Here is a 54127-nt window from a genome sequence, read left to right as displayed (position 1 = left end):
GAGTTTTTGCTGGATGTCGAGCATCCCGAGCGCTTCTATTTTATGGAGGCCAACCCGCGTATTCAGGTTGAACACACCGTCACCGAGCAGGTCACCGGCGTTGACCTGCTGCACACCCAGCTCAAGCTCGCCGCCGGGCAAACCCTGGCTGACCTCGGCCTGCTGCAACCGCCAGCGCTGAATGGCTGCGCCGTGCAACTGCGCATTAACCTGGAAAGCATGAACGCCGACGGCAGCACCCGCCCGGCAGCCGGCACGCTCAGCGCCTACCAACCGCCCAGCGGCCCAGGGTTGCGCGTGGATGGCTATGGCTACGCCGGCTACCCGGTCAGCCCCAGCTACGACTCGCTGCTGGCCAAGTTGATCGCCCATGCGCCGGATTACCCGAGCGCCTTGCGCCGCGCCTACCGCGCCCTCTGTGAGTTCCGCCTGGAAGGCGTAGCCAGCAACCTGCACTTGCTGCAAAACCTGCTGCGCCTGCCGCAAGTGGTGAGCTATGACTTGACCACGCGCTTTGTCGAAAGCCAATTGAACGAGCTGCTGGCGGCTCAACCGCAGGCCCATCCGCACCATTTCTTTGCCGCTGCGCAGACGACAAGCCAAGCCCCCGAGCAGACACCGGACGCTCCCTCCGGCTGCCTGCCGCTACTGACTCACAGCACTGGCGTGGTGGTCAGCCTGGACGTGGCCGAAGGCGACGCCATCGCCGTCGGCCAGAGCATTGCCGTGCTGGAAGCGATGAAGATGGAGTTTGTCCTCAAAGCCAGCCACAGCGGCATTGTTCGCCAACTGGCGGTACAGGTCGGCAGTGCGCTGAATGAAGGCCAGGCGCTGCTGTTTATTGAGCCTGCCGAGATTGCTGCGGAGCACAGCGAGAGCGAACAGAGCCTGGACCTGGAACACATTCGCGCGGACCTCGCCGAAGTGCTCGAACGCCACGCCATCACCCGCGACGAACGCCGCCCGCAGGCCGTGGCAAAACGCCGCAAGACTGGCCAACGCACGGTGCGCGAGAACCTCGCCGACTTGCTCGATGACGGCAGCTTCAATGAATACGGCGCGCTCGCCCTGGCCGCGCAACGCCGGCGCCGCTCGCTGGAGGAGTTGATAGAACAAAGCCCCGCCGATGGTCTGGTCGCCGGCACCGGCACGGTCAATGCCGAACGCTTCGGTGATCACGCCGCGCGCTGCATGACCATCGCCTACGACTACACCGTCTTCGCCGGTACCCAAGGCGTGATGAACCACAAGAAGACCGACCGGATGCTCGGCCTCGCGGCGCAGTGGCGCTTGCCGCTGGTGCTGTTCGCCGAGGGCGGTGGCGGTCGCCCCGGTGACACCGATTTCGTCGGCGTGGCGGGTCTGGACTGCCACACTTTTGTCGGCATGGCCAAACTCTCCGGCCTGGTGCCGCTGGTGGGCGTGGTGTCCGGCCGTTGCTTTGCCGGCAACGCTGCCTTGCTGGGCTGCTGCGATGTGATCATCGCCACCGAGAACGCCAGCATCGGCATGGCGGGCCCGGCCATGATCGAAGGCGGCGGCCTCGGCAGTTTCAAGCCGGAGCAAGTCGGCCCGGTCAGCGTGCAAGGGTCCAACGGCGTCATCGACGTGCTGGTGGCCGACGAAGCCGAAGCCGTGCGGGTGGCCAAGCAGTACCTGAGTTACTTCCAGGGCAGCCTAAGTGACTGGCAGTGCGCGGACCAACGCGAGCTGCGTCACCTCATCCCGGAAAACCGTCTGCGCGTGTATGACATTCGCCAAGTCATCGCCACCCTGGCGGATCAGGACTCGGTCTTGGAACTGCGCCGTCAATTCGCCCCAGGGCTGATCACCGCGTTTATTCGCGTCGAAGGCAAACCCTTTGGTCTGCTGGCCAATAACCCGGCGCATCTCGGCGGCGCCATCGATGCGGTCGCAGGCGACAAGGCTGCGCGTTTTATGCAGCTCTGCGATGCCTTCGATATCCCGCTGCTGTCGCTGTGCGACACGCCCGGTTTTATGGTCGGCCCGGAGGCGGAGAAACAGGCGACGGTGCGCCATGTGTCGCGCATGTTTGTCGCCGCCGCCAGCCTCACGGTGCCGTTCTTCACTGTGGTGCTGCGCAAAGGCTACGGCCTCGGCGCTCAAGCCATGGCCGCCGGCAGCTTTCATTCGCCGCTATTTACCATCGCCTGGCCCAGTGCCGAGTTTGGCGCCATGGGGCTCGAAGGTGCAGTGCGCCTGGGCTTTGCCAAGGAGCTGGCAGCCATCGCAGACCTCGCGGAGCGCCAGCAACTGTTCGACAAGCTCGTGGCCAAGGCCTACCAGAGCGGCAAGGGCATCAATATGGCCAGCTTCCTCGAAATCGATGCAGTGATCGACCCCGTGGAAACCCGCGCCTGGCTGCTGCGCGGCCTTAATGCAGCGCCAAAGCCCACGCCGCGCACCGGTAAGAAGCGCGCAGTCGATACCTGGTAAGCCACTGATTAGTAGCCCGGATGCAATCCGGGCTAGGGTGCGTTGAACTGAAGCATGTTTGGGCAGTTTCCGGCGCTTCGGGTAAACTGCCGCATCTTTTGCTCCTATAACGATCTGCCCGATGCCGACGACCTTCCACGAGATTCCCCGTGAGCGCCCGCTGACGCCCCTTCTAGACCGCGCCAATACGCCGGACGAGCTGCGTCGCCTGGGTGAGGCTGAGCTGGAAACCCTGGCCGACGAGCTACGCCAGTACCTGCTGTATACAGTCGGGCAAACGGGTGGGCATTTCGGCGCGGGCCTCGGTGTGATCGAGCTAACCGTGGCGCTGCATTATGTCTTCGATACGCCGGACGACCGACTGGTGTGGGACGTTGGTCACCAGGCCTACCCGCACAAGATCCTCACCGGCCGCCGCGAGCAGATGGGCAGCCTGCGCCAGAAGGACGGCATCGCCGCCTTCCCACGCCGCTCGGAAAGTGAATACGACACCTTCGGCGTCGGCCACTCCAGCACCAGCATCAGCGCGGCGCTCGGCATGGCCATTGCGGCGCGCATGCAGGGCAGCAAGCGCAAATCGGTCGCGGTGATCGGTGATGGTGCGCTGACCGCAGGCATGGCCTTCGAGGCGCTGAATCACGCCAGCGACGTCAAAGCCAATATGCTGGTGGTACTTAACGACAACGATATGTCGATCTCGAAAAATGTCGGTGGCCTCTCCACCTACCTGGCCAAGATCCTCTCCAGCCGCACCTACGCCAACATGCGTGAAGGCAGTAAGAAAGTGCTGTCCAAGCTGCCCGGTGCCTGGGAAATAGCCCGTAAAACCGAAGAGCACGCCAAAGGCATGCTGGTCTCCGGCACCCTGTTCGAAGAGCTCGGCTGGAACTACATCGGCCCCATCGACGGCCACGACCTGCCCAGCCTGCTCGCCACCCTGCGCAACATGCGCGACCTCGACGGCCCGCAGTTCCTGCATGTAGTGACCAAAAAGGGTAAGGGCTTTGCCCCGGCCGAGGCTGACCCGATTGGCTATCATGCGATCACTAAGCTGGATCCGATTAAACCCGCCGCCAGCATCGAGCCAAAGAAGCCCAGCGGGCCTAAGTACTCCAGCGTATTCGGTCAGTGGCTGTGTGATATGGCCGCGCAGGACCCACGCCTGGTCGGCATCACCCCGGCGATGAAAGAAGGCTCGGACCTGGTGGCGTTCAGCGAGCGTTATCCCGAGCGCTACTTCGACGTGGCCATCGCTGAACAGCACGCGGTAACCCTGGCTGCTGGTATGGCCTGCGACGGGGTTAAGCCGGTGGTGGCGATTTATTCGACCTTCCTTCAGCGCGCTTATGACCAGCTGATCCATGACGTCGCCGTGCAAAACCTCGACGTGCTGTTCGCCATTGACCGCGCCGGCCTGGTTGGCGAAGACGGCCCGACCCACGCCGGCAGCTTCGACATTGCCTACCTGCGCTGCATCCCCGGCATGCTGGTGATGACGCCGAGCGATGAAAACGAACTGCGCCGCATGCTCACCACCGGTCATCTGTTCAACGGTCCGGCAGCGGTCCGCTACCCGCGCGGCACCGGCCCCAATGCGACCATCGAGCCGGGCCTTGAACCCCTGGAGATCGGCAAAGGCATCATCCGTCGCCGGGGCACTCAAGCGACCCTGCTGGTTTTCGGCGTGCAGTTGGCCGAAGCGCTCAAGGTCGGTGAAGCGCTCAACGCCACAGTCGTGGACATGCGCTTCGTCAAACCGCTGGATGAAGCCCTGGTACGTGAAATGGCCGCCAACCATGAACTGCTGGTAACGATTGAAGAAAACAGCGTGATGGGCGGTGCCGGCAGTGCGGTCAGCGAGTTCCTTGCCCGCGAGAACATCCTCAAGCCGCTGCTGCATCTGGGTCTACCTGACTACTATGTCGAGCACGCCAAGCCCACACAGATGCTCGCCGAATGCGGGCTAGACGCCGCGGGTATCGAAGCGGCTATACGCGCCCGCCGCGCCCTACTTTCTGTATGAACACCGCTCATCCAGCGCTGAACTTAGCTTGCTTGTAATTCACTCAACCGCGCATTAAGGTGCGCGGCGCTTTACTTCCGCCAAGGTGCGCCCTTCTTATTGAAGCGGCGTTAAACGGGAAGCCGGTGCGCTCATGACGAGCCATCCCGGCGCTGCCCCCGCAACGGTAATCGACCGCAGAGCTAATCTGCACGTCGCCTCAAAGGCCACTGGAGTCATCCGGAAAGGCGAGGCAACTTAGGTCGAGAGCCCGGAGACCGGCCTTGTTGGATGTGACTGGTGTTGCGGAGGGCATCACCGTCAAGCTCAGGCTGCGTTTGCGCGCCCGTTCTTGCACCTGCCCTCCTCAAAAGTCTTCCGACCTTTTGAGGATTCTTAGATGAAATTGTCCCGTCTTGCCCTGGCTGTGGCGCTTACGCCCGGCCTTGCCTCAGCTGCCACTGATGCCAGCAGGTATGAATTGCCGCCGCTGGTGATCACCCGCGCCACTCCGCTAAAAGCACCTGCACCGGCCAGTGTTAAGGTCATCGATCGCAAACAAATCGAAGAAACTGCTGCGTCATCACTTCTTGATGTGCTGCGCGCTCAAGCTGGCGTACAGATACGCGACACCATCGGCGACGGCAACCGAGCCGCTCTAAGTTTGCGCGGCTTTGGTGAGAACGCGGCGAACAACACATTGGTGCTGGTTGATGGGCGTCGCCTCAACCAACCATCTCAGGCGGCGCCAGACTTTAACAGCGTGCCACTGGCCAATATTGAGCGCATCGAGATCATTCGCGGTGCGGGCACTGTGCTCTATGGCGACCAGGCCGTCGGCGGGGTGATCAACATCATCACCCGCACCCCATTAAACAACGAAGCCTATATCGAAAGTAGCATCGGCAGTCACGATCTCGAAGCGTACCGTGGCCACATCAGCCAGCAGCTGGGTGCCGGCTTCTCGGTGTATGCCAGCGGCGAAACCCGCAACACCGACAACTACCGCGACCACAACAACGCCAACTACAGCAATGCCTTCGCCCGCCTACGCTATGACCATGACAACGGCCATGCCTTGTACGAATACCAGACAGTGGATGATGAACTGCTGTTTCCGAACAGCCTGGATCTTGCCCAACGTCGCGCGGATCGTAAGCAAAGCACCTCTCAAAGCTGGAATGACAGCAAAACCCAGGTTCACCGCTTTGCTCTTGAACAACAGCTAAGCGATATCTGGTCCACTAATCTCGACTACAGCGACAGTGATCAAGACGGTGTGGGGAGTTTTGGCCCAGGCTCGGAGTTCGTTCAAGGCACACGCATCGAGACATTCAGCCCACGCCTGACGGCACGCTTTGAATCACCCCTGGGTTATGCCGAGTGGTTGCTTGGTCATGACCACATCACCAGTAACTACGAATATAAGGCCAGCTGGGGCAATACCGTCGCGCAACAGACACAACGCGACTGGTATACCCAACTCAGCCAGAACCTCGGCCATGATCTGACGCTGACCTTGGGTTATCGCAACAGCGAAGCCGACGACAACAACAAATCTAAACAACTCAAGCATCGCGATAGCGAAGACAGCACCAGCATCGGCTTGAGCTGGCAAGCCAACCAACAGACCCGCCTGTTTATCAAGCGAGAGGATGTATTGCGCTGGGCCAACGTTAACGACAATGCCTCTACCTTGCCCGATGTCGTCTTTCTTAAGCCACAAACCGGTGAGTCGTGGGAAAGCGGTATCGAGTGGCAGGATGGCGTACAGCGCTACCAAGCGACGTTCTATCGAATGGATCTAAAAAATGAGCTGATATACGACTCAATAATTGCAAACCCCAAAAGCTTTTTTGGCGGTCGCGGCGCGAACATAAATCTTGAGAAAACCCGCCGCGACGGACTGCTATTGGAAGCAGAGCGTCAACTAAGTGAACGTTTGAGCATCGGCGGCCAATACAGCTTTACCGATGCTAACTACCGCGCCGGCAGTTTCAAAGGTAACGACGTGCCCTGGGTTGCTCCGCATAGCGCCAGCACTCACCTGAGCTATGAAATCCTGCCAGGTCTGAAAAGCTATGTGGAAGCGGTGTATACCGGGAATCGCTACTACTCCGGTGATGATGCCAACAGCCAGCAAAAAGCAGGTAGTTACACCCTTCTCAACGCAGCGCTCAGCTACGACTACAAGCAGTTCAGCAGCAAGCTGCGGGTTAATAACCTCACCGGTAAGCAATATGATGCCTTTGGCTCAATCAGCAGCCGCTACTCGGCTCCTGAAGAACAGGTACAACTAAGCGCTGGCTATCGCTTCTAAACATGCAGCACCTACAAGAAGGCCGCACATTTGCGCGGCCTTCTTGATTTAACGACTCAATCGGCCTCAGCCAACTGGTCACACAATTTTTCCAGCGCACCCAGCATCTGAAAACTCGGTCGCTCCAGGCCATCATCAGGCACCAGCCACAGCTGCTCACGCTCAACCGCTGCCACACCCGGCCAGATACGCCAGGCATCTAGTTGCCCCTGGGTACTGGTCAAAATAACCTCGGGGTTACGCGCAAGCACCGCTTCCACGCTGACCTGCGGGGCCGGCAAGGTCAGTTCGGCAAAGATATTCTCGGCGCCGCAAACACGCAGAGCGTCGCTGATGATCTGCTGGCCGCCGAGGGTGTACAGCGGCACATCCCAGACTTGATAGAACACCTGCAACGGCTGTTCACGCTGGTAGCGCTGGCTCAGGCGTTGCAGGCCCTTATTGAATTGCTGCCGCAAGCGCTTGCCTTGCTCGGCACGCCCAATACGTGAGCCGATCTCGGCAAACTGTACGGCCAGATCAGCCAGCTTGCGCGGTTCGACAAGCATTATAGGAATACCAAGACGTTGCAGTTGCTGGCGCTGTGCGCTGCTGATGCTGTCCGGCCATAGCAACACGAGATCAGGCTGCAGGCTGAGCAGACTTTCCAACTCAAGCTGGCCAAAATTGCCAACCGAAGGCAGATGTTCCACGGCCACTGGACGCTCACCGGCATCAAGTAGACCGACCAGCAGATCGCCAGCCTCTAGCTCCAGCATAATTTCGGTGAGGGACGGCGCCAGAGTCACCACGCGCTCGGCAGCTGCGGCCGGCCAAATCAGCAGCGCCAACAGGCCCACAACAAGCGCACGCATTAACCGAGCTGGCGAGGGATGCGGTAGAGGTAGAGCATGACGATGCTGGAAATCGCCAGGAGAACAAGCGGAATCGCTTCCAGGCCTGCAAACAGCGCAACAGCAGCCATCCAGGCCGGCAGGGAGGCACCGAGAAACCCAAGGCGGCGCACCCGCGCCAGCTCAAGCCAGGCGTCATGTTCAGCCGGAGTATCTAGGGCTTTTTCAGTGGCCACCAGAGCGCGTTTGTAGCCACTGAACAGCGGCAGGCTGACAAACATTGAGGCCAGGCCCGCGATAAACAGCGGCATGGTCAACAAGCCCGTCTGCTGGCCCTCACCAAACAACAGGTTGAGCACAAACAGCGGCAACAGCGCCACGGCCAGCTGCCGCCACCATTCCAGCGCTAGGCGCCGACGCACTTCGCTGCGTTTCACAGGCTTTCCTCAACCTCACCCTGGTGCAGGCTTCCGAGCATATGCCCGAGCTTACCGGCCTTGGTCGCGAGGTACTTTTTGTTGTGCGGGTTGTGGTCGATCTGCAGCGGCACTCGGGTCGCTACATTGATACCCATATCGCCCAGCGCTTTGACCTTACGCGGGTTATTGGTCATCAATTTGAGCTGGCTGACACCCAGGTGATCGAGCATCGGCAGGCAGATCGCGTAGTCACGCTGATCGGCGCCGAAGCCCAGGCGTTCGTTGGCTTCTACCGTATCGGCACCGCCGTCCTGCAACTCATAGGCGCGGATCTTGTTGAGTAGACCGATGCCACGGCCTTCCTGACGTAGATAGAGCAGAACGCCGCGGCCTTCATTAGCAATCGCGCGCAGCGCTGCTTCGAGCTGAAAACCACAATCGCAGCGCAGGCTGAACAAGGCATCGCCGGTCAGGCACTCGGAGTGCAAACGGCCCAGCACGGGAGCGCCGTCGGCTATTTCACCAAAGGTTAGGGCAACGTGTTCCTTGCCGGTGGCCTCTTCGAGGAAGCCATGCATAGTGAATAGGCCAAAGGGCGTAGGCAACTGGGAGGCGGCGACAAACACGACGGACACCGGATGCTCCTAAAAGAAATGGGCAGGAATAATAAGGGTGGCATTGTAACAGCAGGCCCCAGCAGCCGGTCAGCCTGAATTACTGATGATAAGGATCGAGCGGCCTAGAATTTGTTTCCGATCTTGCGAGCTAGAGTCATGCAATACCGATGGCGGCGCCGCAAGAACGGGCGAGGACGGACTGGGCTCGCACTCGAGTGTACTGCTGTAAATGAGCGATCTGCGCCTGCTTTTAACGCCGCAGGGCCGACGTGCAACAGACCGTAAACAGGCTCTTAGTACTTGGACTCCAGCACCAGCACATCCTGCTCAACCTTCCAGCCGACTCGGCTGAGGAAGCTCATACCGAGCAAGGCTTCGCGCGGCGAGCTACCTTCTAGCACCACGGCGTCGACCCCCAGCACCTCCAGTTCGCCGATCTTGACCCGGTCCAGCGTCACGCGCCAACCACGAGCGGTGCCGCTGGCGGTGCTGACCTGCAAGGGCGACCCGACAACCCGGTAATCGATGCCAAGGCGGCGCGCATGCTCATCGTTTAACGCCACCGAGGTGGCGCCGGTATCCACCAGAAACTGGATGGACTGACTATTGACTGAGCCCGCTACCCAGTAATGCCCACCAATACCTTTGGCAACGCTGAGTTGCTTTTTCTGCGCCTCGGCAAAGCCATCGCTGTACTCACGGCTCAAGCTGTAGCTGCGCTCCACACCGTCGACACGCAAGACTGCGCCACGGCTATCAGCACTGATCACCTGCACACCACGCGGGCCAACCTGCCCCACTTTGACCAATTTACGCTGGCCCTCAACATTCAGCACCGCTGCACCTGGGAACAGACCCACGACCCTCACTTGAGTGGCAGCCATAGCCCACCAGCTCAACAGCAAAGAGACGCTTAACAGGATTAGTTTCAGGGCATGCATGGACTGTCTCGCACAGGTTAGTCAAATGGATACGGTTGCTGCCAGCGCTGGAAAATCGGCCGCAAACTACCATCCGCTATCAGCTTTTCCATACGCGTGTCGTACAGCTCGGCGAGGATATGACCGCGCGGAGTTTCGGCAAAGCCTAGGTAGATCGGCAGCTTGATCAGCGGGGTGACGCGGTATCGAGCAGGCTGGTTCGCCGCGCGCAATAAATCCTCGACCTCGGTCAGGGCGTCCAGATAGTAATCCGCGCGCCCTACTTCTAGCATATCGAGGACGCCGTCACGCCGCAGCACTTCGCGGTACTGCTGCAAATTTGGCAAATAATGCTGGTATTCATAACCACGCATCCACGCCAGGCGGAACTCGCCGAGTGAGCCAAGAGTAGGAACAGGTTTATCCAACAAGCTAAGCGCGACAATTTGGTCGATGTCGTAGTGCCGGCGTGGATAGAAAACGCCCCGTGCCACTTCATTGAGGTAGGAGCCAGCCCAGGCATCAGCAGCACCGCGCTGCACCAAACCAATCGAACGCGTGTAAGGCACGCTCTGAATGCTTATCTGCACGCCGACCGGCTCATAGACTGCGCGAAAAATATCCCAGGCCAAGCCGCTACCGTCAGCATGGGTATAGCCTTCCCAAGCCTCGCTAGCGATGCGAATTTGAGTGGGCGGTGCAGCACAAACCAACGCACTGGCAACGCTCATTAGCACACACAGCAACCACCGAGAACAGCGGCCCATTAGCGACTCCTTTCTGATTACCAACCCAGCGTGGCGGACAGTCCGTTAGCCCAACCCCAGACGATCAGTTGAAGTGCCATCCAGGCGAACACTCCCGCAAGCACATCATCAAGCATGATGCCGACACCACCATGCACGTGCCGATCGATCCAGCGAATCGGCCAAGGCTTGAGGATGTCGAACACACGGAACAATAGAAAGCCTAACAGTAGCCAGCCCCAACCTTCTGGTACTAACCAGAGGGTTATCCACATGCCGACCATTTCGTCCCAGACGATGCCTTCATGGTCATGCACGCGCAGATCGTCGGCCACCTTGCCGCACAGCCAGAAGCCAAACAGCATGGTGATGCCGAGCATCAGCCAGTAGCCCCAATCCGGCAACAACTGAAACAAAGGGATAAACGGCAGTGCCACTAGCGAGCCCCAGGTACCCGGGGCTTTCGGCAAGGTGCCGGAGCCAAAACCGAAGGCCAGAAAGTGCCAGGGATTACGCCATACCGAAGGCGGTACGAACTCAGCGGGAACTTGGTTGGGATGATCAGTCACGGGCACTTCCAAAATGTTGATAGCCGCTATGGGGCTGCTGAACGGGCTGACCGTGCACGTTCAGCAGGGTAACGCCCTGACCGACCGCAACCCGGCCAATTACCTGCACCGGCAACCCGGCCTGCTGTAACTCAGGTAAATAGTGCGCCGGCAAGGTAAAGGCCAAGCGGTAATCGTCGCCGCCACTCAATCCGCACTGACGCGCCGCCAACTCCCCAGCAAAGGCTAGTAAGGCTGCGGACAGTGGCACCTGCGCCTGCTCGATAATTAACGCCACGCCAGAGGCCGCCGCAATATGCCCACAATCCGCCAGCAGGCCATCGGAGATATCCAGGGCTGCGCTGGCCTTGCCGCGCAGAGCCTGGCCCAATTCAAGCTGCGGCATGGGTGACCAGTAACGCGCCAGTAGCGCATCGGCCACTGCAGGCTCAGCTTGCTGCTGGCCCAGCACCAGCGGCAAAGCGCCGGCGGCATCGCCCAGGTCACCGCCGACACAGAGCAGATCACCGACCTGCGCCCCCTTGCGGGTAAGCGCCATGCCTGTCGGCACTCGGCCGAAAACAGTCAAGGTGAGGCTCAAGGGACCGCGAGTGGTGTCGCCGCCAATCAGACGAATCATGCAGCGCTGCGCCATCTGATCCAAACCACGGGCAAAAGCCTGCAGCCAGTCTGGATGTGCGCAGGGCAAGGTTAAGGCCAGAGTAAAGCCAATAGGCGTCGCGCCCATCGCGGCTAAATCACTGATCGAGACACCCAGCGCACGCTGGCCGAGCAGATAAGGATCAGGTGATGGAGGAAAGTGCACCCCGCTAACCAGGGTGTCAGTGGAGATTGCCAGCTGCTCACCAGCCGGCAATTCCAACAGGGCACAGTCGTCGCCGATACCCAATGCCACGCCTTCGCCAGCCTGCGCACAGGACGCAGCGGCGAAGTAATGACGGATCAGCTCAAACTCACCCAAGGCAGGCAAGCCCGATCAACGTCTGTTAGCGCGAACTTCGTCCGCACGCAGGCGCGGAGCCAGCTTATCCAGCACGCCGTTGACGAACTTATGTCCGTCGGTTGCGCCAAACACCTTAGCCAGCTCGATGCCTTCGTTGATCACCACACGATAGGGAATATCGATGCGATTCTTCAATTCGTATGTCGACAGACGCAGGATGGACAGCTCGACCGGGTCGATTTCATCCAGCGGACGATCCAGCAGGGACTCAAAGGCACCGTCTATCTCGCTCTTCTGCCGCGGCACGCCGTGCAGAATCTCGTGGAAGTAAGCACCGTCTACTGCCGTGAAATCGTTATCAACTCGGAACTGCGCTTCGATCTCGTTCAGCTGCTGACCCGCCATGTGCCAGGAGTACAGTGCCTGCATGGCCAAGGTGCGCGCCTGACGGCGCGCGAGGGTTTTAGTACTGGGGCCTTTTTTCGGCGCTTGTGGCGACTGCCCGTTACCGTCGGTCTGGCTCACTTGGCCTCCAACTGCGCCAGCAGGCTGACCATCTCCAGGGCAGACAATGCAGCTTCTGCACCCTTGTTGCCGGCCTTGGTGCCGGAACGCTCAATGGCTTGCTCAATGGAGTCGACGGTCAGTACGCCGAAGGCAACTGGCACGCCGAACTCCATAGATACCTGGGCCAGGCCCTTGGTGCATTCGCCCGCTACGTATTCAAAGTGCGGGGTACCGCCACGGATGACGGCGCCGAGGGCGATGATCGCGTCGAAATCGCCACGCTGAGCGACTTTTTGTGCGACCAGTGGAATTTCGAAGGCACCCGGCGCGCGGATGATGGTGATGTCGTCTTCCTTCACACCATGGCGTACCAAGGCGTCAACTGCGCCGCTTACCAGGCTTTCGACAACGAAGCTGTTAAAGCGGCCGACGACCAGGGCGAACTTGCCTTGCGGGGCGATGAAAGTACCTTCGATGGTCTTCAGGGTCATGGAACAATTCTCATATAGCGTTAAAGAGCCGGTGGCAAAAAATGACGGCCCACCGGTAGAGCGCGTAACGAGCACGGGACAAACCAGTTGAAAACAGGCGAGTTGGCGGCGCTTACTGACGTAAATGAGCAAGCCGAACCTGTTTTCAACCCAGTATGTCCAAGCGCAGCAGCGCGGCGGTCTTACTCAGCGGGCAGGTATTCTACAACTTCCAGGTCAAAGCCGGATATCGCATTGAACTTCATCGGTGAACTCATCAGGCGCATCTTGCGCACGCCGAGGTCACGCAGAATCTGCGAGCCCGCACCGACGGTGCTGTAGGTGGTCGGGTTGGCAACTTTCGCCTCACCGCCCAGCTGGCGCTCCAAATGCGCGAGCAGGTCCGGGCCGGTCAGCGGATTACCCAACAGCAGCACTACGCCGCTGCCATCCTTGGCGACTTCGGCCATTGCAGCACGCAGGCTCCAACGCCCTGGCTGGTTAACCATAAACAGGTCACGCAGCGGATCCATGTTGTGCACGCGCACCAGCGTTGGCTCTTCGGCGCAGATTTCGCCGAGGGTCAACGCCATGTGTACGTCGTTCTCCACCGAGTCGCTGTAGGTCACCAGGTTGAACTGACCCAACTCGCTGTCGAGCACCTGCTCGCTAACACGCTCAACCGTGCGTTCATGCATCAAACGGTAGTGAATCAGGTCAGCGATGGTGCCGATTTTGATGCCGTGGTGCTTGGCGAACTCTTCAAGCTCAGGGCGACGCGACATAGTGCCGTCGTCGTTCATGATCTCGCAGATCACCCCGCTCGGCTCAAAACCGCCCATCCGCGCTAGGTCGCAAGCCGCCTCGGTATGCCCGGCACGCGCCAGCACGCCGCCGGCTTGCGCCATCAGCGGGAAGATATGACCGGGGCTGACAATGTCGTCGGCCTGGGCATTCTTCGCCGCAGCAGCTTGTACGGTACAGGCGCGATCAGCGGCTGAAATCCCGGTGGTCACACCCACAGCAGCTTCGATGGAGACGGTAAACTTGGTGCCAAAACCGGAACCGTTACGCGGCGCCATCAGCGGCAGCTTGAGGGTTTCGCAGCGCTCGCGGGTCATTGGCATGCAGATCAGACCACGAGCGAAGCGCGCCATAAAGTTGATGTGCTCGGCGGTGACGCACTCGGAGGCGATGATCAGGTCGCCTTCGTTCTCGCGGTCTTCATCATCCATAAGGATGACCATCTTGCCGGCACGGATATCTTCGACCAGTTCTTCAATACTGTTAAGAGCCATACGAGCGATTCCTTATTTGTTCAGGTAGCCGTGTTCGGCGAGAAAACTTACGGTCATGCCCGAGGCAGCGGGCTCGGCAGCCTTGTCACCGAGCAACAGACGCTCCAGGTAACGGGCCAGCAGGTCCACTTCGAGATTGACCTGACGGCCAGGGCGGTAGTCAATCATGATGGTCTCGGCCAAGGTATGCGGCACGATAGTCAGCTCGAACTCAGCACCGTTGACCGAGTTAACCGTCAGGCTGGTGCCATCGACGGTGATCGAGCCTTTGTGGGCGATGTACTTGGCCAACTCACGCGGGGCGCGGATGGTGAACTGCCAAGCACGGGCATTTTCCGCCATCGAGACGATCTCGCCGACGCCGTCAATATGCCCGCTGACCAGGTGGCCACCTAGACGGCTGGTGGGTGTCAGGGCCTTTTCCAGGTTGACCTTACTGCCAGCCTTGAAATCGATAAACGCGGTACGCGCCAAGGTCTCACGGCTGACATCAGCCCAAAAGCCGTCGCCCGGCAGTTCAACCGCCGTCAGGCACACGCCGTTTACCGCAATACTGTCACCCAGTTTGACGTCGCCCAGATCGAGCTTGCCGGTTTCCACATACACCCGCACATCGCCACCCTTAGGCGTTAGCGCACGGATACTGCCAATGGCTTCGATTATGCCGGTAAACATGCCACCCCCTGTTTAGCGCCCACGGCACAGCACTGGCGGAGAACGCCAGATACGCGCGGCACGAAATAAAAATCAGACATCTAGACCAACTCCTGTTTTATAAAAAAACAGGGCGTGTTTGATCGATAGGGATTTCAAGACGCACCTAAATGCGCCTTATTGAGGCAATCCCGCTCTCTCTTTATCCGGACTTTAACCGTCGGCCCCGGAATCACACCGGGTCTGCTGACCTTGTCCTCGGGCTTACACCGCCTTGGACAAGCGCTCGCGGGCTAGACACTTTGCGCGTCATTACCGCCGGTGGGGAATTACACCCCGCCCTGAGAACGTTACGACCACCTGCGTAGCCGAGACGCGTTTTACCATAAATAGCCGCTGCTCTGCATCGGCAACCGACAGTCTGAATGACCTGCCATGGCGAACTGGCAGCCGATCACTCTGCCGGCTGCGGCACGGCGATAATGCGCCAGTCATCTCCAACCGCGCGCATTTCGACAATTTTCAGCGCCGGCGCATCGGCCATCCGCGCTAACGGCAGGTCAAGCAGCGGCCGCGCACTGGAGCCGAGCAGTTTGGGCGCGACGAACAGCTGGTACTCATCCACCAGCCCCAAGCGGGCAAACGCCCCGGCCAGACGCGGACCGGCTTCAACCAACACCTCGTTAGCACCCCGTGCGGCCAGCTCAACCAGTAGTTTGCGCAGGTCAACATGCCCGTTACTGCCCGGCACGGCCAATAGTTCGTGTCCATCGTCGAGATAGCGATCACGGGCAGACGCCGCCGCACAGGTCGCCACCATGGCCGCACCGACCTGGAAAAACGGCACGCTCAAGGGTACCCGCAGACGCCCATCAACCAGTACCCGCAGCGGTGGCCGCGCCTGCGCCAAGGCGGTCAGTTCGGCGCCCAGGCCCAACTCATCGGGGCGCACGGTCAAGCGAGCATCATCAGCCAGCACCGTATCGGCACCGGTGAGTACCACGCTGGAGCGGGCGCGCAGGCGCTGTACCGCCGCCCGCGCTGCAGGGCCGGTAATCCACTGGCTCTCGCCGCTGGCCATGGCCGTACGCCCGTCCAGACTCATCGCCAGCTTGACCCGTACAAATGGCAGGCCCTTCTCCATACGCTTGATAAAACCGGCATTCAATGCACGCGCCTCTGCCTCGAGCACACCGCTTTGCACCGCGATACCGGCATGCATCAAACGCAGCAGCCCATTACCACCAACCTGTGGATTGGGGTCCTGCATGGCTGCGACGACGCGGGCAATACCGGCGTTGACCAATGCATCGGCACAGGGCGGCGTGCGCCCGTGATGGCTGCAGGGCTCAAGGGTGACGTAGGCCGTCGCGCCAAGGGCTTGATCGCCGGCCTGACGTAGCGCATTCACCTCGGCATGGGGCTCACCGGCACGGGCATGCCAGCCTTCACCCACAATGCGTCCATCACTGACGATCACACAGCCGACACGAGGATTAGGGTGGGTGGAGTACAGGCCTTTACGGGCCAGCTCCAGTGCACGAGCCATAAAGGCGTGATCGGAATTCATCATCAACCTTTGATGGGCTCGCGGGATAGACGGTCGATTTCCTCGCGGAACTCGTTGAGGTCTTGAAAACGTTTGTACACCGAGGCGAAGCGGATATAGGCCACTTCATCGAGCTTCTGCAGCTCGCCCATCACCAGCTCACCGAGCACCAGCGACTTGATCTCACGCTCACCGGTGGCACGCAGCTTGTGTTTGATATGGGCGATGGCCGCTTCTAGACGCTCGATACTGACGGGGCGCTTTTCCAGCGCGCGCTGCATGCCGGCACGCAGCTTGTCTTCATCGAACGGCTGACGGCTGCCGTCCTGCTTAATCAGACGCGGCATCACCAGCTCGGCGGTTTCAAAGGTAGTAAAGCGCTCTTCACAGGCCACGCATTCACGCCGTCGACGTACCTGCCCGCCCTCGGCAACCAGCCGTGAGTCGATCACCTTGGTGTCATTGGCAGCGCAAAAAGGGCAGTGCATAAATAAAGCCAGCCTTAGAACGAAAGCACCATGGTAGCGCATCCCTCTGGCAAGACAAACCGAGGGCTTTGCGGTATACAGGCGCCCACCCAAACCAGCGGAGTTGATGCCCTCGATGAAAAACCGTACGCCGCTGCAATCGCTGATCTCATTGAGCCTGGTAGCGCTCCTGGCGGCCTGCACCCGCGATGGTCCACCCGCCACGACGACCACACCACCTCAAGCCCAGGCAGCAAAAGCGCCGCTACCCGCCTATCAGCGCGAGCTGAGTGGCAGCCTGCTGAATGTGCCAAGCGGCGCAGATGTCGAGCTCGCCCTGCTCGCGGTTGATCAGCGCGGCAACCCACAAGCCCTCCTGGGCAATATCCAGCTGCGCGGTACCGGCAAGCCGCTGGCGTTTCGCCTGCCATTCAACCCAGACACCTTCAGCAAGCACTCGCGCATCGAGTTGCATGGCCGCGCCAATCAGGCCGGCCGGCTGATTCTGCGCTTGCCCGCGCAGCCGATTGCCGGCGGCGACACCCAGGCCCTCGGTGAATTGCGCCTGGTGCCCGCACCATGAGAGCGCCCACCGCCTTACAGGCCGCTCTCAGCGAACTGCTCGGTGACGCCCAGCTCAGCGCGGAAACTCTGCCCGGCACGGACCTCAAACTCTGGCTGATCGATGCGGAAAATATGAACCGCGCCTTCAGCCCCGAAGAAACCCGGCGCATCCTCGAAGAGCCGCCCTACTGGTGTTTCTGCTGGGCCAGCGGCCTGGTGCTGGCACGCTGGCTGGCCGAACACCCCGAGTGGGTGCGCGGCAAGCGCGTACTGGATTTCGGTACCGGCTCCGGCGTGGCGGCCATTGCCGCCGCCAAAGCTGGTGCACTGGAAGTGGTGGCCTGCGACCTCGACCCATTGGCCATCGACGCCTGCCGAGCCAACGCGGCATTGAATGATGTAGAACTCGGTTACTCGGCGGATTTCTTTCAAGAGGCTGATCGTTTCGACCTGATCATCGTCGCCGACGTGCTGTATGACCGCGCCAACCTGCCGCTGCTCGACCAGTTCCTCAGTCGCGGCCGTCAGGCGCTGGTGGCCGACTCACGGGTACGCGACTTCCAGCACCCGCTGTATCAGCGCCTTGGCATACTCGAGGCGTGCACATGGCCGGACCTGGCCGAGCCGGCGGAGTTTCGCCACGTCAGCCTGTACCACGCGCAGCGCGATTGAATCGCCCCTTGCATACTGCGCGCCGCGCCCGCATTTATAGCCCATTGCATTTCAGCCGAGACCGACCATGAGCGACTCCCCTTATATTTTTGATATCGCAGGCAGCGCCAGCTTCGAACAGTTGGTCATCGAAAACTCCTTCCAGCAACCCGTCCTGGTGGATTTTTGGGCTGAATGGTGTGCGCCCTGCAAAGCATTGATGCCACTGCTGGCGAAGATCACCGAGGAGTATCAGGGCGAGCTGCTGCTGGCCAAGGTCAACTGCGACATCGAGCAAGATATCGTCGCCCGCTTTGGCATTCGCAGCCTGCCTACCGTGGTGTTGTTCAAAGAGGGTAAACCGGTCGATGGTTTTACCGGGGCGCAGCCCGAATCGGCGATTCGCGAGATGCTCAAGCCCCATGTGGCCGAGCCTGCACCCGCGGCAGCCGACCCGATGGAAGCCGCGCAAGCGCTGTTCAGCGAAGGGCGTTTTGCCGATGCCGAAGCCGTACTCAAGGTGCTGCTGACGGAGAATAATGAACACGCCGCGGCGCTCATTCTCTACGCTCGCTGCCTGGCCGAACGCGGAGAACTAGACGAAGCCGAAACCGTGTTGAGCGCAGTCAAAGGCGATGAACACAAACAAGCCCTGGCCGGCGCCCGCGCGCAGCTGACCTTTCTGCGCCAGGCCAGCGAACTGCCCGACGTGGCCACCCTGAAAACCCGCCTAGGGCAAAACGCTGAAGATGATGAAGCCTGCTATCAACTGGCTGTGCAGCAGTTGGCGCGCCAGCATTACGAGCCCGCATTAGATGCCCTGCTCGCGCTGTTTATCCGCAACCGTAACTACACCGACGGCCTGCCGCACAAAACGCTGCTGCAAGTCTTCGACCTGCTCGGCAATGACCACCCACTGGTCACGGCCTACCGGCGCAAGCTGTATCAAGCGATTTACTAAACCCTGTCTGCCGTTCGGTGCGAATCTCGCGGCTAAAACCCCTCCCACGAGCACAGTGAACTCCGGGGGAAGAGCTTTAGCCGCACAAGCAAGACGATTACTCTCCGCCAATCCAGTGATAAATGGGCGCATCGGCGCCCGCCTCCACTCGCACCTGCGCGCAATGACGCAGGCGCACCAACAGCCGCTTGCCTGCTGCCTCACCGCCTGCCAGCCCCGCCAGTTGCCCAAGCAAGTGTGGCCCTTCGAGCTGCCCGGCCTCACGCAATAACGCCAGCGTGGTCTGCCACAGCGCGTCGCTGGTCACGGCTGCGGCAGCCGCTACCGGCGCAGTCGGCACTTCCAGGGTCACATGTTGAGCCAGTTGCGCCCAATCCTGCGCATCCAGCTCAACCGTCAGGTCCACCGGCCACGCGCCGATCTGCCCACGAATTCGCACCATCACCCTGCCCCTCTACTGATCAGCCGCCATGCTCCCACGCCACAGCGAGGACGCCAAGGAAGACTGGTCACGCACCCCAAAAAGTTGTTATAACGTAACAACTAATTATTTCGAACCGGAGACCTTCATGCGCCGCCTGCTACTTGCCCTGCCTTTTGCCCTGCTGCCTCTTGCCATTAGCGCTGCCGAACACAGCCATGAGCACGACGAACACCAGCACGAGCATGCCGAACACGGCAGCCTGGACGCCCACGCGCACGGCGCCGCGCAACTCAACGTAGTGCTCGACGGCCATGTGCTAGAGCTACAACTGGAAAGCCCGGCCATGAACCTAGTGGGCTTCGAACATAATGCCGAGACGGATGCGGACAAAGCCAAGGTCGCCGCTGCTCGTAGCCAGCTGGAACAGCCAACGCTGCTGTTCGGCGTGAATACAGGCGACTGCAGCCTCAGCCAAACGGAGCTGCAAAGCCCGCTGTTTGCTGGACATGCTGAATCCCACGAGCATGAGAACGCTCACAGTGACATCGACGCGCACTACACCCTCGACTGCCAGGCACCCGACCAGCTCAAGCAACTTGATCTGACCGAGCTGTTCAAGCGCTTCCCCGCCACCCAAAAAATTCAGGTACAACTGATCGGCCCGAATGGTCAGCAAGGGTTAGAACTAACCCCCGCGCAGCCGACTCTGAGTTTCTAATCACCTCTTTTGCAGCAGAACGGCCGGAGCAACCCGGCCGCTTATTTTATGAGCACAGCCCTGATCCAACTGTCTAACCTCGGCTTTGCCTGGCCCGGCCAGCCCGAGCTGCTGGACATCGATACATTTAGCCTGCAACACGGCGAAAGCCTGTTTCTCAAAGGCCCCAGCGGCAGCGGCAAGACCACCCTGCTGGGTCTGCTCGGCGGGGTGCAGAAGCCCAATCGCGGCAGCATCCGACTGCTCGATCAGGACTTGAGCACACTGTCCGCTGGTGCCCGCGACCGCTTTCGCGTCGATCACACCGGCTATATCTTCCAGCAGTTCAACCTGCTGCCGTTTCTCTCAGTGCGCGAAAACGTCGAGCTGCCCTGCCACTTCTCCAAACTGCGCGCCAGCCGCGCCGTGCAGCGCCATGGCAGCGTGGCCAAGGCCACCAGCGCCCTGCTCGCCCACCTCGGCTTACACCAGCCTGAGCTGCTGCAGCGCCGCGCCGGTGACCTGTCGATTGGGCAGCAGCAGCGCGTCGCTGCCGCCCGCGCGTTGATCGGCCAGCCGGAACTGGTAATTGCTGACGAACCCACCTCGGCGCTGGATGCCGATGCCCGCGAAGCCTTTCTCGAGCTGCTATTCGCCGAATGCCGTGCCGCCGGCTCCAGCCTGCTGTTTGTCAGTCACGATCAAAGCCTGGCGCGATTGTTCGACCGCAGCCTGTCGCTCGTTGAACTGAACCGCGCTAGCTACTTGGAAGAGGTTTAAGCATGTACCTACTGCGCCTTGCCCTGGCCAGCCTGAATAACCGCCGCTTTACCGCATTGCTCACCGTATTCGCCATCGCGTTGTCTGTGTGTTTATTGTTGGCTGTTGAGCGGGTGCGCACGGAAGCCCGCGCCAGCTTTGCCAATACCATCAGCGGCACCGATCTGATCGTCGGCGCACGCTCGGGCAGCGTCAACTTGCTGCTGTACTCGGTGTTCCGCATCGGCAATGCCACCAACAATATCCGTTGGGACAGCTTCGAGCACCTAGCCGAGCACCGCCAGGTGAAGTGGGCCATCCCGATCTCCCTCGGCGACTCACACCGTGGCTACCGGGTGATGGGCACCAGCACAGCGTACTTCGAGCACTACCGCTATGCGCGCAATCAAACCTTGCAACTGAGCAGCGGCCGCGCCTTTACCGATGACCCGTTCGAAGTGGTGCTCGGCGCGGAAGTAGCCCAGGCGCTTGACTACCAGCTCGACCAAGAGCTGGTGCTGGCCCACGGTGTGGCCACCATCAGCCTGGTCAAACATGACGACAAACCGTTCAAGGTGGTCGGCATACTTAAACGCACCGGCACTCCGGTGGATCGCACCCTGCATATTTCCCTAGCCGGCATGGAAGCCCTGCATGTCGACTGGCAGAACGGTATGCCGGCACGCGGCGCGGCCAAGGTCAGCGCCGAACAGGCACGCGCCATGGAGCTACAGCCCAAGCAGATCACTGCCGTGCTGCTTGGTTTGAATAGTAAAATCGCCACCTTCAGCCTGCAGCGGGAGATCAACGAGTTTCGCGGCGAGCCGCTGCTGGCGATTCTGCCTGGCGTGGCGCTGCAGGAATTGTGGAGTCTGATGGGGACCGCCGAAAAAGCGCTGTTCGTGGTCTCGTTATTCGTTGTGCTGACCGGGCTGATCGGCATGCTTACCGCGATTCTCACCAGCCTTAACGAACGTAGGCGGGAAATGGCGATTCTGCGCTCGGTCGGTGCTCGGCCTTGGCATATCGCCAGCCTGCTGATTGTTGAAGCCTTTGCCCTGGCCCTGGCTGGTGTAGTGCTCGGTTTACTGCTGCTGTACCTCAGCATTGCCGGAGCACAAGGCTATGTGCAGGCGAATTACGGCCTGTACCTGCCACTGAATCTACCAACCCGCTATGAGTGGACGCTGCTCGGCGCTATCCTCAGCGCCGCCCTGTTGATGGGCTGTGTACCGGCCTGGCGCGCCTACCGCCAATCCCTGGCCGATGGCTTATCGATCCGTTTATGAGGTTTTTGCATGCACCGCTCCCTGTTCGCCACCCTGTTGTTCACCCTGGCCCTGCCACTGGCGGCTGCCGAGGTGCGCGAGCTGACGTGGTCAGAGCTGATTCCGCCCGATGCGCCGCCGCAAGTCACGCAACCGACGCCCATGCATGACCTCTCGCAGCTGGCCGACGCCCTGGCAGAGTCCGGTCCCGCCAGCCAGCAACAGTCGCCGGCTGCCCCAGTGGTACAGGCGCTGAATGGCCAAGCGGTAAAACTGCCCGGCTATATCGTGCCGCTGGATGTCACCGAGGAAGGCCGGGTAACTGAGTTTCTCTTGGTACCTTACTTCGGCGCGTGCATCCACGTACCGCCACCTCCGTCGAACCAGATCGTGCATGTCACTACTGAGCTGGGCGTATTGATGGATGCGCTGTATCAGCCATTCTGGATCGAAGGCCCGCTCAAGGTCGAGCAAACCAGCAGCGAACTGGCCGAAGCGGGTTATCAGATGCAGGCCGAGAAGATTTACGCCTACGAGCTGCCAGATAGTTGAGCCACGCGCTAACACCGAGGCCGTTCACCTCAGCCAGGTGAACGGCTTTTTTTGTAGCCGGAGAACATCCGGGGCAACGACATGGCCCTCGGAGTGCATCCGGGCTACCGATGATTAAGCGCTGTAATTAGTGACGGCTGGCCACACGCTTTTCCCGCTCGAAGCTCAACTCACTTTCCGCCCAGTTCCGCCAGCTGCGCACTTTGCTGCGCTCGGCGCCGGCTCGTTCAGCCATGGCCAGGGCATCCAGCCCCGCCTGCCAGCGTGCCTGTTCCATCTCCAACTGGGCCAGATTCATCCAGTGCTTGGCACTGCCCGAACGCTCGGCTAGCTCACGGAAAATCTGCGCAGCCTTACTGCGCTCGCGCGCCTGCCACCAGAGCAGCGCTAGGCGCTCTTCGCGAGCGGCGGTACGCGGCAGTAAGCCTTGATCGAGCATGCCGGCCAACAGCGTGGCACCTTGCCAGGGTTGCTCGGCCGCGCCGGCCAGCAACACCAGGTTATCCAACTCTCGTTCATCGAAGCGCACCCCCTTCTGGTAGGCGGCGCGCAAGGTCGCCAGGGACTTAGCGTGATTACCGCTGAGCTGCTGCAACGCCGCCAACTGACGCCAGCCCTGGGCATTATTCGGCTGACGCACCAACAGTTGCCGCTGCCAGCGTTCGGCGGCGGTATATTTTTTCAGGTCGGCATTCGTTGCCACCAGAAACTGCAACCAGCTATCGGCGGCCTGCGGATTGGTCTGCACGTAACGTTCAGCTAGGGGCAACGCCTTGGCCGGATGGCCGAGGCCTTGATAGGCCTGCACCAGCATTTGCAGCACCTCTTCACCGGCCTTCGCCTGCGCCGGCGAGAGCAGGGTTACAACGCGGGCATAACGCTGCTCGACTAGGTTGAGGCGAGCCAGATTGAGCGCCTCTGCAGCCTGCAACTCAGTGTCCAACTTGCCACTTTTTAGCACTTTCTCCAGCAGTAGGATGGCTTGAGCATTATTGCCTTCGGCCCAGGCAAGATAGCCGCGGCTGCGCCACAGCAGCGCTTCTTCCAGGCTGCCCGGCTGACCGCTGGCGGTATCCAAGGCCCGTCGCGCGGCGGCGTAGTCACCCTTCTTCTGTGCGGTCTGCGCCGTATCCAAAGCGCGAAACACACCCGGGTCAACACGCTGCCCAGCGGCTTGTGCGAGACCTGCGCCAAACAGTGCGATCAGCAACACGAGACGATACATATCAGCGACCTCCTTCCAGACGGAAGTACAGGGTTTTCACCGCCTCACGCGCCACCGCTAGACCACCCTCGGTGCGCGGTGCAAAACGCCAGCGCACGGCAGCGCGGCGCGCGTCACGCTCGAAGACGTTCTTAGGGCTGGCGTCGGTAACGCGTACGTTCTCTACTGCACCCGCACGGTTAATGGTGAACGCTAGTTTCACGTGGCCTTCGATGCCGCGCTGCAAGGCATAGCGTGGGTAATTAGGGCTGACATCGTTAAGCGGCATCACTTCACTTTCCGGGCCGCCCGGCTGACCACCCACATCGCTGGAGGCAGGCGTGCCGGGCGTCGCCACGCTCGGCGCCGAGGCACCCGCGGCCAGGCCACTCAAACTCGGCGTCGGCGCACTGCTCACAGCAACCCCCACGCTCAGGCTCGGCACCGGCAAATCCAGTGCGGGTAGGTTAGCGCTCGGGGTGGCCGTCATCGGCGCCTGTGCTGTTGGCGGCGGTGGCGTTTGTGCTTGCGGTGGCTGCGGCGCCTGCTGGCGGGTGCGCGTCGCAGTATCGCTAGCCTTACCGTCCAAACGCACAAAATTGGCCACCGTCAGCGGCTCGTCACTCGGCTTACTAGCCGGCGGCGCGACCATATAAAGCATCAGACCGAACAGCGCCAACGCCATCACACAGGCCGCCGCAAACGACAGGGGCAAGCGCATCAACGCGCTCCTGCCGTGGCCGCCAGCGCAACATCCTGCACGCCGGCCAGGCGCGCCTGATCCATTACCTGCACCACCAGTCCGGTACGGGCATCTTGGTCGGCCTGCACCACCACGGCGCCATCGGGTTGATCGACACGCATACGCTCGACATGGGCGCGTACGCTGCGGACATCGACCACTTTTTTGTCCATCCACACCTGCCCATCGGCAGTGATGGCGATGAGGATGTTGCCTTTGTCCTGCGGGCTGGCGGTTTCCGCCTGTGGCCGCTGCACTTCGACACCGGCTTCCTTGATAAAGGAGCTGGTGACGATAAAGAAGATCAGCATGATAAAGACCACGTCGAGCATCGGCGTCAGGTCGATGCCGGTGTCTTCGTCTTGCTGGTGGTGACGGCGCATTCTCATGTGTTGAATCTCAGTCGTGACGCAGCTGGTCAGCCAGCCGCTCTAGAGCCCGGCGCGCATCACGTTCGAGACGCGCCAAGCTGAACAATCCACTAATCGCCAGCACCATGCCGGCCATGGTCGGCAGGGTCGCCTGCCAAACGCCAGCGGCCATGCCGCGCGGGTTACCGGTGCCGTTGATGGCCAATACGTCAAACACCGCCACCATGCCGCTCACCGTGCCGAGCAAGCCGAGCAGCGGATACATCGCCACCAGGGTCTTGCTCAGGCGCAACGGCCCGAGCAAATGCTGTTGCGCCTGCGCCAACCAGGCGCTGCGCACCGCGCGTTGCCAGTTGCCGGTGTCGTCGCTCAATACCTGCTGCCAGGCTTGGCGACGCTCTTTCACCCACTCTGGGAACACGCGGCGCATGTACCAGAAACGCTCAAATACCAAGGTCCAGAACACCACGCACAGACCCGCCAGCGCCCACATCACCACGCCACCGGCGCTCATGAAATCGAGCAAGGCATGGCTGCTGTCAACCAGGCGCAACCATAGCGCCAGCCAATCAGTCACGGCGCGGGGCTCCCGACAGATGCAGGGCGATCAGCCCGGCGCTCTGCTGTTCGAGCAGCTGGATCAGGCCTTTACTGCGACTGGCCAGCAGGGTGTGCAGGAACAGCAGCGGAATCGCTACGACCAGGCCCAGCACGGTAGTGACCAACGCTTGCGAGATACCATCCGCCATCAGCCGTGAATCGCCGCCACCGCCTTGGGTAATCGCTTGGAAGGTGACGATCATGCCGGTCACGGTACCGAGCAGCCCCAGCAGCGGCGCTACGGCGCACAGCAGCTTGAGCAGGCCCTGGCCTTTTTCCAGCGGCGGGGTTTCCAGCAGGATGGCTTCGTCGAGCTTCAGCTCCAGGGTTTCCAGGTCCGACAATTGCGGTTTAGGCCCCAGCACGCCGATGATCCGGCCCAGCGGGTTGTCCGCACGCGGCGCGCTGAGGTCATGCATCTGCGCGCTGACGCCACGCCCCGCACGGGTCAGAAAGACCATGCGCCAGATCGCCAGCAGCAGACCAAACAGGCCCAGGGCGAGGATCACCCAGCCGACCAGACCACCCTGTTGCACGCGATCCCACAACCCAGGCTGACGCTGCAACTGCGCCAGCAATGTGCCGCGGCTCGGGTCGATCGGCAGGCTGGCAACTGCTTCGCCGCTGCCCAGGTAATCGCCCATTTGACCCAGCCCGGACGGCTGACGCGGCGGAGCAATCAGCTCGCCCGCATCGGCGTCGTAACGCAAGAAAGCATCGGTGCCGTAGGCGGAAAACGTGCCGACGCGCAGCACGCTTTGCAGTGCACGCGTGCCATCAGCAGCAACCACCGGCAACTGCACCTGCTCTACGCGGCCGCTGGCGGTCAGGTCTTCGAGCAGCAGCATCCAATAGCCATCGAGATCGGCGGCGGATGGCAGCGTGCGGCTTTCAGCCAATGCCTTGAGGCTGGCCAGACGCTGCGGGTATTGCGCGTTGAGCAGACTGTCCTGCCACTGCCCGGCGACATCACCGGCGCTTTGGCGAACCACGCCAAATAACTCACCGAGATGGCCGACACGTTGAGTCAGCAGTTTCTCCTGCTCGGCCAACTGACTTTCTTGACGGTCAAACTCAGCCTTTAGCCGCTCGGCTTCGGCCTTCTGTGTGCTCAAGGCGCTACGCGCACCCGCCAATAACTGCGCGCGCTCGCCACGCTCCGCAATAAAGGCCTGCTCACGGATCTGCATGGCCGTAACTTCGGCAGCACGCTCACTGCGAATGCGTTGCAGCAGTTGGTCCGGGCTCAAGGGTTCGGCCGCAACGGCCAGCGCTGGCAGCAGGGCCAGGGTTAGAGCAAGAACACGACGGTTCATGGCTTGGCCTCCAGCGCCAGGGTTTTCACAGGCAGGTCAAGCAAGGCCGGAGCCTGCTCCTGACGGGCAATCGCAATGGCCTGACGCAATGGACGGCGCGCATTGCCATCGAGGATTTGCCAGCTACGGGTTTGCGGGTTCCACCAGCCACTTTCGTGGCCATCGAGGGTTTGGAAATACAGCATGACGCGGCCCAAGCGCAGAAACTCGACACTACGCGAGCTGCCGTCGCTCGGCAGCTCGCCACGCCAGGCCTCCAGAGTGCGACCGTAATCACTTTCCACTTGGTAAGCCTCAAGAATACGTCGGTACTTTTCCGCCAGGCTGACATCGGCACGCGGCAACAAATCCTGTAACTGAGCCAGGCGATCACTGCGCTCATCGGGAAGGAACGGCAGATCAGCGGCGATAAACTCGCCCAGAACCTCAACCATGCGGCGCATCTGTGGCGTGACGGCCTCCTGAGTGCGCTCAATACCATCCAGCTGCTGCTGATAACCCGTCAGCTCTTTACGTTGCGCCGCCACCAGCTCACGCAGCTGTATGTTGTAACTCTGCAGGGCTTCGGCCTGCTGCAGCGCATTACGGTATTCGCTAAGCATGTCCCGACTGGCGTCATCAAGCTGCTCGATACGCGCCTGCGAGGCCTTGGCATCGACCGCTAATTGCTGACTTTCATCCAGCGCGGCATCCAGAGAGCTGGCCGCAAGTGGCGCGCTGGCCAAAACCAGAGCGACTGCCAGCAGACGCTTCGGCAGAGGGGTCATGAGGCATTCCTTGTAAGAGATCATGAGTAAAGAGAAGCATTATCAACTGCATCATATCCTCATGCAACCCACATCAAGCCAATACCCCCGACCAGACAGGCGTAAGCAACGCTTCAACAGCTCAGATAAGAAAATTTAGATAGCTCACTACTTTATTGAGCTGGATCAACAGCCGTTTTTTCTTGCGCCCTAACATCGTATCCAGCCAATACGAACCGATGCTTTATGGGAGCACACATGCGTACCTCACTTTTTACCGCCTCACTGCTGGCTTTAGCTATTGCCGCCCCACTGGCGCAGGCACACCAAGCGGGCGACATCATCGTGCGCGCCGGTGCCATCACCGTTGACCCGCAGGAAAGCAGCAGTGATATCTGGGTCGGCGCGCTCAACACCGATGTAGCAGGCACTAAGGCGACCTTGGATAGCGATACTCAGCTGGGTTTGAACTTCGCCTATATGTTGACCAACAACATCGGCATTGAGCTGCTGGCCGCGACCCCATTCAGCCATGACGTTGGCGTGCAAGGTATGCCTGGAGCATTCGCCGGCCTGAACGGCAACCTGGGCGAGCTCAAGCATCTACCGCCAACCCTGAGCGTGCTTTATTACCCGCTTGACGCCAGCTCCGCCTTCCAGCCTTACTTGGGGGCGGGCATTAACTACACGTGGTTCTTTGACACCGAGTTGAGCAGCGAAGCAGAAACCAAAGGCTTCAGTGGCTTGGACATGAAAGACTCGTGGGGCCTCGCAGCCCAGGTTGGCATGGACTATATGCTGACCGACAACATCATGCTTAACGCCCAAGTGCGTTACATCGACATCGAAACCACCGGCACCACTTCATATGGCGGCCAGAAGGTCAAAGTCGACGTGGATGTCGACCCGCTCGTGTACATGGTCGGCCTGGGCTACAAGTTCTAAGACTAAACGGCACAAAAAAGCCGGCCACGTGGCCGGCTTTTTTGTTTATCTACGTCTCAAGACTGCGCTAACAAACGCCGCAAGCCTTCTTGTATAAGCGTTGCCTGGGGTAGCTGATAGTGCGCTTGTAAGCGCTGGTTATTAGCGCGCGAATGACGAATATCGCCAGCTCGCGGCGCCTGATAGCTAACGGCAGGCAGGCCGCCGCACAGCTCACCGATTTCTGCCAACAACTGATTCAAGCTAACTGCTTGGTTCCAGCCGACATTCACCGCCCCCTCCACCACGTGCGGTGCATTCAGCGCTTGCATCAGCAAGATCACCAGATCGGCGACAAAGAAGAAATCACGAGTCTGCTCACCATCACCAAACACGCTAATCGGCAGGCTCTGCTGGGCACGCTGGGTGAAGATACTGATGACGCCGGAGTACGGCGAAGACGGATCCTGGCGCGGCCCGAAAATGTTGAAGAAGCGGAAGATCGCCGGTTCCAGGCCATGCTGGCGGCGATAGAAATCCAGGTAATGCTCACTGGCTAATTTGTCAGCCGCATAGGGCGTCAGCGGGGCCTTGGCCGTATTTTCATCAATTGCCTGGCCTTCGCCATTATTGCCATAGACCGCCGCACTGGAGGCGAACAGCACTCGCTTAACGCCATGTAAGCGCATCGCCTCGCACACGTTCAGGGTACCGACAAAATTGCTCTGGTGAGTACTCACCGGGTCGTCCACCGAAGCTTGCACTGACGCAACCGCAGCCAAGTGCGCCACCGCAGCGCAACCCGCCACCGCCTGAGCCAAGACAGCCGAGTCAGCCACATCACCTTGGATAAACTGCAGCAGAGGATTATCCAGCGGCAGGTTGGCCAGCCTACCCATCGACAGGTTGTCCAGCACGCGAACATGGCGGCCTTGTGCCAACAACGCATCAACCAAATGCGAACCGATAAAGCCGGCTCCCCCAGTAATCAAGATAGGTCGGGAATCAGACATGGCGATAGTAACGATCCAGTAGGCTCGGCAAACCCGAGCGCCAGGCGCGAGGCTTAATACCGAAGGTGTGCAGAATTTTCTTGCAAGACAGCACCGCATGTTGCGGTTCTTCGCAGGCATCCGCACGAGCGCTGTGAGCCTGCGGGCTGAGCTCGTCGATTAGATTGCTACGGAAGTTACGCGCTTCACTGAGCACCGCCTGCCCCAGCGCCAGCGACGTCGTCGCCTCATGCCCACCGTAGTGGTAAGTACCCCACAAGGGCGTTTGGCAATCCAGCTGTTTGAGCACAGCAATAATCACGCGGGCGGCATCGTCGACCGGAGTCGGGTTACCCCGCCGGTCATCCGCTAAAAGCAGCGGCGAATCCTCTGCGGCGCGCACGAGAAAGCGTCCGAGCAAACCATTCGCACTGTCGTCCAGCAGCCAGCCGAAACGCAACAGCACATGTCGCGGGCAGGAGGCACGCACACGCTGCTCAAAACGCCACAACGCCCGCCCACGCAGGCCAAGCGGCTGAGGCTCTTCCTTCTCGCCATAAGCCGTAGCGCGCACGCCATCGAAGACGCGATAGCTGGACGGCTGCAGTAAACGGATCTGGTGGTGCTGACAGAGCTCAGCAAGGCGCTCAACAGAGCGTTCCTGGGCAGCAAAGTGCGCCTCGCTTACGCCTTCGGCCTGAAACCAGTCGAAGTAGTAAGCAAGGTTGATCAGGGCATCGGGGCGGGTGTCATCCAGCAACTGCGTCAGGCTGGCAGGATCCCAGCCTGACGCAGGAGGCTTGGGTGCGAGAAAATTAATATCCTCTTCGGCACCGAGACGGATCAATGCCTGCCCCAGCGCATTACCGCCACCCAGCAGCATCAGCCGCATACGCATAATTGAGCGCTGACTCAGCTAATCAGAATGGAATATCGTCATCAAAACTGTCGAAATCCGGCGCAGGCTGGGCCGCTGGTTGCGGCGCTGGACGCGGAGCAGATTGCTGTGGTGCGCGTTGCGGTGCAGCAGCAGGACGCTGCTGACGCGACGCAGAGTCACCACCGGCATTGTCTGGACGGCCGCCCAATAGCTGCATGGTGCCCTGCATATCCACAACGATTTCAGTGGTGTAGCGCTTGATGCCGTCTTTTTCCCACTCGCGGGTCTGCAACTTGCCCTCGATATATACCTGGGAGCCTTTGCGCAGGTACTCGCCGGCGATCTCGGCAACCTTGCCGAACATCGAAACGCGGTGCCATTCAGTCTTCTCGACTTTCTGCCCGGTTTGCTTGTCAGTCCACTGCTCGCTGGTGGCCAGGCTCAGATTGGTGACCGCGTTGCCGTTTGGCAGATAACGGGTTTCCGGGTCCTGTCCGCAGGTACCGACCAGAATGACTTTGTTAACCCCACGGGCCATAACGTTCTCCTAGGCTTTCAGCACGTCGCCGGCGCCTGCTCTATGAGGCGCTCGAGAGACGTACGATCCAATTGTTGGGTATCCACTTTGATATAGATGGCCGCTTCATCGCGCGCCACTACGGCATCCGCCACTCCGGGCACAGCCTGCAAACGCTCGGCCAACCCAGCCTCTTGCAAGGCTGCCGCTGAAAGCGGCAGGCGCAGGCTGGTTACATACGGCGGTTCGCGCATAGTAACAGCAAAGCCCAGCCAAAAAAGAGCCAGTAAGGCACAGCCCGCAAACACGCCCGACAGGCTGTAGTGCTGATACAACCAGCCACCAAGGATGCCGCCGATAGCCGCACCGAGAAACTGGCTGGTGGAATACACACCCATCGCCGTGCCTTTGCCGCCGGCCGGCGCCACCTTACTGATCAACGAAGGCAGCGAGGCCTCCAGCAGGTTGAAGGCGGTGAAAAACACCACAGTTCCCAGCACCAGCGCACGCAGGCTAGTGCCAAACCACCAGAAGAACAGCTCACATAACAGCAGAACGCTCACCGCGCCGAGCAGCACATGCTTCATGCGACGCTTTTTTTCGCCGTAGATGATAAACGGCACCATACCGAAGAACCCTACCAGCAACGCGGTCAGGTATACCCACCAGTGCTCTTCCTTGGCCAGGCCGCCCTGCTCCACCAGCGCCAGCGGCAAGGCGATAAAGCTGGCCATCAGGATGGCGTGCAGTACCAGAATACCGAAGTCCAGGCGCAGCAGGTCGGCATGCTTGAGCGTCGGCCATAACGCCTGTTTGCTCACTCCAGACTCGCGATGCTGCAACGGCCCGGCGGAAGACGGCACTAACCCCGCAACAATCACGATACCCAGCAGCGCCATAGCGGCGGTGGCAAGAAACAACCCCGGCAGGCCAAAGGCACGGGTTAACAGCGGACCTACTACCATAGCCACGGCAAATGACAGGCCGATACTCATGCCGATCACCGCCATGGCCTTGGTCCGATGCTGCTCGCGGGTTAGGTCGGACAATAACGCCATCACCGCAGCAGAAATTGCACCGGCACCCTGCAGCACACGCCCGGCAATCACGCCCCAGATCGAGTCCGCATTGGCGGCCAGTAAGCTGCCGGCGGCAAAAATCACCAGCCCCGCATAGATAACCGGGCGGCGACCGATACGGTCGCTGAGCATGCCAAAAGGAATCTGCAAAAATGCCTGGGTCAGCCCATACGCACCGATGGCCAGGCCGATTAATGCTGGCGTACTGCCCTGCAATTCCATGCCATAGGTCGCCAGCACGGGCAGCACCATAAACATACCGAGCATGCGAAAAGCGAACACCAACGCTAAGCCACCGGCCGCGCGGGTTTCACTGCCGCTCATACGCTCGCTGTGCGGATCATGCATGGGAAAGACCCTGAAGAAAGAGGCGGCGATTCTAGCAGCACTCAATGAGCGCGGCACAGCAGTGACGCTTTGCCGCGCCCGCCTTTGGCCCCGTATACTCGGTGGTTTTCCGCCCGCCATGCGAGGCCGTTGTTTGTGGACAAGATTCTGATCCGGGGTGCACGCACCCATAACCTGAAGAATATCGACCTGACCCTGCCGCGCGACAAGCTGATCGTGATCACCGGCCTGTCCGGCTCCGGCAAGTCATCACTGGCTTTTGACACCCTCTACGCCGAGGGCCAGCGCCGTTATGTCGAATCACTCTCTGCCTACGCCCGGCAATTTCTGTCGATGATGGAAAAGCCTGACGTCGATACGATTGAAGGCCTGTCGCCAGCGATCTCCATCGAGCAGAAATCCACTTCACACAACCCCCGCTCCACCGTCGGCACCATCACCGAAATCTACGATTATTTGCGCCTGCTTTATGCCCGCGCCGGTATTCCACGCTGCCCGGACCACGACCTGCCCCTGGAAGCACAAACCGTCAGCCAGATGGTCGATCAGGTGCTGGCTCTGCCCGAAGGCAGCAAGCTAATGCTGCTGGCCCCGATTATTCGCGAACGTAAAGGCGAACACCTTGCGGTCTTCGATGAACTTCGCGCGCAGGGTTTCGTGCGTGTGCGGGTCAACGGCAAAATTTATGAGCTGGACGAGCTGCCGAAACTCGACAAGCAAAAGAAGCACAGCATTGATGCGGTGGTTGACCGCTTCAAAGCCCGCGGCGACCTACAGCAACGCCTCGCCGAGTCGTTCGAGACGGCACTGAAGCTGGCCGACGGTCTAGCGCTGATCGCCCCAATGGAAGGCGAAAGCGGTGAAGAGATCATCTTCTCCGCGCGCTTCGCCTGCCCGACTTGCGGCCATTCCATCAGCGAGTTGGAGCCCAAGTTGTTTTCCTTCAACAATCCGGCTGGCGCCTGCCCGACTTGTGATGGCCTGGGCGTGAAGCAGTTCTTCGATATCAAACGCTTGGTCAATGGTGAAATGACCCTGGCCGAGGGCGCAATCCGCGGCTGGGACCGGCGTAACGTCTATTACTTCCAGATGCTCGGCTCTCTGGCCGCACATTACGGTTTCAGCCTGGAAGTGCCGTTTGACGATCTCAGCGCCGAACACCAGAAATGCATTCTGTTTGGCAGTGGCGCACAGAACGTCGACTTCAAATACCTTAACGACCGCGGCGACATCGTCAAACGCTCTCACCCCTTCGAAGGCATCGTGCCGAACCTGGAGCGGCGCTACCGCGAAACCGAATCCACCAGCGTGCGCGAGGAGCTGGCCAAGTTCCTCAGCACCCAGGCCTGCCAGGACTGCCGCGGCACACGCCTGCGCCGTGAAGCGCGGCATGTGTGGGTCGGCGAGAAAACCCTGCCCGCCGTGAGCGGCATGCCGATTGGTGACGCCACCGAGTACTTCGGCAGCCTCGCCTTGCCTGGCCGCCGCGGTGAAATTGCCGAAAAGATCCTCAAGGAAATCCGCGAGCGCCTGCAGTTTTTGGTCAACGTCGGCCTCGACTACCTGACCCTGGACCGCAGCGCCGACACCCTGTCCGGCGGCGAAGCGCAACGCATTCGCCTGGCGAGCCAGATTGGCGCCGGACTGGTCGGGGTCATGTACATCCTCGACGAGCCGTCCATTGGCCTTCATCAGCGCGACAATGAACGCCTGCTCGGTACCCTGCGCCACCTACGCGACATCGGCAACACGGTGATCGTCGTTGAGCACGACGAAGACGCGATTCGCATGGCCGACTACGTGGTCGATATTGGTCCAGGCGCTGGCGTACATGGCGGCCAGATCGTCGCCCAGGGCACCGCCGCCGAAGTCATGGCCCACCCTGACTCACTAACAGGCAAGTACCTCTCCGGCCGCGTGAAAATTGCCGTACCGGCCAAGCGCACGCCACGGGACAGCAAGCTGTCGCTGAAGATTAAAGGCGCGCGCGGCAACAACCTGCGCAATGTCGATCTGGAGATCCCGATTGGCTTGCTGACCTGCGTGACGGGGGTATCCGGCTCGGGTAAATCGACACTGATCAACAACACCCTGTACCCGTTGAGTGCCACGGCACTCAACGGCGCGACCACATTAGAAGCTGCCGCCCACGACAGCATCGATGGCTTGCAGCACCTGGACAAAGTGGTCGACATTGACCAAAGCCCGATCGGCCGCACGCCACGCTCGAACCCGGCGACCTATACGGGCCTGTTCACCCCAATCCGCGAGCTGTTCGCTGGCGTACCGGAATCACGCTCGCGCGGTTACGGCCCGGGGCGTTTCAGTTTTAACGTCAAGGGCGGACGTTGCGAGGCCTGCCAGGGCGACGGCCTGATCAAGGTGGAGATGCACTTCCTCCCAGACATCTATGTGCCCTGCGATGTGTGCAAGAGCAAGCGTTACAACCGCGAAACCCTAGAGGTGAAGTACAAGGGTAAAAGCATCACCGAAGTGCTCGACATGACCATCGAGGAAGCAAGGGTGTTCTTCGATGCCGTGCCAGCGCTGGCGCGTAAGCTACAAACCCTGATGGATGTCGGCCTGTCCTATATCAAGCTAGGGCAGAGCGCGACCACCCTCTCCGGGGGCGAGGCGCAACGAGTCAAACTGAGTCGCGAGCTAAGCAAACGTGATACTGGCAAGACCCTATACATCCTTGATGAGCCAACCACCGGCCTGCATTTCGCCGACATCCAGCAACTGCTCGACGTCCTGCACCGCCTGCGCGACCACGGCAATACCGTGGTGGTGATCGAGCACAATTTGGACGTAATCAAGACGGCTGACTGGCTGGTTGATCTCGGCCCAGAAGGTGGCTCTAAGGGCGGCCAAATTATAGCGGTCGGCACGCCCGAGGCAGTCGCCGAGATGGCGCAGTCGCATACTGGCTACTTCCTCAAGCCACTGCTTGAACGCGACCGCGACTGACTACGCGCACGCAATAAAAAGCCCCGGATTTCGGGGCTTTTTATTGTCTATAAACGCCTACATCTGCGCCTGTAGGTAGTTTTGTAGACCGAGTTTGTCGATCAAGCCAAGTTGAATCTCCAACCAGTAAGCATGATCTTCCTCGGTATCCTTGAGCTGCACCAAGAGGATGTCACGGGTTTGATAATCCTGATGCTGCTCACAGAGCGCGATGCCCTTACTCAAGGCTTCCCGCACGTGATATTCCAACGCGAGGTCGAGCTTAAGCATCTCAGGCACTGCCTGACCGAAGCTAAAGCCATCAGCAACCATGTCCGGCGTGCCTTCGAGAAATAGAATGCGCCTAAGGATCGCATCAGCGTGCTGAGTCTCCTCTTCCATTTCATGGTTGATTCGCTCGTACAACTTGCTGAAGCCCCAGTCTTCATAGAGACGCGAATGCACGAAATATTGATCACGCGCCGCTAGCTCGCCTTTAAGCAGCATCTTCAGGTAATCGATGACTTCTACATGACCTTTCATGGGGGGGGGTCCCTTAATCGAGCGGTAACAGTGGTTTATGCTCGCCGCACGCAGCGCAGGGGTCAAGCACAAAGCTAAACGCTAGCAGCGCAATGACACGCAGAAAAACCCGTCAAACATGCAAAGCGCACAGCTTATTTAGCGTATAAAAAAACCGGGCCAAGGCCCGGTTTTTTATACAACCAACAACTTACTCAGCGTCTACAGCTGCACCAGCGACCGGACGGTCAACCAGCTCAACATAGGCCATTGGAGCATTGTCGCCCGTGCGGAAACCGCACTTGAGAATACGCAGATAACCGCCCTGACGGGTGGCGTAGCGCTTGCCCAGGTCGTTGAACAGCTTACCGACGATGGCTTTCGAACGCGTACGGTCGAAGGCCAGACGACGATTGGCAACGCTGTCTTCTTTAGCCAGAGTAATCAGCGGCTCGGCAACGCGACGCAGCTCTTTGGCTTTCGGCAGAGTAGTTTTGATCAGCTCATGCTCGAACAGCGATACCGCCATGTTCTGGAACATGGCCTTGCGGTGTGCGCTGGTGCGGCTGAGGTGACGGCCACTTTTACGATGACGCATGGTTCAATTCCTTACCAAACTCACGTTCGGTGATGATGACGATCAGGCAGTCGCCTTATCGTCTTTCTTCAGACTTGCCGGCGGCCAATTGTCGAGGCGCATACCGAGGGAAAGACCGCGAGAAGCCAGAACATCCTTGATTTCAGTCAGGGATTTCTTGCCCAGGTTCGGCGTTTTCAACAATTCAACTTCGGTGCGCTGAATCAGATCACCGATGTAATAAATGTTCTCTGCCTTGAGGCAGTTAGCCGAACGAACAGTCAATTCCAGGTCATCAACCGGACGCAGAAGGATCGGATCGATCTCGTCTTCCTGCTCAACTACCACTGGCTCACTGTCGCCTTTGAGGTCGACGAACGCAGCCAACTGCTGTTGCAGGATGGTTGCGGCACGACGAATTGCCTCTTCTGGGTCCAGAGTACCGTTGGTCTCCAGGTCGATAACCAACTTGTCCAAGTTAGTACGCTGCTCAACACGAGCGTTTTCCACCACGTACGACACACGGCGTACCGGGCTGAACGAAGCATCCAGCTGCAAGCGACCAATGCTGCGGCTTTCATCTTCATCGCTCTGACGAGCGTCAGCCGGCTCATAGCCGCGACCACGAGCTATGGTGAGCTTCATGTTCAGCGCGCCAGTGGAAGCCATATTGGCGATTACGTGGTCGCCATTGACGATTTCGACATCGTGATCCAGCTGAATATCGGCAGCGGTAACTACGCCCGAGCCCTTCTTCGCCAGAGTCAGTGTCACTTCGTCTCGACCGTGCAATTTGACAGCCAGACCTTTCAGGTTGAGCAGGATTTCAATGACATCTTCCTGAACACCTTCGATGGCGCTGTACTCATGGAGTACACCGTCAATCTCGGCCTCAACTACTGCACAGCCAGGCATAGAGGACAACAAGATGCGGCGCAGCGCGTTGCCCAGGGTGTGGCCAAAGCCACGCTCGAGAGGCTCGAGAGTGATCTTGGCGCGGGTCGGACTGACCACCTGCACATCAATGTGACGGGGGGTCAGGAACTCATTTACCGAAATCTGCATGGATGCACCTATTTTCTAGCCCTTACTTGGAGTAGAGCTCGACAATCAGGCTTTCGTTGATGTCAGCGGAGAGATCACTGCGAGCCGGGACGCTTTTGAACACGCCAGACTTCTTCTCAGTGTCTACTTCTACCCATTCAACGCGGCCACGCTGGGCACACAGCTCGAGAGCTTGAACAATGCGCAGCTGATTCTTCGCCTTCTCGCGAATTGCAACGACGTCGCCAGCTTTAACCTGGTAGGACGGAACGTTTACAGTATTACCGTTTACGCTGATCGACTTGTGCGATACCAGCTGACGGGATTCAGCGCGAGTTGAGCCATAGCCCATGCGATAAACCACGTTATCCAGACGACACTCGAGCAGTTGCAGCAGGTTCTCACCAGTAGCGCCTTTCTTGCCGGCCGCTTCTTTGTAATAACCACTGAACTGACGCTCAAGTACACCGTAGATACGACGAACTTTTTGCTTCTCACGTAGCTGTGTGCCGTAGTCAGACTGACGACCACGGCGCTGACCGTGAATACCTGGGGCTGCTTCGATGTTGCACTTCGATTCCAGAGCGCGTACACCGCTTTTTAGGAAAAGATCTGTGCCTTCACGACGAGACAGTTTGCACTTGGGACCAATGTAACGAGCCATTTCTCACTGTCTCCTGATTACACGCGACGCTTCTTCGAAGGACGGCACCCGTTATGCGGGATGGGCGTCACATCGGTGATGCTGGCGATCTTATAGCCGCAACCGTTCAAAGCACGGACAGCGGACTCACGACCCGGACCGGGACCCTTAACGTTAACGTCGAGGTTCTTCAGGCCGTATTCCAGCGCAGCTTGACCAGCACGTTCTGCAGCCACCTGGGCGGCGAACGGGGTGCTTTTACGCGAGCCGCGGAAACCCGAACCACCAGAGGTAGCCCAGGACAGAGCGTTGCCCTGACGGTCAGTAATGGTCACGATTGTGTTGTTGAAAGAAGCGTGGATGTGGGCGATGCCATCAACCACTGTCTTTTTGACTTTCTTACGAGTACGAGCAGCAGGTTTTGCCATGACTAAATTCCTGTCGATGCGCGAATGCGATTACTTGCGGATCGGCTTACGCGGGCCCTTACGGGTACGCGCGTTGGTCTTGGTACGCTGACCGCGAACCGGTAGACCGCGACGATGACGCAGACCACGGAAGCAACCCAGGTCCATCAAACGCTTGATTTTCATGTTCACTTCACGACGCAGGTCGCCTTCGGTATTCACCTTGGCTACTTCGCCACGCAGCTGCTCGATCTGCTCGTCAGAGAGATCTTTGATTTTCACAGCCGGATTAACGCCGGCGGCAGCACAGACTTTCTGTGCAGTAGTGCGACCAACACCAAAGATGTAGGTCAACGAGATAACAGTGTGCTTGTTATCCGGAATGTTAACGCCTGCAATACGGGCCATTCAGTGGAACTCCAATTGACAGCTACCTACGCCCCGGAAGCCAAGAAATAGGGCGCGAGATATTAACGCTGTAGAAACAAATAATCAACCCGACAGCGCACTAGCTGCCGGGCTTATCACTTCTTCACACTCAGCCTTGGCGCTGCTTGTGACGCGGCTCCGCGCTGCAAATAACGCGAACAACACCTTCGCGACGAACAATCTTGCAGTTACGGCACAGCTTTTTCACCGATGCACGAACTTTCATCACCAACTCCTCGAACCTTATGGACTTCAGCGCAGCATGCCGCTGCCGTAGCCCTTCAGGTTGGCTTTCTTCATCAGGGATTCGTACTGGTGTGAAACGAGGTGCGATTGTACTTGGGACATAAAGTCCATCACAACCACTACCACGATCAGCAACGAGGTCCCGCCAAGATAGAACGGTACGTTGGCAGCCACCACCAAGAACTGGGGCAGCAAGCATACGGCCGTCATGTAAAGAGCACCGAACATGGTCAAACGGGTCAACACGCCATCGATATAGCGCGCCGACTGCTCACCTGGACGGATACCGGGAATAAAGGCACCGGACTTCTTCAGGTTCTCCGCTACGTCTTTCGGGTTGAACATCAGCGCTGTGTAGAAGAAGCAGAAAAATACAATCCCCGCACTAAACAGCAAAATGTTCAACGGCTGACCAGGAGCGATAGCCTGTGAAATATCCTGCAGCCAGCCCATACCTTCAGACTGACCAAACCAGGCACCCAGCGAAGCCGGGAATAACAGAAGGCTGCTGGCGAAAATAGCCGGGATAACCCCCGCCATGTTCACCTTCAACGGCAAGTGGCTGGTCTGCGCAGCGAAGACCTTACGGCCCTGCTGACGCTTGGCGTAATGAACAGCAATACGACGCTGACCACGCTCAATGAACACCACGAAACCGATAATCGCTACTGCCAGCAAACCGATGGCGATCAGGGCAAAGATATTAATATCGCCCTGGCGAGCAGACTCAAAAGACTGCCCAATCGCCGACGGCAGACCGGCCACGATGCCTGCAAAGATCAGCATCGAAATACCGTTGCCAACACCACGCTCGGTGATTTGCTCGCCTAGCCACATCATAAACATCGCACCCGCCACAAACGTGGTGACCGCAACGAAGTGGAAGCCGAAATCGACCGTAAACGCTACGCCCTGGCTGGCCAAGCCGACGGACATGCCGACCGCTTGGACAATAGCCAGGACGAGGGTGCCGTAGCGGGTGTACTGGCTAATCTTGCGACGGCCAGCCTCACCTTCCTTCTTCAACTGCTCCAGCTGCGGGCTGACAGCGGTCATGAGCTGCATGATGATCGACGCCGAAATATACGGCATGATCCCCAGTGCAAAAATGCTCATACGCTCCAGCGCACCGCCGGAAAACATGTTGAACAAGCTAAGAATGGTCCCCTCATTCTGTCGAAACAGGTCCGCCAGCCGATCAGGGTTGATACCGGGAACCGGGATGTGTGCACCTATCCGATAGACGATAATCGCCATTAACAGAAAGCGCAGACGAGCCCAGAGCTCGGATAACCCGCCATTGCTGAGCGCTGAGAGAGCACCTTGCTTAGCCATTTATTCCTCGAACTTACCGCCAGCTGCTTCGATAGCCGCACGTGCACCTTTGGTGACGGCGATACCTTTAAGGGTGACTGCCTGAGTAACTTCACCGGACAGCATGACTTTCACACGCTGTACGTTTTGGTTGATCAGGTTGGCATCCTTTAGCGACTGCAGAGTAACAATGCCGCCTTCGATTTTATTCAGCTCGGAAGTCCGTACTTGCGCACGGTCCATAGCCTTCAAAGAAACGAAACCGAACTTAGGCAAACGGCGGTGCAGAGGCTGCTGGCCGCCTTCGAAACCCGGAGCAATGGTGCCACCGGAGCGGGAGGTCTGACCTTTGTGGCCGCGGCCACCAGTCTTACCCAAACCGCTACCGATACCACGGCCCGGACGGTGCTTCTCGCGGCGGGAACCCGGCGCAGGACTCAAATCGTTCAGGTACATGTATTAACCCTCGACGCGGAGCATGTAGTAAGCCTTGTTGATCATCCCGCGATTCTCGGGAGTATCCAGTACTTCTACGGTGTGACCGATGCGACGCAGACCCAAACCCTTAACGCAGAGCTTATGGTTAGGGATACGGCCGGTCATGCTTTTGATCAGCGTAACTTTTACGGTAGTAGCCATGATTAGAGAATCTCCTCGACGCTCTTGCCACGCTTGGCCGCAATAGAACCTGGCGACTGCATAGCTTTCAAACCTTTGAAAGTGGCGTAAACCACGTTCACTTGGTTAGTCGAGCCGTAGCACTTAGCCAGAACGTTCTGCACACCAGCGACTTCCAGAACGGCACGCATAGCACCGCCGGCGATGATGCCGGTACCTTCCGAAGCAGGCTGCATGTAAACCTTGGAGGCGCCATGGTTAGACTTGATGGCGTACTGCAGGGTTGTACCGTTCAGATCTACTTGAATCATGTTGCGACGAGCAGCTTCCATCGCCTTCTGGATGGCAGCTGGCACTTCACGGGACTTGCCACGGCCGAAACCGACGCGACCCTTACCATCACCTACCACGGTCAACGCGGTGAAAGTGAAGATACGGCCACCCTTAACGGTTTTGGCAACGCGGTTAACCTGTACCAGCTTCTCGATGTAGCCTTCGTCGCGCTTTTGGTCGTTATTTGACATAACTTAGAACTCCAGCCCGCCTTCACGAGCAGCATCAGCCAGCGCCTGGACGCGGCCGTGGTACTTGAAGCCAGAACGGTCGAATGCAACCTGAGTTACACCAGCGGCTTTCGCACGCTCGGCAACCAGCTCGCCAACTTTCTTGGCCGCGTCGACATTGCCAGTGGCGCCGTCACGCAGTGCTTTGTCCAAGGTAGAGGCGCTGGCCAGAACCTTGCTGCCGTCGGCCGAAATGACCTGGGCATAGATGTGCTGCGAGGAGCGATACACGCAGAGACGCACGGCTTCGAGCTCGTGCATTTTCAGGCGTGCTTTGCGAGCGCGACGCAGTCGAGTAACTTTTTTGTCGGTCATTTGCTATGCCCTACTTCTTCTTGGCTTCTTTACGGCGGACGACTTCGTCAGCGTAACGAACACCTTTGCCCTTATAAGGTTCAGGACGACGGAAGTCACGAATCTCCGCAGCAACCTGACCAACCACCTGCTTGTCCGTACCCTTGATCAGGATCTCGGTCTGGTTGGGAGTCTCAGCCACGATGCCTTCCGGCAATTCGTACTCAATCGGATGGGAGTAGCCCAGAGAGAGGCTCAACACCTGACCTTTGGCTTGCGCCTTGTAACCAACGCCGACCAATTGAAGCTTACGCTCAAAGCCAGCATGGACGCCGATCACCATATTATTGACCAGGGCACGAGTAGTACCGGCCATGGCGCGAGTCTGCTGATCACCATTGCGAGCAGCGAAACGCAGCTCACCGGCTTCATGCAGGACTTCAACGGACGAGTGAACATTCAGTTCAAGAGTACCCTTGGCACCCTTCACCGAAAGCTGTTGGCCGGCGAGTTTGACCTCAACACCAGCGGGCAGCGTAACGGGGTTCTTAGCAACACGAGACATGCTTATTCCCCCCTTAGAACACTGTGCAAAGCACTTCACCGCCGACACCGGCAGCGCGCGCAGCGCGGTCCGTCATCACACCTTTATTGGTGGAGACGATGGAAACCCCGAGACCGCCACGAACTTTCGGCAGGTCATCAGAGGACTTATATTGGCGAAGGCCTGGACGGCTTACGCGCTTAACTTCTTCGATAACCGGACGGCCTTCGAAGTACTTCAGCTCGATGGACAGCTGCGGCTTAACTTCGCCGCTGATCTGATAACCCGCAATATAACCTTCGTCTTTCAAAACTTTGGCTACAGCCACCTTCAACGTGGAAGATGGCATGCTTACGACGGACTTTTCAGCCATCTGGGCATTACGGATACGAGTTAGCATGTCCGCTAACGGGTCCTGCATACTCATGGGCTAGACGCTCCTGATACAAAAAGAATTAGCCTTACGGCTACAGTCGCTGAGAATTCTGGAAAAATTAAACCCAGGCTCAGGCGAGCCGAGCATTCTAGAGACTGATCAAAAATGAATCAAGCCCCAAAGGGGCTTGATTCACAGATAAAACAAAGCCGGCACTAGGCCGGCTTTGTTTTTTACCAGCTGGCTTTAACCAGACCGGGTACATCACCACGCATTGCAGCTTCACGCAGCTTGATACGCGACAGACCGAACTTGCGATAAACGCCGTGCGGACGACCGGTAATGCGGCAGCGATTACGCAGGCGCGAAGCACTGGCGTCACGCGGCTGCTTCTGCAGCGCTACTTGGGCTTCCCAACGCGCTTCCGGACTGGCGTTCAGATCGGCGATGGTAGCTTTCAGCTCAGCACGCTTCTTAGCGTACTTAGCTACCGTCTGCTGACGCTTCAGCTCGCGGTTTTTCATGCTGGTTTTGGCCATGATCCAACTCCAATCAGTTGCGGAACGGGAATTTGAAAGCACGCAACAAGGCGCGACCTTCATCATCCGAACGGGCGGTGGTGGTCAGGGTAATATCCAGACCACGCAGAGCATCGATCTTGTCGTAGTCGATTTCCGGGAAGATGATCTGCTCTTTAACGCCCATGCTGTAGTTGCCACGACCGTCGAAGGACTTGGCATTCAGGCCGCGGAAGTCACGCACGCGCGGCAGGGAGATAGACAGCAGACGATCCAGGAACTCATACATACGCTCACGGCGCAGAGTAACTTTAACGCCAATCGGCCAACCCTCACGAACCTTGAAGCCTGCAATCGACTTACGAGCATAAGTCACAATGACTTTCTGACCGGTAATCTTTTCCAGGTCGGCAACTGCGTGCTCGATGATTTTCTTGTCACCGATTGCTTCGCCCAGGCCCATGTTAAGGGTGATCTTGGTAATGCGCGGAACTTCCATCACGTTGCCGAGCTTAAGTTCTTCCTTAAGCTTGGGCGCGATTTCTTTCCGGTAAATCTCTTTTAGTCGTGCCATGGTCTTCTACCTAGCAGTGTTCAAGCATCAACCGCTTTTTGGGTCGACTTGAAGACACGAATTTTCTTACCGTCTTCGATTTTGAAACCAACGCGGTCAGCCTTGCTGGTTTCGCCATTGAAGATGGCAACGTTAGAAGCGTGCAGAGGCGCTTCTTTCTCGATGATACCGCCCTGAACGCCCGACATCGGGTTCGGCTTGGTATGGCGCTTAACTAGGTTAATACCACCGACGACCAAGCGGTCGTCAGCGAGAACCTTAAGCACCTTGCCACGCTTACCTTTGTCTTTACCGGCGATCACGATGATCTCGTCGTCACGACGAATCTTTTGCATGTCGGATCTCCTTAGAGCACTTCAGGGGCGAGCGAGACGATCTTCATGAACTTCTCATTACGAAGCTCACGAGTCACTGGCCCAAAAATACGAGTGCCGATTGGCTCTTGCTTGTTGTTCAGCAGAACAGCAGCGTTGCCATCGAAGCGAATGATCGAGCCATCAGGGCGACGAACGCCGTGACGTGTGCGGACTACTACTGCAGTCATCACTTGGCCTTTCTTCACTTTACCGCGCGGAATTGCTTCCTTAACGGTCACTTTGATGATGTCGCCGATGCCTGCATAACGACGATGAGAACCGCCCAGCACCTTGATACACATAACGCGACGAGCACCGCTGTTGTCAGCGACGTCGAGCATGGATTGAGTCTGAATCATATAATTTCTCCGACCCTTAGCCCTTAGACTTCCACTGCGCGTTCGAGGATCTCAACCAGCGCCCAAGACTTAGTCTTGGCGACGGGACGCGTTTCACGAATGGAAACTTTGTCGCCGATCTTGCTCTGGTTGGTTTCGTCGTGCGCGTGCAGCTTGGTCGAACGCTTGACATATTTACCGTAGATCGGGTGCTTAACGCGACGCTCGATCAATACGGTGATGGTCTTGTCCATCTTGTCGCTGACGACACGGCCGGTCAGCGTACGGACTGTTTTTTCGGCTTCAGCCATGATCACTTACCTGCCTGCTGGTTGAGCACAGTTTTCACACGAGCGATGTCGCGCTTAACTTGCGAGAGCAGGTGAGACTGCCCCAACTGGCCAGTCGCTTTCTGCATACGCAGATTGAACTGGTCGCGCAGCAGGCCGAGCAGTTGCTCGTTCAGCTGCTGTGCTGATTTTTCACGAAGTTCATTCGCCTTCATCACATCACCGTCCGCTTAACAAAAGTGGTAGCGAGTGGCAGCTTTGCAGCAGCCAGGGCGAAAGCCTCACGCGCCAACTCTTCGGAAACGCCTTCGATCTCATACAGGACTTTGCCTGGCTGGATCTGGGCTACCCAATACTCAACGCTACCCTTACCTTTACCCATCCGCACTTCGAGAGGCTTCTTGGTAACCGGCTTGTCCGGGAAAACGCGAATCCAGATTTTCCCGCCACGCTTAACGTGACGAGTCAGAGCACGACGAGCGGACTCAATCTGACGGGCGGTGAGACGACCGCGGGCAACAGACTTCAGCGCATATTCGCCGAAGCTGACTTTGCTACCGCGCTGAGCCAGACCACGGTTGTGGCCGGTCATCTGCTTACGGAACTTCGTACGCTTTGGTTGCAACATTTGGCGTACCCCTTACTTAGCAGCTTTTTTACGAGGCGCAGGTGCTTGCGGTTTCAGTTCTTCTTTAAGGCCACCAATTACTTCGCCTTTGAAGATCCAAACCTTGACACCGATCACACCGTAAGTGGTGTGCGCTTCGTACGTGGCATAGTCGATATCAGCACGCAGGGTGTGCAACGGCACACGACCTTCGCGATACCATTCGGTACGTGCAATTTCAGCACCGCCGAGACGACCGCTCACTTGGATTTTGATGCCCTTGGCACCAATACGCATGGCGTTCTGTACAGCGCGCTTCATAGCGCGACGGAACATCACACGACGCTCCAACTGCTGAGCTACGCTCTGCGCAACCAGCATACCGTCGAGCTCCGGCTTACGGATCTCTTCGATATTGATGTGCACAGGCACACCCATTTGCTTGGTCAGGTCCTGACGCAGCTTCTCAACATCTTCACCTTTCTTACCGATAACGATACCGGGGCGAGCAGTGTGGATGGTGATACGTGCAGTCTGAGCCGGACGAGCAATGTCGATACGGCTTACGGACGCGCTTTTTAGTTTGTCTTGGAGGTATTCGCGCACCTTCAGATCAGCGAACAAATAGTCCGCATAAGTCCGACCGCTGGCGTACCAGACGGAGGTGTGCTCCTTGACGATTCCCAGGCGAATGCCAATGGGATGTACTTTCTGACCCATCTGATCGACTCCGTTACTTGTCCGCAACCTTGACAGTGATATGGCAAGACCGCTTGACGATGCGATCAGCGCGGCCTTTGGCACGCGGCATGATTCGCTTCAGCGAACGCCCTTCGTTGACGAAAACGGTGCTGACCTTCAAGTCATCAACGTCTGCGCCTTCGTTGTGCTCGGCGTTGGCTACAGCCGACTCCAGCACTTTCTTAATGATCTCGGCGGCTTTCTTACTGCTGAAAGCCAGGAGGTTGAGCGCTTCGCCCACCTTCTTCCCGCGGATCTGGTCGGCGACCAAGCGGGCTTTCTGGGCAGATATGCGAGCGCCCGACAACTTAGCGGCTACTTCCATTTCCCTACCCCTTAACGCTTGGCTTTCTTGTCAGCCACGTGCCCACGATAGGTACGAGTGCCGGCAAATTCGCCTAGTTTGTGGCCGACCATGTCTTCGTTCACAAGAACTGGGACATGTTGACGACCGTTATGTACTGCAATGGTCAAACCGACCATTTGCGGCAGGATCATGGAACGACGCGACCAGGTTTTCACTGGCTTGCGATCGTTCTTTTCCACCGCCACTTCGATCTTCTTCAGTAGGTGAAGATCAATAAAAGGACCTTTTTTCAGAGAACGTGGCACTGTCGTATCCCTCTATTTACTTGCGACGACGGACGATCATGTTGTCGGTGCGTTTGTTACCACGAGTCTTCGCGCCCTTCGTCGGGAAGCCCCATGGAGACACCGGATGACGACCACCAGAGGTACGACCTTCACCACCACCGTGTGGGTGGTCAACCGGGTTCATGGCAACACCACGAACGGTTGGGCGAACGCCACGCCAGCGCTTAGCACCTGCTTTACCCAACGAACGCAGGCTGTGCTCGGAGTTCGAGACCTCACCCAGGGTCGCACGGCATTCAGCCAGGACTTTACGCACTTCACCGGAGCGCAGACGCAGGGTCACGTAGACACCTTCACGCGCAATCAGCTGAGCCGAAGCACCAGCGGAACGTGCGATTTGTGCGCCTTTACCCGGCTTCAACTCGATACCGTGGACAGTGCTACCAACTGGAATGTTACGCAGTTGCATGCTGTTGCCCGGCTTGATCGGAGCCATGATGCCAGCTATCAGCTGATCGCCAGCACTCACGCCTTTAGGGGCAATGATGTAGCGACGCTCACCGTCCGCGTACAACATCAAAGCGATGTGGGCGGTACGGTTTGGATCGTATTCAATACGCTCAACAGTGGCTGGAATGCCATCTTTGTCGTTGCGACGGAAATCGACCAGTCGATAATGCTGCTTATGGCCACCACCGATATGACGGGTGGTGATACGACCATTGTTGTTACGACCGCCAGTCTTCGACTTCTTCTCAAGCAGCGGAGCGTAAGGAGCGCCTTTATGCAGCTCCTGATTGACCACCTTGACCACAAAACGGCGGCCAGGGGAAGTCGGTTTGCATTTAACGATTGCCATGATGCACCCCTCCCTTACTCAGCACTGCTGGAGAAATCGAGATCTTGGCCTGGCTGAAGCGAGATAATCGCTTTCTTCCAGTCGTTACGCTTGCCCAGGCCGCGAGCGGTGCGCTTGGTCTTACCGAGAACATTCACGGTATTAACAGCAGCAACGTTCACACTGAACAGGCTTTCGACGGCCTTCTTGATTTCCAGCTTGGTTGCATCAATTGCAACCTTGAAAACGAATTGGCTTTTTTTATCAGCCAGAAGTGTTGCCTTCTCGGAGATGTGCGGGCCAAGCAGCACTTTAAATACGCGTTCCTGGTTCATCCCAGCAGCTCCTCGAATTTCTTCACGGCAGATACGGTGACCAACACCTTCTCGTACGCGATCAGACTGACCGGATCAGAACCTTGCACATCGCGAACTTCAACGTGCGGCAGGTTACGAGCAGCCAGGTACAGATTTTCATCAATAGCATCGGACACGATCAATACGTCGGTCAGACCCATGCTATTGAGCTTGTTCAGCAGATCTTTAGTCTTCGGAGCTTCAACACTGAAGTCTTCGACAACGATCATACGATCAGTGCGAACCAGCTCAGCAAGAATCGAGCGGAGAGCCGCGCGATACATCTTCTTGTTCAGCTTTTGATCGTGATTCTGCGGACGAGCCGCGAAGGTCACACCACCGCCACGCCAGATCGGACCACGAGTGGTACCTGCACGAGCACGACCGGTACCCTTCTGGCGCCACGGACGCTTACCGCCGCCGGACACATCAGAACGGGTTTTCTGTTGCTTGCTGCCCTGACGGCCGCCGGCCATGTAGGCCACAACTGCTTGGTGAACCAGGGTCTCGTTGTATGCGCCGCCAAAAGTGGCTTCGGATACTTCGATGGCTTGAGCGCCATTTACATTTAATTGCATGTCAGCTTCCCCTTAACCGCGAGCCTTGGCTGCCGGACGGACAACCAGGTTGCCGCCAGTAGCGCCAGGAACGGCACCCTTGACTAGCAGCAGGTTGCGTTCAGCATCGACGCGCACTACTTCCAGGGACTGCACAGTCACGCGCTCAGCACCCATGTGACCGGACATTTTTTTGCCCTTGAATACGCGACCTGGAGTCTGGCACTGGCCAATAGAACCCGGAACACGGTGGGACACGGAGTTACCGTGAGTGTTGTCTTGGCCGCGGAAGTTCCAACGCTTGATGGTACCGGCAAAGCCTTTACCTTTGGACTGACCAGTGACATCCACCAGTTGACCAGCTTGGAAAATTTCAGCGTTGATCAGATCACCTGCCTGGTACTCGCCTTCTTCAAGGCGGAACTCCATAACAGTACGACCTGCCGCAACATTCGCCTTAGCGAAGTGGCCGGCTTGCGCCTTAGTAACACGAGAAGCACGACGCTCACCGACAGTGACTTGCACTGCACGATAGCCATCGGTCTCTTCAGTTTTAAACTGAGTGACACGATTCGGCTCGATCTCAATGACCGTAACCGGAATGGAGACACCTTCTTCGGTGAAAATGCGGGTCATACCGCACTTACGTCCGACTGCACCAATTGTCATGTTGTAACCTCATGAGTGTACGGGGCTTTCACCCGCTATGGCCGCCCATTTCAGAGCGTTACACGACTAAAACCTAAGGCGGTCTTAGCCGAGGCTGATCTGCACTTCCACACCAGCCGCAAGATCAAGCTTCATCAGCGCATCAACGGTTTTATCCGTTGGCTGGACGATATCCAGGACACGCTTATGAGTACGGATCTCGAACTGATCGCGCGCGTCTTTGTTGACGTGCGGTGAAGTCAGTACGGTGAACCGCTCTTTGCGGGTAGGCAGAGGAATAGGACCACGCACCTGAGCACCAGTACGTTTCGCGGTTTCCACGATTTCCTGGGTTGATTGATCGATCAGGCGATGGTCAAAAGCCTTCAACCGAATACGGATTTGTTGGTTTTGCATTTTGACCTCAAATTCCAAGCTGCTATTCCCAACGGACGCAATACGCCCGTTAAAAGGAGGCGTGATTCTATAGACGCCCCTAGCAGGTGTCAACCCAATAAAAAAGCCCCCGCAAGCGAGGGCTTTTTCTTAAACCATCACTTACGCGATGATTTTGGCTACGACGCCAGCGCCGACGGTACGACCGCCTTCACGAATAGCGAAACGCAGACCTTCTTCCATTGCAATGGTCTTGATCAGGGTAACGGTCATTTGCACGTTATCACCTGGCATTACCATTTCAACACCTTCTGGCAACTCACAGTTACCAGTCACGTCTGTCGTACGGAAGTAGAACTGAGGACGGTAGCCCTTGAAGAACGGAGTGTGGCGACCGCCTTCTTCTTTGCCCAGCACGTACACTTCGGCAGTGAAGGTAGTGTGCGGCTTAACCGAGCCCGGCTTGACCAGAACCTGGCCACGCTCTACGTCGTCACGCTTGGTGCCACGCAGCAGGACACCACAGTTCTCGCCAGCACGACCTTCGTCGAGCAGCTTACGGAACATCTCAACACCGGTGCAGGTAGTCTTAACGGTGTCACGCAGACCAACAATCTCCAGCTCTTCCTGGATCTTGATGATGCCACGCTCGATACGGCCGGTTACCACAGTGCCACGACCGGAGATCGAGAACACGTCTTCGATTGGCATCAGGAACGGCTTGTCGATCGCACGAACCGGGTCTGGAATGTAGCTATCCAGAGTCTCCACCAACTTCTTAACAGCAGTGGTGCCCATCTCGTTGTCGTCTTGACCATTCAGAGCCATCAGCGCAGAGCCGATGATGATCGGCGTATCGTCGCCCGGGAAATCGTAAGTGCTGAGCAGGTCACGCACTTCCATTTCCACCAGCTCCAACAGCTCAGCATCATCAACCATGTCAGCCTTGTTCAGGAACACGACGATGAATGGAACGCCTACCTGACGAGACAACAGGATGTGCTCACGGGTCTGCGGCATCGGACCATCAGCAGCCGAGCAAACCAGGATAGCGCCGTCCATCTGCGCAGCACCGGTGATCATGTTCTTCACATAGTCAGCGTGACCTGGGCAGTCAACGTGCGCGTAGTGACGAATCGAAGAGTTGTACTCAACGTGCGCAGTATTGATGGTGATACCACGAGCTTTTTCTTCCGGGGCGCTGTCGATCTTGTCGAAAGCAACAACGGCGCTACCGAAAACTTCGGAGCAGACGCGAGTCAGAGCAGCAGTCAACGTGGTCTTGCCATGGTCAACGTGACCGATAGTGCCGACGTTTACGTGAGGCTTGCTACGTTCAAATTTTTCTTTAGCCATTTTGACTGTCTCCAGAGAAGAATTGACTCGGCATCACCGCCATAAAACAAAGGCAGATACTTGCATATCTGCCTTTATTAGATGGAGCTCATGAGCGGACTCGAACCGCTGACCTCACCCTTACCAAGGGTGTGCTCTACCAACTGAGCTACATGAGCAAAACATAACGCAAGAACAGAAAAACTGGAGCGGGTAGCGGGAATCGAACCCGCATCATCAGCTTGGAAGGCTGAGGTTCTACCACTAAACTATACCCGCTCAACTTACAGCTCTTGCTAAATCTGGTGGAGGGAGAAGGATTCGAACCTTCGAAGTCGATGACGTCAGATTTACAGTCTGATCCCTTTGGCCACTCGGGAATCCCTCCAAACGGGGCGGCATTCTCATGCCAAACTAACCTACCGTCAAGTAATTTCTCATTTAAAAACTTGAGCTTAGCTACTTTGACAGCAGCTCTGCAGAGTTCTTGTAAGGCCACCCTGCTGAGCGGGCGCCATTCTATGCATTCTATAAAGCCCTTGCAACCCCCTCACATGGCATTAATTGCTGTTCTAAGCCTTTGAAGTCAAAAGCTAAACGCTGCAGTATCGAATCATCCGCCAAACGCCGACTTTGCGGAGATATACGCACCCAAAAGCTGCGATGCGCACGCGTTAACTCTCGAAGTGATGGCTCATAACCGGCATCCCGCAAGCGCTGCATAACACTCTGCGCTGAATCGCTACGAGGAAAGATGCCCAGCGAAATGCCGTTGGCCAAATCCCCCTGAGTAATAATATAACTATCGATTTTCCGAGCCTGCAGCTCTCGCAATTGACGCAGCGAGGCTTGCCGCGAGGCCAGCGGCGGCAGATAAACCCAATAATCGACTCCAGCTGCCGCATCCATACTTTGTACGCGCGACTGAATATCCAAGCTCAGTAACCGCTGCTCAACCGCCGAGGCATCAGCCATAAGTTCAAAGCTGCCCAGAAACAAACACACCGCCTCTGCAGGCTTAACCTCGACAAGCTCTCGCCGGGCTGCCTTATTAGACTCACTCAGCAAACGAATATCACGCTTACTGTCTTGGATCAGGTTAAGCGGCGCAATCTCTGTAACCCGCAACGGCGCCTGCTGCTGATGCCAAACGTAATAGAACAAATTCAGCACGATTAACCACAAAAACATCCAGCGCATGCGTGACCTCAGTCGATAGGGCAAGCGATCGCTAAGCCAATGAACACCAAATCCGGTATTACCCGCGCGCCCGGCATAACATCCACCACTAAGGGAGCATCTCCGCCAGTGAGAAAAATATCAAAATCATCACCCAGCAGCTCAGCAGCTAGTGCCAGCTGACCACCGACAAACCCTCGCAGCATCAGCAAACAACCGCGCTCAACAGCCTCGGCAGTTGCCCGCCCTGGAACCAGATTTTCAAGCACCCGATCAGACTCATTTCTGTCATAGCGTGTTCGCCGCGTGTGGGTGAGTAGCTGCGTACGCATCAACGGCAAACCCGGACAAATATACCCACCCAAATGCTCGCCTTCTGCCGAAACATAGTCAGAGGTCACCGCGGAGCCAAGATCGATAACCAGCACGGCCTTATGTGCAATTTGATAAGCCCCCACGACGGCAAGCCAACGATCAAGCCCAAGTCGCTGGCTCTGTTCATAGCCATTACGTACGCCAGCCAGCAGAATCGACGACTGAGCAGCGAGGCACTTAACAGTAAAAGCTTGCTCAAGCAGCGAGATCAAAATCTCGGTTTCTACGTCGCTGCGGACGCTGACCAAACGACATGCAACCAAAGACAAATTTAGCGAACGAACAATACCTATAAGCGCTTGATCGGAATCAACAATACCACTGGCACCCGTAACAACCTTGCCATCACTCAGTACACGCCACTTTATAAAGGTATTACCGCAGTCGAGCTCAAGAATCATCACGTAACCTCAGGCTGAGCTCACCACCGCTAAAAACACGCTCCCCCCCCTCAACGCACAGACGGATTGCCCCAGAACTATCCACCCCTAAAACTCGACCTTCAACAGGCTCGTTACCCGCCGTTAATGCAACGTTTCGACCCTGCCAGAGATGACAAGCCTGCCACTCAGCCTGCAAAGCCGCAAAACCACCACGCAACTGTATATCCAAATATCGCGACAACTGCTGGTTCAACTCGCTAACCAACTCGTTTCGGTTTAGCAAAGGCCCTAGCTCTGCGCGCATTGAAGTCCAAGGCTGACCAATAACCCCCGGCTCAGCCTCAAGCATATTCACATTTAAGCCAATGCCAATGACCACATGACAAACATCAGCCGGATCGCCTGAAAGCTCCAGCAGAACACCTGCAAGCTTACGATCGCCAACCAATACGTCGTTGGGCCATTTCAGCCCCGCCGCAGTTACGCCAAAGGCGTGGATAACCTGGAGCAACGCCAAACCAACAACCAGACTCATGCCCTCAAGCTGACGGACACCGCCCTCGACGCGAACAACCAAGCTGTAATAGAGATTTTCACCGAAAGGACTGATCCAGCTACGACCTCGCCGTCCTCGCCCGCTTGTTTGCCGCTCAGCTAAGACATAGAAGGGAAGCGATGGCGCCGAAGGCAAAAGCCGCAGCGCCTCCGCATTGGTCGAGTCCACGTTTGGCATAACATGAGCGCGCCACTGCGGCGCACCCACCTGAGCATTTAACCAATCAGCATCCAGCAAGCGTAAGGGCGTAACTAGTCGGTAGCCGCGCCCTCGAACACTATGTAACGGCAATGAAAACTCGGCCTGAAGAACCTGAAGCCGCTTCCATACCGCCGAGCGACTAACACCCAAAGCTGCGCCAAGCGCCTCACCAGAATGGAAACGTCCGTCTTGAAGAAGCCTTAATAATGCAAGCATTTGAGTTCCGCCACGCAATAAGGCACGCATGATAACGATGCACCGTTTAGTTGCCTATCAAAGGGTTGAGGTTTGCTTGTATGATTTTGACGCGCAAAGTAAAACCCCCGATCAGTTTCCTGATCGGGGGTTTTGGTGTAGGTGCTTGACGATGACCTACTCTCACATGGGGAAACC

At 58.2% G+C, this 54127-nt stretch carries 69 protein-coding genes, 3 tRNA genes and 2 riboswitches (1 of these 74 cut by a window edge); of the genes, 12 read left to right on the top strand and 60 right to left on the bottom strand.

Features of this window, described 5'->3' with window-relative positions; translation table 11 throughout:
* From BMZ32_RS14490 to BMZ32_RS14480, 3 genes are all read left to right on the top strand, one after another.
* Nucleotides 1-2457, top strand: the 3' portion of a protein-coding gene (locus tag BMZ32_RS14490; protein ID WP_090243197.1) for a carboxyl transferase domain-containing protein. Its footprint begins 822 nt before the window's first position; 2457 of the gene's 3279 nt are visible here — the last part of the coding sequence; its start codon lies off the left edge, out of view; it ends in the stop codon at nt 2455-2457.
* A gap of 121 nt (nt 2458-2578) precedes the next feature.
* Nucleotides 2579-4480 carry a 1-deoxy-D-xylulose-5-phosphate synthase gene (gene dxs, locus BMZ32_RS14485; protein ID WP_090243195.1) on the top strand — a complete coding sequence of 634 codons (1902 nt, stop codon included), beginning with the start codon at nt 2579-2581 and terminating at the stop codon, nt 4478-4480.
* Between the two features lie 66 nt (nt 4481-4546).
* Nucleotides 4547-4760: riboswitch (cobalamin riboswitch) on the top strand.
* Nucleotides 4761-4859: 99 nt separating this feature from the next.
* The gene (locus tag BMZ32_RS14480; protein WP_090243193.1) at nt 4860-6779 is read left to right on the top strand and encodes a TonB-dependent receptor family protein; all 1920 of its coding nucleotides are present in this window, start codon (nt 4860-4862) and stop codon (nt 6777-6779) included.
* A 56-nt stretch (nt 6780-6835) separates the two neighbouring features.
* Here BMZ32_RS14480 and BMZ32_RS14475 read toward each other — a convergent pair whose 3' ends face one another.
* The 13 genes from BMZ32_RS14475 to nrdR all read right to left on the bottom strand — a co-directional run bounded on the left by BMZ32_RS14475 (nt 6836) and on the right by nrdR (nt 16792).
* Nucleotides 6836-7633, bottom strand: a complete 798-nt coding sequence (locus BMZ32_RS14475) for a helical backbone metal receptor (protein ID WP_090243191.1) — start codon at nt 7631-7633, stop codon at nt 6836-6838.
* A complete protein-coding gene (locus tag BMZ32_RS14470; RefSeq protein WP_090243190.1) occupies nt 7633-8049 on the bottom strand; it encodes an MFS transporter in 417 nt (138 codons plus the stop codon). Before BMZ32_RS14470 ends, BMZ32_RS14475 begins: the two co-directional genes overlap by 1 nt.
* Nucleotides 8046-8666, bottom strand: coding sequence for a GTP cyclohydrolase II (gene ribA, locus BMZ32_RS14465; protein WP_090243188.1), 621 nt, complete (start codon nt 8664-8666; stop codon nt 8046-8048). Before ribA ends, BMZ32_RS14470 begins: the two co-directional genes overlap by 4 nt.
* Nucleotides 8667-8941: 275 nt before the next feature.
* Complete coding sequence (locus BMZ32_RS14460; RefSeq protein ID WP_090243186.1) at nt 8942-9589, bottom strand: retropepsin-like aspartic protease family protein; 648 nt, start codon at nt 9587-9589, stop codon at nt 8942-8944.
* Between the two features lie 17 nt (nt 9590-9606).
* On the bottom strand, nt 9607-10299 hold the full coding sequence (locus BMZ32_RS14455; RefSeq protein WP_244153993.1) for a substrate-binding periplasmic protein: 693 nt from the start codon (nt 10297-10299) through the stop codon (nt 9607-9609).
* A 53-nt stretch (nt 10300-10352) separates the two neighbouring features.
* Entirely contained in the window at nt 10353-10883 is a 531-nt protein-coding gene (locus BMZ32_RS14450) for a phosphatidylglycerophosphatase A family protein (RefSeq protein ID WP_090243182.1), read from the bottom strand.
* On the bottom strand, nt 10876-11844 hold the full coding sequence (gene thiL, locus BMZ32_RS14445) for a thiamine-phosphate kinase (protein ID WP_090243877.1): 969 nt from the start codon (nt 11842-11844) through the stop codon (nt 10876-10878). Before thiL ends, BMZ32_RS14450 begins: the two co-directional genes overlap by 8 nt.
* A gap of 15 nt (nt 11845-11859) precedes the next feature.
* Nucleotides 11860-12351 carry a transcription antitermination factor NusB gene (gene nusB, locus BMZ32_RS14440; protein WP_090243181.1) on the bottom strand — a complete coding sequence of 164 codons (492 nt, stop codon included), beginning with the start codon at nt 12349-12351 and terminating at the stop codon, nt 11860-11862.
* Nucleotides 12348-12824 carry a 6,7-dimethyl-8-ribityllumazine synthase gene (gene ribH / locus BMZ32_RS14435; RefSeq protein WP_090243179.1) on the bottom strand — a complete coding sequence of 159 codons (477 nt, stop codon included), beginning with the start codon at nt 12822-12824 and terminating at the stop codon, nt 12348-12350. Before ribH ends, nusB begins: the two co-directional genes overlap by 4 nt.
* A 182-nt stretch (nt 12825-13006) precedes the next feature.
* Entirely contained in the window at nt 13007-14101 is a 1095-nt protein-coding gene (ribBA, locus tag BMZ32_RS14430) for a bifunctional 3,4-dihydroxy-2-butanone-4-phosphate synthase/GTP cyclohydrolase II (protein ID WP_090243177.1), read from the bottom strand.
* Nucleotides 14102-14113: 12 nt separating this feature from the next.
* Nucleotides 14114-14776, bottom strand: coding sequence for a riboflavin synthase (locus BMZ32_RS14425; RefSeq protein WP_090243175.1), 663 nt, complete (start codon nt 14774-14776; stop codon nt 14114-14116).
* Between the two features lie 168 nt (nt 14777-14944).
* Nucleotides 14945-15108, bottom strand: a riboswitch (FMN riboswitch).
* A gap of 101 nt (nt 15109-15209) precedes the next feature.
* A complete protein-coding gene (gene ribD / locus BMZ32_RS14420) occupies nt 15210-16328 on the bottom strand; it encodes a bifunctional diaminohydroxyphosphoribosylaminopyrimidine deaminase/5-amino-6-(5-phosphoribosylamino)uracil reductase RibD (protein ID WP_090243173.1) in 1119 nt (372 codons plus the stop codon).
* Entirely contained in the window at nt 16328-16792 is a 465-nt protein-coding gene (gene nrdR / locus BMZ32_RS14415) for a transcriptional regulator NrdR (protein WP_167376767.1), read from the bottom strand. Before nrdR ends, ribD begins: the two co-directional genes overlap by 1 nt.
* 115 nt (nt 16793-16907) lie before the next feature.
* On the opposite strand from nrdR, the gene BMZ32_RS14410 reads away from it, so the two are divergent.
* From BMZ32_RS14410 to trxA, 3 genes are all read left to right on the top strand, one after another.
* Nucleotides 16908-17354, top strand: coding sequence for a YbaY family lipoprotein (locus tag BMZ32_RS14410; RefSeq protein ID WP_090243169.1), 447 nt, complete (start codon nt 16908-16910; stop codon nt 17352-17354).
* Nucleotides 17351-18007, top strand: a complete 657-nt coding sequence (locus BMZ32_RS14405) for a class I SAM-dependent methyltransferase (protein ID WP_090243167.1) — start codon at nt 17351-17353, stop codon at nt 18005-18007. Before BMZ32_RS14410 ends, BMZ32_RS14405 begins: the two co-directional genes overlap by 4 nt.
* A gap of 67 nt (nt 18008-18074) precedes the next feature.
* The gene (gene trxA / locus BMZ32_RS14400) at nt 18075-18947 is read left to right on the top strand and encodes a thioredoxin (RefSeq protein ID WP_090243165.1); all 873 of its coding nucleotides are present in this window, start codon (nt 18075-18077) and stop codon (nt 18945-18947) included.
* 97 nt (nt 18948-19044) lie between these two features.
* Here trxA and BMZ32_RS14395 read toward each other — a convergent pair whose 3' ends face one another.
* Nucleotides 19045-19389: a hypothetical protein gene (locus BMZ32_RS14395; protein ID WP_090243163.1), complete on the bottom strand. Its 345-nt coding sequence runs from the start codon at nt 19387-19389 to the stop codon at nt 19045-19047.
* A gap of 127 nt (nt 19390-19516) precedes the next feature.
* Between BMZ32_RS14395 and BMZ32_RS14390 the strand changes: the two genes are divergently transcribed.
* The 4 genes from BMZ32_RS14390 to BMZ32_RS14375 are packed head-to-tail and all read left to right on the top strand — an operon-like array spanning nt 19517 to nt 22647.
* Nucleotides 19517-20089, top strand: coding sequence for a DUF2796 domain-containing protein (locus tag BMZ32_RS14390; protein WP_090243161.1), 573 nt, complete (start codon nt 19517-19519; stop codon nt 20087-20089).
* 48 nt (nt 20090-20137) lie between these two features.
* Nucleotides 20138-20848 carry an ABC transporter ATP-binding protein gene (locus tag BMZ32_RS14385; protein WP_090243159.1) on the top strand — a complete coding sequence of 237 codons (711 nt, stop codon included), beginning with the start codon at nt 20138-20140 and terminating at the stop codon, nt 20846-20848.
* A gap of 2 nt (nt 20849-20850) precedes the next feature.
* Nucleotides 20851-22116 carry an ABC transporter permease gene (locus BMZ32_RS14380; protein WP_090243157.1) on the top strand — a complete coding sequence of 422 codons (1266 nt, stop codon included), beginning with the start codon at nt 20851-20853 and terminating at the stop codon, nt 22114-22116.
* A 9-nt stretch (nt 22117-22125) separates the two neighbouring features.
* A complete protein-coding gene (locus tag BMZ32_RS14375) occupies nt 22126-22647 on the top strand; it encodes a DUF3299 domain-containing protein (RefSeq protein ID WP_090243155.1) in 522 nt (173 codons plus the stop codon).
* Nucleotides 22648-22774: 127 nt separating this feature from the next.
* Here BMZ32_RS14375 and BMZ32_RS14370 read toward each other — a convergent pair whose 3' ends face one another.
* The 6 genes from BMZ32_RS14370 to BMZ32_RS14345 are packed head-to-tail and all read right to left on the bottom strand — an operon-like array spanning nt 22775 to nt 27647.
* Complete coding sequence (locus tag BMZ32_RS14370; protein WP_090243153.1) at nt 22775-23872, bottom strand: tetratricopeptide repeat protein; 1098 nt, start codon at nt 23870-23872, stop codon at nt 22775-22777.
* A gap of 1 nt (nt 23873) precedes the next feature.
* Nucleotides 23874-24572 carry an energy transducer TonB gene (locus BMZ32_RS14365; RefSeq protein ID WP_090243151.1) on the bottom strand — a complete coding sequence of 233 codons (699 nt, stop codon included), beginning with the start codon at nt 24570-24572 and terminating at the stop codon, nt 23874-23876.
* Nucleotides 24572-24982, bottom strand: a complete 411-nt coding sequence (locus tag BMZ32_RS14360; RefSeq protein WP_090243149.1) for an ExbD/TolR family protein — start codon at nt 24980-24982, stop codon at nt 24572-24574. The genes BMZ32_RS14365 and BMZ32_RS14360 overlap by 1 nt, the downstream gene beginning before the upstream one ends.
* 10 nt (nt 24983-24992) lie before the next feature.
* On the bottom strand, nt 24993-25541 hold the full coding sequence (locus BMZ32_RS14355; protein ID WP_090243147.1) for a MotA/TolQ/ExbB proton channel family protein: 549 nt from the start codon (nt 25539-25541) through the stop codon (nt 24993-24995).
* Entirely contained in the window at nt 25534-26880 is a 1347-nt protein-coding gene (locus BMZ32_RS14350) for a MotA/TolQ/ExbB proton channel family protein (protein WP_090243145.1), read from the bottom strand. Before BMZ32_RS14350 ends, BMZ32_RS14355 begins: the two co-directional genes overlap by 8 nt.
* Nucleotides 26877-27647, bottom strand: a complete 771-nt coding sequence (locus tag BMZ32_RS14345; protein ID WP_090243143.1) for a DUF3450 domain-containing protein — start codon at nt 27645-27647, stop codon at nt 26877-26879. Before BMZ32_RS14345 ends, BMZ32_RS14350 begins: the two co-directional genes overlap by 4 nt.
* Before the next feature lie 237 nt (nt 27648-27884).
* Here BMZ32_RS14345 and BMZ32_RS14340 point away from each other — a divergent pair, with 237 nt between their 5' ends.
* Complete coding sequence (locus BMZ32_RS14340; RefSeq protein WP_090243141.1) at nt 27885-28571, top strand: OmpW/AlkL family protein; 687 nt, start codon at nt 27885-27887, stop codon at nt 28569-28571.
* 56 nt (nt 28572-28627) lie between these two features.
* Here the strand turns inward: BMZ32_RS14340 and BMZ32_RS14335 are convergent, their stop codons facing one another.
* From BMZ32_RS14335 to BMZ32_RS14320, 4 genes are read right to left on the bottom strand one after another with little or no spacing between them, the layout of a single operon-like run.
* Entirely contained in the window at nt 28628-29563 is a 936-nt protein-coding gene (locus BMZ32_RS14335) for an NAD-dependent epimerase/dehydratase family protein (protein WP_090243139.1), read from the bottom strand.
* Entirely contained in the window at nt 29556-30440 is an 885-nt protein-coding gene (locus BMZ32_RS14330) for a sugar nucleotide-binding protein (protein ID WP_090243137.1), read from the bottom strand. Before BMZ32_RS14330 ends, BMZ32_RS14335 begins: the two co-directional genes overlap by 8 nt.
* 22 nt (nt 30441-30462) lie before the next feature.
* Nucleotides 30463-30960: a single-stranded DNA-binding protein gene (locus BMZ32_RS14325; protein ID WP_090243135.1), complete on the bottom strand. Its 498-nt coding sequence runs from the start codon at nt 30958-30960 to the stop codon at nt 30463-30465.
* A gap of 17 nt (nt 30961-30977) precedes the next feature.
* On the bottom strand, nt 30978-32366 hold the full coding sequence (locus BMZ32_RS14320) for an MFS transporter (RefSeq protein WP_090243133.1): 1389 nt from the start codon (nt 32364-32366) through the stop codon (nt 30978-30980).
* Nucleotides 32367-32501: 135 nt separating this feature from the next.
* On the opposite strand from BMZ32_RS14320, the gene uvrA reads away from it, so the two are divergent.
* Complete coding sequence (gene uvrA, locus BMZ32_RS14315) at nt 32502-35336, top strand: excinuclease ABC subunit UvrA (RefSeq protein WP_090243875.1); 2835 nt, start codon at nt 32502-32504, stop codon at nt 35334-35336.
* A 57-nt stretch (nt 35337-35393) separates the two neighbouring features.
* On the opposite strand, the gene bfr is transcribed toward uvrA, so the two are convergent.
* The 36 genes from bfr to birA form a co-directional block, all read right to left on the bottom strand.
* Nucleotides 35394-35858 carry a bacterioferritin gene (bfr, locus tag BMZ32_RS14310; protein ID WP_090243131.1) on the bottom strand — a complete coding sequence of 155 codons (465 nt, stop codon included), beginning with the start codon at nt 35856-35858 and terminating at the stop codon, nt 35394-35396.
* A 190-nt stretch (nt 35859-36048) separates the two neighbouring features.
* The gene (rplQ, locus tag BMZ32_RS14305; RefSeq protein WP_069519894.1) at nt 36049-36435 is read right to left on the bottom strand and encodes a 50S ribosomal protein L17; all 387 of its coding nucleotides are present in this window, start codon (nt 36433-36435) and stop codon (nt 36049-36051) included.
* Nucleotides 36436-36477: 42 nt separating this feature from the next.
* Nucleotides 36478-37479 carry a DNA-directed RNA polymerase subunit alpha gene (locus tag BMZ32_RS14300; protein ID WP_090243129.1) on the bottom strand — a complete coding sequence of 334 codons (1002 nt, stop codon included), beginning with the start codon at nt 37477-37479 and terminating at the stop codon, nt 36478-36480.
* Between the two features lie 22 nt (nt 37480-37501).
* A complete protein-coding gene (rpsD, locus tag BMZ32_RS14295) occupies nt 37502-38122 on the bottom strand; it encodes a 30S ribosomal protein S4 (protein WP_090243127.1) in 621 nt (206 codons plus the stop codon).
* 17 nt (nt 38123-38139) lie between these two features.
* The gene (gene rpsK / locus BMZ32_RS14290; RefSeq protein ID WP_013789773.1) at nt 38140-38529 is read right to left on the bottom strand and encodes a 30S ribosomal protein S11; all 390 of its coding nucleotides are present in this window, start codon (nt 38527-38529) and stop codon (nt 38140-38142) included.
* A gap of 30 nt (nt 38530-38559) precedes the next feature.
* Nucleotides 38560-38916, bottom strand: a complete 357-nt coding sequence (gene rpsM / locus BMZ32_RS14285) for a 30S ribosomal protein S13 (RefSeq protein ID WP_090243125.1) — start codon at nt 38914-38916, stop codon at nt 38560-38562.
* Nucleotides 38917-39046: 130 nt separating this feature from the next.
* A complete protein-coding gene (gene rpmJ, locus BMZ32_RS14280) occupies nt 39047-39163 on the bottom strand; it encodes a 50S ribosomal protein L36 (protein ID WP_014854209.1) in 117 nt (38 codons plus the stop codon).
* A gap of 26 nt (nt 39164-39189) precedes the next feature.
* A complete protein-coding gene (gene secY / locus BMZ32_RS14275; RefSeq protein WP_090243123.1) occupies nt 39190-40518 on the bottom strand; it encodes a preprotein translocase subunit SecY in 1329 nt (442 codons plus the stop codon).
* Entirely contained in the window at nt 40519-40953 is a 435-nt protein-coding gene (gene rplO / locus BMZ32_RS14270) for a 50S ribosomal protein L15 (protein ID WP_090243121.1), read from the bottom strand. It abuts the gene before it with no gap.
* A 3-nt stretch (nt 40954-40956) separates the two neighbouring features.
* A complete protein-coding gene (rpmD, locus tag BMZ32_RS14265) occupies nt 40957-41136 on the bottom strand; it encodes a 50S ribosomal protein L30 (protein WP_090243106.1) in 180 nt (59 codons plus the stop codon).
* Nucleotides 41137-41138: 2 nt separating this feature from the next.
* Complete coding sequence (gene rpsE, locus BMZ32_RS14260; protein WP_090243105.1) at nt 41139-41639, bottom strand: 30S ribosomal protein S5; 501 nt, start codon at nt 41637-41639, stop codon at nt 41139-41141.
* Nucleotides 41640-41642: 3 nt separating this feature from the next.
* Nucleotides 41643-41993 carry a 50S ribosomal protein L18 gene (gene rplR, locus BMZ32_RS14255; protein ID WP_079204532.1) on the bottom strand — a complete coding sequence of 117 codons (351 nt, stop codon included), beginning with the start codon at nt 41991-41993 and terminating at the stop codon, nt 41643-41645.
* Nucleotides 41994-42003: 10 nt separating this feature from the next.
* A complete protein-coding gene (gene rplF, locus BMZ32_RS14250; RefSeq protein WP_090243104.1) occupies nt 42004-42537 on the bottom strand; it encodes a 50S ribosomal protein L6 in 534 nt (177 codons plus the stop codon).
* 13 nt (nt 42538-42550) lie between these two features.
* Nucleotides 42551-42943, bottom strand: a complete 393-nt coding sequence (rpsH, locus tag BMZ32_RS14245; protein ID WP_090243103.1) for a 30S ribosomal protein S8 — start codon at nt 42941-42943, stop codon at nt 42551-42553.
* 182 nt (nt 42944-43125) lie between these two features.
* A complete protein-coding gene (gene rpsN, locus BMZ32_RS14240) occupies nt 43126-43431 on the bottom strand; it encodes a 30S ribosomal protein S14 (RefSeq protein ID WP_090243102.1) in 306 nt (101 codons plus the stop codon).
* 13 nt (nt 43432-43444) lie between these two features.
* Nucleotides 43445-43984 carry a 50S ribosomal protein L5 gene (rplE, locus tag BMZ32_RS14235; protein ID WP_090243100.1) on the bottom strand — a complete coding sequence of 180 codons (540 nt, stop codon included), beginning with the start codon at nt 43982-43984 and terminating at the stop codon, nt 43445-43447.
* 20 nt (nt 43985-44004) lie between these two features.
* Nucleotides 44005-44319: a 50S ribosomal protein L24 gene (rplX, locus tag BMZ32_RS14230; RefSeq protein WP_090243099.1), complete on the bottom strand. Its 315-nt coding sequence runs from the start codon at nt 44317-44319 to the stop codon at nt 44005-44007.
* 11 nt (nt 44320-44330) lie between these two features.
* On the bottom strand, nt 44331-44699 hold the full coding sequence (rplN, locus tag BMZ32_RS14225) for a 50S ribosomal protein L14 (protein WP_014854220.1): 369 nt from the start codon (nt 44697-44699) through the stop codon (nt 44331-44333).
* A gap of 23 nt (nt 44700-44722) precedes the next feature.
* Nucleotides 44723-44989 (bottom strand): 30S ribosomal protein S17, encoded by a 267-nt coding sequence (rpsQ, locus tag BMZ32_RS14220; RefSeq protein ID WP_090243097.1) that lies wholly within the window; start codon nt 44987-44989, stop codon nt 44723-44725.
* Between the two features lie 2 nt (nt 44990-44991).
* On the bottom strand, nt 44992-45183 hold the full coding sequence (gene rpmC / locus BMZ32_RS14215) for a 50S ribosomal protein L29 (RefSeq protein ID WP_002555481.1): 192 nt from the start codon (nt 45181-45183) through the stop codon (nt 44992-44994).
* Nucleotides 45183-45596, bottom strand: coding sequence for a 50S ribosomal protein L16 (gene rplP / locus BMZ32_RS14210; protein WP_090243095.1), 414 nt, complete (start codon nt 45594-45596; stop codon nt 45183-45185). The genes rpmC and rplP overlap by 1 nt, the downstream gene beginning before the upstream one ends.
* A 12-nt stretch (nt 45597-45608) precedes the next feature.
* A complete protein-coding gene (gene rpsC / locus BMZ32_RS14205) occupies nt 45609-46295 on the bottom strand; it encodes a 30S ribosomal protein S3 (protein ID WP_069519907.1) in 687 nt (228 codons plus the stop codon).
* Nucleotides 46296-46308: 13 nt separating this feature from the next.
* On the bottom strand, nt 46309-46641 hold the full coding sequence (gene rplV / locus BMZ32_RS14200; RefSeq protein ID WP_003210077.1) for a 50S ribosomal protein L22: 333 nt from the start codon (nt 46639-46641) through the stop codon (nt 46309-46311).
* Between the two features lie 11 nt (nt 46642-46652).
* Nucleotides 46653-46928, bottom strand: coding sequence for a 30S ribosomal protein S19 (gene rpsS / locus BMZ32_RS14195; protein WP_010486981.1), 276 nt, complete (start codon nt 46926-46928; stop codon nt 46653-46655).
* Nucleotides 46929-46944: 16 nt separating this feature from the next.
* On the bottom strand, nt 46945-47769 hold the full coding sequence (gene rplB, locus BMZ32_RS14190) for a 50S ribosomal protein L2 (protein WP_090243094.1): 825 nt from the start codon (nt 47767-47769) through the stop codon (nt 46945-46947).
* A gap of 14 nt (nt 47770-47783) precedes the next feature.
* Nucleotides 47784-48083, bottom strand: a complete 300-nt coding sequence (rplW, locus tag BMZ32_RS14185) for a 50S ribosomal protein L23 (RefSeq protein WP_090243090.1) — start codon at nt 48081-48083, stop codon at nt 47784-47786.
* On the bottom strand, nt 48080-48682 hold the full coding sequence (gene rplD, locus BMZ32_RS14180) for a 50S ribosomal protein L4 (protein WP_090243089.1): 603 nt from the start codon (nt 48680-48682) through the stop codon (nt 48080-48082). Before rplD ends, rplW begins: the two co-directional genes overlap by 4 nt.
* Nucleotides 48683-48694: 12 nt before the next feature.
* Complete coding sequence (rplC, locus tag BMZ32_RS14175; protein WP_090243087.1) at nt 48695-49330, bottom strand: 50S ribosomal protein L3; 636 nt, start codon at nt 49328-49330, stop codon at nt 48695-48697.
* A gap of 84 nt (nt 49331-49414) precedes the next feature.
* A complete protein-coding gene (rpsJ, locus tag BMZ32_RS14170) occupies nt 49415-49726 on the bottom strand; it encodes a 30S ribosomal protein S10 (RefSeq protein ID WP_010486970.1) in 312 nt (103 codons plus the stop codon).
* 141 nt (nt 49727-49867) lie between these two features.
* Nucleotides 49868-51061 carry an elongation factor Tu gene (gene tuf / locus BMZ32_RS14165; protein ID WP_090243085.1) on the bottom strand — a complete coding sequence of 398 codons (1194 nt, stop codon included), beginning with the start codon at nt 51059-51061 and terminating at the stop codon, nt 49868-49870.
* A gap of 82 nt (nt 51062-51143) precedes the next feature.
* Nucleotides 51144-51219, bottom strand: a tRNA-Thr gene (locus BMZ32_RS14160).
* Nucleotides 51220-51245: 26 nt separating this feature from the next.
* Nucleotides 51246-51319: transfer RNA gene (locus tag BMZ32_RS14155), tRNA-Gly, on the bottom strand.
* Nucleotides 51320-51343: 24 nt separating this feature from the next.
* A tRNA-Tyr gene (locus BMZ32_RS14150) sits at nt 51344-51428 on the bottom strand.
* A gap of 140 nt (nt 51429-51568) precedes the next feature.
* On the bottom strand, nt 51569-52240 hold the full coding sequence (locus BMZ32_RS14145; protein WP_090243083.1) for an SPOR domain-containing protein: 672 nt from the start codon (nt 52238-52240) through the stop codon (nt 51569-51571).
* Nucleotides 52241-52248: 8 nt separating this feature from the next.
* Nucleotides 52249-52995, bottom strand: coding sequence for a pantothenate kinase (locus BMZ32_RS14140; protein WP_090243082.1), 747 nt, complete (start codon nt 52993-52995; stop codon nt 52249-52251).
* Nucleotides 52985-53950, bottom strand: coding sequence for a bifunctional biotin--[acetyl-CoA-carboxylase] ligase/biotin operon repressor BirA (gene birA / locus BMZ32_RS14135; protein WP_090243080.1), 966 nt, complete (start codon nt 53948-53950; stop codon nt 52985-52987). The genes BMZ32_RS14140 and birA overlap by 11 nt, the downstream gene beginning before the upstream one ends.
* Nucleotides 53951-54127 lie beyond the last annotated feature (177 nt).

It is taken from the genome of Pseudomonas guineae (assembly GCF_900113745.1).
Classification (GTDB): domain Bacteria; phylum Pseudomonadota; class Gammaproteobacteria; order Pseudomonadales; family Pseudomonadaceae; genus Aquipseudomonas; species Aquipseudomonas guineae.
This window is presented reverse-complemented; position numbering and strand designations above follow the sequence as displayed.

Bases quoted from the DNA above. Each gene is read 5' to 3' on its own strand.
- rplV (WP_003210077.1), bottom strand. From the start codon at position 46,641: ATGGAAGTAGCCGCTAAGTTGTCGGGCGCTCGCATATCTGCCCAGAAA.
- rplQ (WP_069519894.1), bottom strand. From the start codon at position 36,435: ATGCGTCATCGTAAAAGTGGCCGTCACCTCAGCCGCACCAGCGCACAC.
- rplW (WP_090243090.1), bottom strand. From the start codon at position 48,083: ATGAACCAGGAACGCGTATTTAAAGTGCTGCTTGGCCCGCACATCTCC.
- BMZ32_RS14475 (WP_090243191.1), bottom strand. From the start codon at position 7,633: ATGCGTGCGCTTGTTGTGGGCCTGTTGGCGCTGCTGATTTGGCCGGCC.
- BMZ32_RS14385 (WP_090243159.1), top strand. From the start codon at position 20,138: ATGAGCACAGCCCTGATCCAACTGTCTAACCTCGGCTTTGCCTGGCCC.
- rpsD (WP_090243127.1), bottom strand. From the start codon at position 38,122: ATGGCTCGTTACATTGGTCCCAAGTGCAAACTGTCTCGTCGTGAAGGC.
- BMZ32_RS14460 (WP_090243186.1), bottom strand. From the start codon at position 9,589: ATGCATGCCCTGAAACTAATCCTGTTAAGCGTCTCTTTGCTGTTGAGC.
- BMZ32_RS14345 (WP_090243143.1), bottom strand. From the start codon at position 27,647: ATGACCCCTCTGCCGAAGCGTCTGCTGGCAGTCGCTCTGGTTTTGGCC.
- rplB (WP_090243094.1), bottom strand. From the start codon at position 47,769: ATGGCAATCGTTAAATGCAAACCGACTTCCCCTGGCCGCCGTTTTGTG.
- rplC (WP_090243087.1), bottom strand. From the start codon at position 49,330: ATGACAATTGGTGCAGTCGGACGTAAGTGCGGTATGACCCGCATTTTC.
- rpsQ (WP_090243097.1), bottom strand. From the start codon at position 44,989: ATGGCTGAAGCCGAAAAAACAGTCCGTACGCTGACCGGCCGTGTCGTC.
- rplD (WP_090243089.1), bottom strand. From the start codon at position 48,682: ATGCAATTAAATGTAAATGGCGCTCAAGCCATCGAAGTATCCGAAGCC.
- BMZ32_RS14395 (WP_090243163.1), bottom strand. From the start codon at position 19,389: ATGGTGCGAATTCGTGGGCAGATCGGCGCGTGGCCGGTGGACCTGACG.
- BMZ32_RS14380 (WP_090243157.1), top strand. From the start codon at position 20,851: ATGTACCTACTGCGCCTTGCCCTGGCCAGCCTGAATAACCGCCGCTTT.
- BMZ32_RS14335 (WP_090243139.1), bottom strand. From the start codon at position 29,563: ATGTCTGATTCCCGACCTATCTTGATTACTGGGGGAGCCGGCTTTATC.
- ribH (WP_090243179.1), bottom strand. From the start codon at position 12,824: ATGACCCTGAAGACCATCGAAGGTACTTTCATCGCCCCGCAAGGCAAG.
- rplP (WP_090243095.1), bottom strand. From the start codon at position 45,596: ATGTTGCAACCAAAGCGTACGAAGTTCCGTAAGCAGATGACCGGCCAC.
- rpsM (WP_090243125.1), bottom strand. From the start codon at position 38,916: ATGGCCCGTATTGCAGGCGTTAACATTCCGGATAACAAGCACACTGTT.
- rplX (WP_090243099.1), bottom strand. From the start codon at position 44,319: ATGCAAAAGATTCGTCGTGACGACGAGATCATCGTGATCGCCGGTAAA.
- birA (WP_090243080.1), bottom strand. From the start codon at position 53,950: ATGCTTGCATTATTAAGGCTTCTTCAAGACGGACGTTTCCATTCTGGT.
- tuf (WP_090243085.1), bottom strand. From the start codon at position 51,061: ATGGCTAAAGAAAAATTTGAACGTAGCAAGCCTCACGTAAACGTCGGC.
- rplO (WP_090243121.1), bottom strand. From the start codon at position 40,953: ATGTACCTGAACGATTTGAGTCCTGCGCCGGGTTCCCGCCGCGAGAAG.
- rpsK (WP_013789773.1), bottom strand. From the start codon at position 38,529: ATGGCAAAACCTGCTGCTCGTACTCGTAAGAAAGTCAAAAAGACAGTG.
- rplR (WP_079204532.1), bottom strand. From the start codon at position 41,993: ATGACCGACAAAAAAGTTACTCGACTGCGTCGCGCTCGCAAAGCACGC.
- BMZ32_RS14340 (WP_090243141.1), top strand. From the start codon at position 27,885: ATGCGTACCTCACTTTTTACCGCCTCACTGCTGGCTTTAGCTATTGCC.
- secY (WP_090243123.1), bottom strand. From the start codon at position 40,518: ATGGCTAAGCAAGGTGCTCTCTCAGCGCTCAGCAATGGCGGGTTATCC.
- BMZ32_RS14350 (WP_090243145.1), bottom strand. From the start codon at position 26,880: ATGAACCGTCGTGTTCTTGCTCTAACCCTGGCCCTGCTGCCAGCGCTG.
- dxs (WP_090243195.1), top strand. From the start codon at position 2,579: ATGCCGACGACCTTCCACGAGATTCCCCGTGAGCGCCCGCTGACGCCC.
- ribBA (WP_090243177.1), bottom strand. From the start codon at position 14,101: ATGGCTCTTAACAGTATTGAAGAACTGGTCGAAGATATCCGTGCCGGC.
- rplN (WP_014854220.1), bottom strand. From the start codon at position 44,699: ATGATTCAGACTCAATCCATGCTCGACGTCGCTGACAACAGCGGTGCT.
- BMZ32_RS14365 (WP_090243151.1), bottom strand. From the start codon at position 24,572: ATGCGCTTGCCCCTGTCGTTTGCGGCGGCCTGTGTGATGGCGTTGGCG.
- BMZ32_RS14480 (WP_090243193.1), top strand. From the start codon at position 4,860: ATGAAATTGTCCCGTCTTGCCCTGGCTGTGGCGCTTACGCCCGGCCTT.
- BMZ32_RS14320 (WP_090243133.1), bottom strand. From the start codon at position 32,366: ATGCATGATCCGCACAGCGAGCGTATGAGCGGCAGTGAAACCCGCGCG.
- rpsN (WP_090243102.1), bottom strand. From the start codon at position 43,431: ATGGCCAAAACCAGCATGAAAAACCGCGAGCTGAAGCGTCAGCAGACG.
- BMZ32_RS14325 (WP_090243135.1), bottom strand. From the start codon at position 30,960: ATGGCCCGTGGGGTTAACAAAGTCATTCTGGTCGGTACCTGCGGACAG.
- rpmC (WP_002555481.1), bottom strand. From the start codon at position 45,183: ATGAAGGCGAATGAACTTCGTGAAAAATCAGCACAGCAGCTGAACGAG.
- BMZ32_RS14370 (WP_090243153.1), bottom strand. From the start codon at position 23,872: ATGTATCGTCTCGTGTTGCTGATCGCACTGTTTGGCGCAGGTCTCGCA.
- ribD (WP_090243173.1), bottom strand. From the start codon at position 16,328: ATGATGAATTCCGATCACGCCTTTATGGCTCGTGCACTGGAGCTGGCC.
- rpsH (WP_090243103.1), bottom strand. From the start codon at position 42,943: ATGAGTATGCAGGACCCGTTAGCGGACATGCTAACTCGTATCCGTAAT.
- BMZ32_RS14300 (WP_090243129.1), bottom strand. From the start codon at position 37,479: ATGCAGATTTCGGTAAATGAGTTCCTGACCCCCCGTCACATTGATGTG.
- rplF (WP_090243104.1), bottom strand. From the start codon at position 42,537: ATGTCTCGTGTTGCTAAGAACCCCGTTACGCTGCCCGCTGGTGTTGAG.
- rplE (WP_090243100.1), bottom strand. From the start codon at position 43,984: ATGGCACGACTAAAAGAGATTTACCGGAAAGAAATCGCGCCCAAGCTT.
- BMZ32_RS14410 (WP_090243169.1), top strand. From the start codon at position 16,908: ATGAAAAACCGTACGCCGCTGCAATCGCTGATCTCATTGAGCCTGGTA.
- BMZ32_RS14455 (WP_244153993.1), bottom strand. From the start codon at position 10,299: ATGAGCGTTGCCAGTGCGTTGGTTTGTGCTGCACCGCCCACTCAAATT.
- BMZ32_RS14390 (WP_090243161.1), top strand. From the start codon at position 19,517: ATGCGCCGCCTGCTACTTGCCCTGCCTTTTGCCCTGCTGCCTCTTGCC.
- BMZ32_RS14425 (WP_090243175.1), bottom strand. From the start codon at position 14,776: ATGTTTACCGGCATAATCGAAGCCATTGGCAGTATCCGTGCGCTAACG.
- rpsJ (WP_010486970.1), bottom strand. From the start codon at position 49,726: ATGCAAAACCAACAAATCCGTATTCGGTTGAAGGCTTTTGACCATCGC.
- rpsE (WP_090243105.1), bottom strand. From the start codon at position 41,639: ATGTCAAATAACGACCAAAAGCGCGACGAAGGCTACATCGAGAAGCTG.
- BMZ32_RS14330 (WP_090243137.1), bottom strand. From the start codon at position 30,440: ATGCGTATGCGGCTGATGCTGCTGGGTGGCGGTAATGCGCTGGGGCAG.
- BMZ32_RS14140 (WP_090243082.1), bottom strand. From the start codon at position 52,995: ATGATTCTTGAGCTCGACTGCGGTAATACCTTTATAAAGTGGCGTGTA.
- BMZ32_RS14405 (WP_090243167.1), top strand. From the start codon at position 17,351: ATGAGAGCGCCCACCGCCTTACAGGCCGCTCTCAGCGAACTGCTCGGT.
- rpsC (WP_069519907.1), bottom strand. From the start codon at position 46,295: ATGGGTCAGAAAGTACATCCCATTGGCATTCGCCTGGGAATCGTCAAG.
- rpmJ (WP_014854209.1), bottom strand. From the start codon at position 39,163: ATGAAAGTTCGTGCATCGGTGAAAAAGCTGTGCCGTAACTGCAAGATT.
- BMZ32_RS14145 (WP_090243083.1), bottom strand. From the start codon at position 52,240: ATGCGCTGGATGTTTTTGTGGTTAATCGTGCTGAATTTGTTCTATTAC.
- rpmD (WP_090243106.1), bottom strand. From the start codon at position 41,136: ATGGCTACTACCGTAAAAGTTACGCTGATCAAAAGCATGACCGGCCGT.
- nrdR (WP_167376767.1), bottom strand. From the start codon at position 16,792: ATGCACTGCCCTTTTTGCGCTGCCAATGACACCAAGGTGATCGACTCA.
- trxA (WP_090243165.1), top strand. From the start codon at position 18,075: ATGAGCGACTCCCCTTATATTTTTGATATCGCAGGCAGCGCCAGCTTC.
- BMZ32_RS14360 (WP_090243149.1), bottom strand. From the start codon at position 24,982: ATGAGAATGCGCCGTCACCACCAGCAAGACGAAGACACCGGCATCGAC.
- BMZ32_RS14375 (WP_090243155.1), top strand. From the start codon at position 22,126: ATGCACCGCTCCCTGTTCGCCACCCTGTTGTTCACCCTGGCCCTGCCA.
- bfr (WP_090243131.1), bottom strand. From the start codon at position 35,858: ATGAAAGGTCATGTAGAAGTCATCGATTACCTGAAGATGCTGCTTAAA.